The 56,420-nt window shown below is 74.5% G+C and carries 49 protein-coding genes and 1 pseudogene (2 of these 50 running past the window's edge); 24 read left to right on the top strand and 26 right to left on the bottom strand.

What is annotated here, in order from left to right; genetic code table 11:
- A protein-coding gene (locus AB0I29_RS21690) for a BTAD domain-containing putative transcriptional regulator (protein ID WP_357485643.1) crosses the window boundary here: on the bottom strand, positions 1-1,676 show its 5' portion. Its footprint begins 1,534 nt before the window's first position; only the first 1,676 of its 3,210 coding nucleotides appear in the window; its start codon is at positions 1,674-1,676; the stop codon falls past the left edge of the window.
- Between the two features lie 129 nt (positions 1,677-1,805).
- On the opposite strand from AB0I29_RS21690, the gene AB0I29_RS21685 reads away from it, so the two are divergent.
- Positions 1,806-2,765, top strand: a complete 960-nt coding sequence (locus AB0I29_RS21685; RefSeq protein WP_357485640.1) for a diacylglycerol kinase family protein — start codon at positions 1,806-1,808, stop codon at positions 2,763-2,765.
- Here the strand turns inward: AB0I29_RS21685 and AB0I29_RS21680 are convergent.
- Both AB0I29_RS21680 and AB0I29_RS21675 read right to left on the bottom strand, forming a co-directional pair.
- A complete protein-coding gene (locus AB0I29_RS21680) occupies positions 2,731-4,224 on the bottom strand; it encodes a PH domain-containing protein (RefSeq protein WP_357485637.1) in 1,494 nt (497 codons plus the stop codon). The two genes, AB0I29_RS21685 and AB0I29_RS21680, sit on opposite strands and share 35 nt — an antisense overlap.
- A 92-nt stretch (positions 4,225-4,316) precedes the next feature.
- Positions 4,317-4,838 (bottom strand): PH domain-containing protein, encoded by a 522-nt coding sequence (locus AB0I29_RS21675; RefSeq protein ID WP_357485635.1) that lies wholly within the window; start codon positions 4,836-4,838, stop codon positions 4,317-4,319.
- A gap of 161 nt (positions 4,839-4,999) precedes the next feature.
- On the opposite strand from AB0I29_RS21675, the gene AB0I29_RS21670 reads away from it, so the two are divergent.
- Both AB0I29_RS21670 and AB0I29_RS21665 read left to right on the top strand, forming a co-directional pair.
- On the top strand, positions 5,000-6,331 hold the full coding sequence (locus AB0I29_RS21670) for an FAD-binding oxidoreductase (RefSeq protein ID WP_357485632.1): 1,332 nt from the start codon (positions 5,000-5,002) through the stop codon (positions 6,329-6,331).
- Positions 6,332-6,448: 117 nt separating this feature from the next.
- Positions 6,449-6,835, top strand: coding sequence for a hypothetical protein (locus AB0I29_RS21665; protein WP_357485629.1), 387 nt, complete (start codon positions 6,449-6,451; stop codon positions 6,833-6,835).
- 2 nt (positions 6,836-6,837) lie between these two features.
- On the opposite strand, the gene AB0I29_RS21660 is transcribed toward AB0I29_RS21665, so the two are convergent.
- The gene (locus AB0I29_RS21660; protein WP_285106311.1) at positions 6,838-7,383 is read right to left on the bottom strand and encodes a ferritin; all 546 of its coding nucleotides are present in this window, start codon (positions 7,381-7,383) and stop codon (positions 6,838-6,840) included.
- A gap of 222 nt (positions 7,384-7,605) precedes the next feature.
- On the opposite strand from AB0I29_RS21660, the gene AB0I29_RS21655 reads away from it, so the two are divergent.
- From AB0I29_RS21655 to AB0I29_RS21640, 4 genes are read left to right on the top strand one after another with little or no spacing between them, the layout of a single operon-like run.
- Positions 7,606-7,893 (top strand): hypothetical protein, encoded by a 288-nt coding sequence (locus AB0I29_RS21655; RefSeq protein WP_285106309.1) that lies wholly within the window; start codon positions 7,606-7,608, stop codon positions 7,891-7,893.
- Positions 7,890-8,693, top strand: a complete 804-nt coding sequence (locus AB0I29_RS21650) for a hypothetical protein (protein WP_285106307.1) — start codon at positions 7,890-7,892, stop codon at positions 8,691-8,693. The genes AB0I29_RS21655 and AB0I29_RS21650 overlap by 4 nt, the downstream gene beginning before the upstream one ends.
- 53 nt (positions 8,694-8,746) lie before the next feature.
- A complete protein-coding gene (locus tag AB0I29_RS21645) occupies positions 8,747-10,738 on the top strand; it encodes a fumarate reductase/succinate dehydrogenase flavoprotein subunit (protein WP_357485624.1) in 1,992 nt (663 codons plus the stop codon).
- Positions 10,735-11,487: a succinate dehydrogenase/fumarate reductase iron-sulfur subunit gene (locus AB0I29_RS21640; RefSeq protein ID WP_285106304.1), complete on the top strand. Its 753-nt coding sequence runs from the start codon at positions 10,735-10,737 to the stop codon at positions 11,485-11,487. Before AB0I29_RS21645 ends, AB0I29_RS21640 begins: the two co-directional genes overlap by 4 nt.
- On the opposite strand, the gene AB0I29_RS21635 is transcribed toward AB0I29_RS21640, so the two are convergent.
- On the bottom strand, positions 11,468-13,663 hold the full coding sequence (locus tag AB0I29_RS21635; RefSeq protein WP_357485621.1) for a BTAD domain-containing putative transcriptional regulator: 2,196 nt from the start codon (positions 13,661-13,663) through the stop codon (positions 11,468-11,470). The genes AB0I29_RS21640 and AB0I29_RS21635 overlap by 20 nt on opposite strands.
- A 103-nt stretch (positions 13,664-13,766) precedes the next feature.
- On the opposite strand from AB0I29_RS21635, the pseudogene AB0I29_RS21630 reads away from it, so the two are divergent.
- A pseudogene (locus AB0I29_RS21630) lies at positions 13,767-14,648 on the top strand (DUF5937 family protein); the annotation flags it as partial.
- Between the two features lie 59 nt (positions 14,649-14,707).
- On the opposite strand, the gene AB0I29_RS21625 reads toward AB0I29_RS21630, so the two are convergent.
- From AB0I29_RS21625 to AB0I29_RS21610, 4 genes are all read right to left on the bottom strand, one after another.
- Positions 14,708-17,419 (bottom strand): BTAD domain-containing putative transcriptional regulator, encoded by a 2,712-nt coding sequence (locus AB0I29_RS21625; protein WP_357485619.1) that lies wholly within the window; start codon positions 17,417-17,419, stop codon positions 14,708-14,710.
- Positions 17,420-17,489: 70 nt separating this feature from the next.
- Positions 17,490-19,094, bottom strand: coding sequence for a DUF222 domain-containing protein (locus AB0I29_RS21620; protein ID WP_357485727.1), 1,605 nt, complete (start codon positions 19,092-19,094; stop codon positions 17,490-17,492).
- Between the two features lie 1,110 nt (positions 19,095-20,204).
- Positions 20,205-20,807, bottom strand: a complete 603-nt coding sequence (locus tag AB0I29_RS21615) for a response regulator transcription factor (protein ID WP_357485616.1) — start codon at positions 20,805-20,807, stop codon at positions 20,205-20,207.
- Complete coding sequence (locus tag AB0I29_RS21610; protein ID WP_357485615.1) at positions 20,804-21,961, bottom strand: histidine kinase; 1,158 nt, start codon at positions 21,959-21,961, stop codon at positions 20,804-20,806. The genes AB0I29_RS21615 and AB0I29_RS21610 overlap by 4 nt, the downstream gene beginning before the upstream one ends.
- A 289-nt stretch (positions 21,962-22,250) precedes the next feature.
- On the opposite strand from AB0I29_RS21610, the gene AB0I29_RS21605 reads away from it, so the two are divergent.
- Positions 22,251-24,005 carry a CocE/NonD family hydrolase gene (locus tag AB0I29_RS21605; RefSeq protein WP_357485613.1) on the top strand — a complete coding sequence of 585 codons (1,755 nt, stop codon included), beginning with the start codon at positions 22,251-22,253 and terminating at the stop codon, positions 24,003-24,005.
- Positions 24,006-24,024: 19 nt separating this feature from the next.
- Here the strand turns inward: AB0I29_RS21605 and AB0I29_RS21600 are convergent, their stop codons facing one another.
- Positions 24,025-24,816 carry a PAS and ANTAR domain-containing protein gene (locus AB0I29_RS21600; protein WP_357485611.1) on the bottom strand — a complete coding sequence of 264 codons (792 nt, stop codon included), beginning with the start codon at positions 24,814-24,816 and terminating at the stop codon, positions 24,025-24,027.
- 171 nt (positions 24,817-24,987) lie between these two features.
- On the opposite strand from AB0I29_RS21600, the gene AB0I29_RS21595 reads away from it, so the two are divergent.
- Entirely contained in the window at positions 24,988-26,082 is a 1,095-nt protein-coding gene (locus tag AB0I29_RS21595) for a YihY/virulence factor BrkB family protein (RefSeq protein ID WP_357485608.1), read from the top strand.
- On the opposite strand, the gene AB0I29_RS21590 is transcribed toward AB0I29_RS21595, so the two are convergent.
- On the bottom strand, positions 26,079-27,650 hold the full coding sequence (locus tag AB0I29_RS21590; RefSeq protein WP_357485605.1) for an NAD-dependent epimerase/dehydratase family protein: 1,572 nt from the start codon (positions 27,648-27,650) through the stop codon (positions 26,079-26,081). The two genes, AB0I29_RS21595 and AB0I29_RS21590, sit on opposite strands and share 4 nt — an antisense overlap.
- A 54-nt stretch (positions 27,651-27,704) precedes the next feature.
- On the opposite strand from AB0I29_RS21590, the gene AB0I29_RS21585 reads away from it, so the two are divergent.
- Both AB0I29_RS21585 and AB0I29_RS21580 read left to right on the top strand, forming a co-directional pair.
- Complete coding sequence (locus tag AB0I29_RS21585; RefSeq protein ID WP_357485602.1) at positions 27,705-28,409, top strand: alpha/beta fold hydrolase; 705 nt, start codon at positions 27,705-27,707, stop codon at positions 28,407-28,409.
- 11 nt (positions 28,410-28,420) lie between these two features.
- Positions 28,421-29,377, top strand: coding sequence for a DNA-3-methyladenine glycosylase 2 family protein (locus AB0I29_RS21580; protein WP_357485599.1), 957 nt, complete (start codon positions 28,421-28,423; stop codon positions 29,375-29,377).
- Positions 29,378-29,405: 28 nt separating this feature from the next.
- Here the strand turns inward: AB0I29_RS21580 and AB0I29_RS21575 are convergent, their stop codons facing one another.
- Entirely contained in the window at positions 29,406-30,578 is a 1,173-nt protein-coding gene (locus AB0I29_RS21575) for a MarP family serine protease (protein ID WP_357485597.1), read from the bottom strand.
- Positions 30,579-30,962: 384 nt separating this feature from the next.
- Between AB0I29_RS21575 and AB0I29_RS21570 the strand changes: the two genes are divergently transcribed.
- Complete coding sequence (locus tag AB0I29_RS21570; RefSeq protein ID WP_357485594.1) at positions 30,963-32,186, top strand: family 16 glycosylhydrolase; 1,224 nt, start codon at positions 30,963-30,965, stop codon at positions 32,184-32,186.
- 143 nt (positions 32,187-32,329) lie between these two features.
- On the opposite strand, the gene AB0I29_RS21565 is transcribed toward AB0I29_RS21570, so the two are convergent.
- From AB0I29_RS21565 to AB0I29_RS21525, 9 genes are all read right to left on the bottom strand, one after another.
- Positions 32,330-32,716: a DUF202 domain-containing protein gene (locus tag AB0I29_RS21565; RefSeq protein ID WP_357485591.1), complete on the bottom strand. Its 387-nt coding sequence runs from the start codon at positions 32,714-32,716 to the stop codon at positions 32,330-32,332.
- Positions 32,713-33,084, bottom strand: coding sequence for a DUF202 domain-containing protein (locus tag AB0I29_RS21560; RefSeq protein WP_357485589.1), 372 nt, complete (start codon positions 33,082-33,084; stop codon positions 32,713-32,715). Before AB0I29_RS21560 ends, AB0I29_RS21565 begins: the two co-directional genes overlap by 4 nt.
- Complete coding sequence (locus AB0I29_RS21555) at positions 33,084-34,142, bottom strand: DUF916 domain-containing protein (protein WP_357485586.1); 1,059 nt, start codon at positions 34,140-34,142, stop codon at positions 33,084-33,086. The genes AB0I29_RS21560 and AB0I29_RS21555 overlap by 1 nt, the downstream gene beginning before the upstream one ends.
- Positions 34,143-34,215: 73 nt before the next feature.
- Positions 34,216-35,928, bottom strand: a complete 1,713-nt coding sequence (locus AB0I29_RS21550) for an HtaA domain-containing protein (protein WP_357485584.1) — start codon at positions 35,926-35,928, stop codon at positions 34,216-34,218.
- A 43-nt stretch (positions 35,929-35,971) separates the two neighbouring features.
- The gene (locus AB0I29_RS21545) at positions 35,972-37,351 is read right to left on the bottom strand and encodes a hypothetical protein (RefSeq protein ID WP_357485581.1); all 1,380 of its coding nucleotides are present in this window, start codon (positions 37,349-37,351) and stop codon (positions 35,972-35,974) included.
- Complete coding sequence (locus AB0I29_RS21540; RefSeq protein WP_357485579.1) at positions 37,348-38,562, bottom strand: hypothetical protein; 1,215 nt, start codon at positions 38,560-38,562, stop codon at positions 37,348-37,350. Before AB0I29_RS21540 ends, AB0I29_RS21545 begins: the two co-directional genes overlap by 4 nt.
- Complete coding sequence (locus AB0I29_RS21535) at positions 38,559-39,449, bottom strand: heme ABC transporter ATP-binding protein (protein WP_357485576.1); 891 nt, start codon at positions 39,447-39,449, stop codon at positions 38,559-38,561. Before AB0I29_RS21535 ends, AB0I29_RS21540 begins: the two co-directional genes overlap by 4 nt.
- On the bottom strand, positions 39,446-40,444 hold the full coding sequence (locus AB0I29_RS21530) for an iron ABC transporter permease (protein WP_357485724.1): 999 nt from the start codon (positions 40,442-40,444) through the stop codon (positions 39,446-39,448). Before AB0I29_RS21530 ends, AB0I29_RS21535 begins: the two co-directional genes overlap by 4 nt.
- Positions 40,445-40,644: 200 nt before the next feature.
- The gene (locus AB0I29_RS21525; protein ID WP_357485573.1) at positions 40,645-41,835 is read right to left on the bottom strand and encodes an ABC transporter substrate-binding protein; all 1,191 of its coding nucleotides are present in this window, start codon (positions 41,833-41,835) and stop codon (positions 40,645-40,647) included.
- A 336-nt stretch (positions 41,836-42,171) separates the two neighbouring features.
- Here AB0I29_RS21525 and AB0I29_RS21520 point away from each other — a divergent pair, with 336 nt between their 5' ends.
- The gene (locus AB0I29_RS21520; protein ID WP_357485571.1) at positions 42,172-43,029 is read left to right on the top strand and encodes a phosphotransferase; all 858 of its coding nucleotides are present in this window, start codon (positions 42,172-42,174) and stop codon (positions 43,027-43,029) included.
- Positions 43,030-43,087: 58 nt separating this feature from the next.
- Positions 43,088-43,270: a hypothetical protein gene (locus tag AB0I29_RS21515; RefSeq protein ID WP_285106267.1), complete on the top strand. Its 183-nt coding sequence runs from the start codon at positions 43,088-43,090 to the stop codon at positions 43,268-43,270.
- Here the strand turns inward: AB0I29_RS21515 and AB0I29_RS21510 are convergent.
- Together AB0I29_RS21510 and AB0I29_RS21505 are read right to left on the bottom strand one after the other, a co-directional pair.
- On the bottom strand, positions 43,233-44,879 hold the full coding sequence (locus tag AB0I29_RS21510) for a cytochrome b N-terminal domain-containing protein (protein ID WP_357485567.1): 1,647 nt from the start codon (positions 44,877-44,879) through the stop codon (positions 43,233-43,235). The two genes, AB0I29_RS21515 and AB0I29_RS21510, sit on opposite strands and share 38 nt — an antisense overlap.
- The gene (locus AB0I29_RS21505; RefSeq protein WP_357485565.1) at positions 44,869-46,335 is read right to left on the bottom strand and encodes an FAD-dependent oxidoreductase; all 1,467 of its coding nucleotides are present in this window, start codon (positions 46,333-46,335) and stop codon (positions 44,869-44,871) included. The genes AB0I29_RS21510 and AB0I29_RS21505 overlap by 11 nt, the downstream gene beginning before the upstream one ends.
- 177 nt (positions 46,336-46,512) lie before the next feature.
- Here AB0I29_RS21505 and AB0I29_RS21500 point away from each other — a divergent pair, with 177 nt between their 5' ends.
- Positions 46,513-47,565, top strand: coding sequence for an SDR family oxidoreductase (locus AB0I29_RS21500; RefSeq protein ID WP_357485562.1), 1,053 nt, complete (start codon positions 46,513-46,515; stop codon positions 47,563-47,565).
- Between the two features lie 29 nt (positions 47,566-47,594).
- Positions 47,595-48,422, top strand: a complete 828-nt coding sequence (locus AB0I29_RS21495; RefSeq protein WP_357485559.1) for a helix-turn-helix transcriptional regulator — start codon at positions 47,595-47,597, stop codon at positions 48,420-48,422.
- Between the two features lie 174 nt (positions 48,423-48,596).
- Here the strand turns inward: AB0I29_RS21495 and AB0I29_RS21490 are convergent, their stop codons facing one another.
- Both AB0I29_RS21490 and AB0I29_RS21485 read right to left on the bottom strand, forming a co-directional pair.
- The gene (locus tag AB0I29_RS21490; RefSeq protein ID WP_285106261.1) at positions 48,597-49,313 is read right to left on the bottom strand and encodes an alpha/beta hydrolase; all 717 of its coding nucleotides are present in this window, start codon (positions 49,311-49,313) and stop codon (positions 48,597-48,599) included.
- Entirely contained in the window at positions 49,310-50,350 is a 1,041-nt protein-coding gene (locus AB0I29_RS21485) for an alpha/beta hydrolase (protein WP_357485556.1), read from the bottom strand. The genes AB0I29_RS21490 and AB0I29_RS21485 overlap by 4 nt, the downstream gene beginning before the upstream one ends.
- A 187-nt stretch (positions 50,351-50,537) precedes the next feature.
- Between AB0I29_RS21485 and AB0I29_RS21480 the strand changes: the two genes are divergently transcribed.
- Positions 50,538-51,257: a sigma-70 family RNA polymerase sigma factor gene (locus AB0I29_RS21480; protein ID WP_357485554.1), complete on the top strand. Its 720-nt coding sequence runs from the start codon at positions 50,538-50,540 to the stop codon at positions 51,255-51,257.
- Between the two features lie 29 nt (positions 51,258-51,286).
- Here AB0I29_RS21480 and AB0I29_RS21475 read toward each other — a convergent pair whose 3' ends face one another.
- A complete protein-coding gene (locus AB0I29_RS21475; protein WP_357485551.1) occupies positions 51,287-52,138 on the bottom strand; it encodes an NPP1 family protein in 852 nt (283 codons plus the stop codon).
- A gap of 244 nt (positions 52,139-52,382) precedes the next feature.
- Here AB0I29_RS21475 and AB0I29_RS21470 point away from each other — a divergent pair, with 244 nt between their 5' ends.
- The 6 genes from AB0I29_RS21470 to AB0I29_RS21445 all read left to right on the top strand — a co-directional run.
- Positions 52,383-52,505, top strand: a complete 123-nt coding sequence (locus tag AB0I29_RS21470; protein WP_357485549.1) for a hypothetical protein — start codon at positions 52,383-52,385, stop codon at positions 52,503-52,505.
- Positions 52,506-52,611: 106 nt separating this feature from the next.
- The gene (locus AB0I29_RS21465; RefSeq protein WP_357485721.1) at positions 52,612-53,370 is read left to right on the top strand and encodes an IclR family transcriptional regulator C-terminal domain-containing protein; all 759 of its coding nucleotides are present in this window, start codon (positions 52,612-52,614) and stop codon (positions 53,368-53,370) included.
- 60 nt (positions 53,371-53,430) lie between these two features.
- The gene (locus tag AB0I29_RS21460) at positions 53,431-54,717 is read left to right on the top strand and encodes a 4-hydroxybenzoate 3-monooxygenase (protein WP_357485546.1); all 1,287 of its coding nucleotides are present in this window, start codon (positions 53,431-53,433) and stop codon (positions 54,715-54,717) included.
- Between the two features lie 152 nt (positions 54,718-54,869).
- Positions 54,870-55,691 carry a protocatechuate 3,4-dioxygenase subunit beta gene (gene pcaH, locus AB0I29_RS21455; protein WP_357485544.1) on the top strand — a complete coding sequence of 274 codons (822 nt, stop codon included), beginning with the start codon at positions 54,870-54,872 and terminating at the stop codon, positions 55,689-55,691.
- A complete protein-coding gene (gene pcaG / locus AB0I29_RS21450) occupies positions 55,684-56,415 on the top strand; it encodes a protocatechuate 3,4-dioxygenase subunit alpha (RefSeq protein WP_357485541.1) in 732 nt (243 codons plus the stop codon). The genes pcaH and pcaG overlap by 8 nt, the downstream gene beginning before the upstream one ends.
- A protein-coding gene (locus AB0I29_RS21445) for a lyase family protein (protein ID WP_357485539.1) crosses the window boundary here: on the top strand, positions 56,408-56,420 show its start. It continues 1,265 nt past the right edge of the window; 13 of the gene's 1,278 nt are visible here — the first part of the coding sequence; it begins with the start codon at positions 56,408-56,410; its stop codon lies beyond the right edge, outside the window. The genes pcaG and AB0I29_RS21445 overlap by 8 nt, the downstream gene beginning before the upstream one ends.

The raw sequence follows: 56,420 nt of genomic DNA, 5'->3' as shown, positions 1-56,420 counted from the left end.
ACGCGTTCGGCGGCCTCCAGGCTCGCCCCGCCGCGGAACACCGACAGCCGGCGCAGGACCGTCCGCTCGGCGTCCGTCAGCAGCTCCCAGCTCCAGTCGACCATCGCGCGCAGCGTGCGGTGGCGGGGCAGCGCGGTGCGGCTGCCGCCGGTCAGCAGGCGGAACCGGTCGTCGAGCCGGGCGGCGAGCTGGTCGATCGACATGGTGCGCAGCCGGGCGGCGGCCAGCTCGATGGCCAGGGGCATCCCGTCCAGGGCCCGGCAGACGCGCGCCATGGTCGCCAGCGTGGCGGCGTCGGAGCCGGCGGCGGAGGCGAGGTCGGCGCGCACGGCGCCCGCCCGGTCGAGGAGCAGCCGGACGGCGGGCGCGGAGCCGATCTCGTCGTCGCCGGCCGCGGCGCCCGGCAGGGCCAGGGGCAGCACCTGCCAGAGCGCCTCGCCGGGGATGCCGACGGCCTCCCGGCTCGTGGCCAGGATCCGCAGCCGCCGGCACTCGCCGAGCACGCGCTCGGCGAACCGCGCCACGGAGTCGATCACGTGCTCGCAGTTGTCCAGGACCAGCAGGGCCTCACGGTCGCGGACGGCGGCGACGACCCGGTCGGTCGCGTCCAGGGTGGACCCCTCGCCGAGCAGGGCGTCGCGGAGCTCGAGCGCGGTGAGCGCCGCCTGCGCCACGTCGTCGTCGGGCCCGAGCGGGGCCAGCTCGACCAGCCACGCCCCGTCGGGGAGGTCGGCGGCCAGGAGGCCCGCGATCTCGGTGGCCAGTCGGGTCTTGCCCGCGCCGCCCGGCCCGACCAGCGTGGTCAGCCGGTGGTCCGCGACGAGGCCGCGCACCACGGCGAGGTCGGCGTCCCGGCCCACGAAGCTGGTCAGGGCGGCCCGCACGTTGGTCCGGCGGGTCGCCTCGCGCGGGGCCAGCTCGCCACGCAGCAGGGCGACGTGCAGGGCCGACAGCTCCGGCGAGGGATCCACGCCGAGCGCGTCGGCGAGGGCCTCGCGGGTGCGCTGGTAGACCTGCAGCGCCTCGGCGTCGCGCCCGGTCGCGGCCAGCGCGCGCATCAGCGCGGCGACCAGCCGTTCGCGCACGGGGTGCTCGGCGACCAGGTCGGTCAGCTCCGCGACCACCTCGGCGCCGTGGCCGAGCCCGAGCTCCGCGTCGAACCGGTCCTCCAGGGCCGTCAGGCGGAGCCGGTCGAGCCGGGTGACGGCGGCGCCGAGGCTCCCACCACCGAACCCGCTGCCGACCGCACCGTCGATCCCGCCGTCCGTCCCGCCGACGTCCTGCAGCGCCGGGCCCCGCCACAGGGCGAGGGCCTCGCGCAGCAGCCGGACCCTGCCGGCGACGTCGGCGTCGTGCGCGCGGGCGACCAGCCGCTCGAACCGCACGGCGTCGACGCCGTCGGGGTCCACGAGCAGCCGGTAGCCGCTCACCTGACCCTCCAGGGCGCCGTCCGGCAGCACCTTGCGCAGCCGGGAGACCAGGCGCTGGAGCGCGTTCGTCGCGTCGGACGGCGGGGCCTCGCCCCAGATCCAGTCCACGAGCGTGGCCCTGGGCACCACCCGGCCCGGGTTGAGCGCGAGGGCGGCCAGCAGCGCGCGCAGCCGCGTCCCGGGGACGTCGGCGGCGGCGCCGTCGTCCAGAGTGACCTCGAACGGACCGATCATCCTGATCTGCACCGGCAGATCTTGGCACAGGACGGGAGACCGTCGCGGCGACCACGACGCACGCGACGACCGTCCCGGCCAGAAGGGTGACGTGGTGTGCCCGCACCCGTGCCGTGCCCCCCGGCGTGCGAGCATGGCGCCATGACCGCACGCCTCGGCATCATCTGGAACCCCGCCAAGACGACCAGGCGGGCCCTCGACACCGCGCTGGACAAGGCCGTGGCCGCCGAGCGCCTCGACGACCCGCGGTGGCGCGAGACGGTGCTGTGGTTCGGGACGACCGAGGACGATCCCGGCCAGGGCGCGGCCGAGCGGGCGATCGAGGCGGGGGCCGAGGTGGTCGTGGCCGCGGGCGGGGACGGGACGGTCCGGGCCGTCGCGGAGCATCTCGCGCAGTCGGGCGCCGACGTCGAGCTGGGCATCGTGCCGCTCGGCACCGGCAACCTGCTCGCCCGCAACCTCGGGGTGCCCCTCACCGGCGCGTCCGCGGCCTTCCGCCGGGTGCTGAGCGGCCGCCCGCGCACCATCGACGTGGGCTGGCTCGAGATCGACCTCGACGGCGGCACGCGACGTCACGCGTTCGCGGTCATGGCCGGGTTCGGGCTCGACGCGCACATGATCACCGAGACCGACGACGACCTCAAGGACAAGGTGGGCTGGCTCGCCTACGTCGAGTCCCTGGGACGCGCGCTGTCCGCCAGCGGCACCCTGGACGTCCGGATCACGGCCGACGGCCGGGTGCTGGAGCGCGGCAGCGCCCACACGCTGCTGGTGGGCAACTGCGGCATGCTCCAGGCCGGCATCACCCTCCTGCCCGACGCCGACCCCGGGGACGGCGAGCTGGACCTGCTGGTCCTGAGCGCCGACGGCGCCGCCGGGTGGGTCGACACGCTGCGGAACATGGTCTGGGACAACGGCATCAAGCGTGTCCTCTCGGGCGGGGCCTCGGCCGAGAGCAGCGAGAGCGCGACCCACCGCCGGCTGGAGAACCTGGAGATCGAGCTCAGTGAGCCGCGCGTGTTCGAGATCGACGGCGAGGACCTGGGGGAGTCGACCCGCGCCGCCGTCACCGTCCAGCCGGGTGCGGTCCGGGTGCGCTGACGGGTTCGCTCGCCGGCCCGGCCACGAGGAACGGCCGCAGCAGGCCCGGCACCGCGGCGTCGGCGAGCGCCAGGCCGTCCGGCTCGGCGGCGTCGCGCACCGCGTACGCGCCGGAACCGGCCGCGGTGGTCGCGAGCACGGTGACGAGTCCGGCCCGGCGCTGGAACACCGACTGCCGCACGGTCCAGCCCACGATGCCGCGCCGCTGGAGCGCCACGGTGGCGCGGCGCACGGTGCCGCTGCGCGCGACCAGGTAGCGCTCGGTCAGCGTGTGGCCGAGCGCGCGGTAGGCGTCCAGCGCCAGCACGATCGCCAGCGGCACGAGCACCAGCGCGCTGATCCAGGCGATGTGCAGCAGCACGGGCGTGAGCAGCAGACCGAGCACCACGAGCACGGCCTCGGTGACGAGCACGGTGGCCAGCGCCCGGCGCAGCCGCCGGCCGCGCGCGGCGACCGGGTGCCCGGTGAGCGGCGCCGCCGTCGGCGAGGTGTCCGGCTCGCGCAGCACGTCCGCGGCGACCCGGTCGGCGAGCTCCTTGGGTGCTACCGGTAGCAGGGTCTTGCTGTCGGTCTTGTCCTCCTCGCCCGTGGCCAGCCCGGTCGCGACGGCGTCCACGCGCGCCCCGCCCGCGAGCCGCGCGGTGAGCGGCTCCACGAGCTCGACGCCGCGCAGCCGGGACTCCTCGAGCGTGATCGACCGGGTGGTGAGCAGCCCGCGCCGCACGTGCAGGGTGCCGTCGGCCTGCCGGTCCAGCGTGTGGTTCCACCAGTACTCGACCCACAGCGCGACGGTGGCCACGCCGCCCACGACGAACAGGCCCACGCCCATCAGCACGGCGACGAGCACGGCCGGGCCGAGGCCGAACCACGACCCGATCGTCTCGAACAGCTCCTCCTGCAGGCCGAACCACTCGGACACCTGGATCAGACCGCCGGCGGCCGCCGCGCCCAGCGTCGGGGTGAGGAACGACAGCGGGGCGAACCGGATCCAGCGGCGGTCGAAGCGGGCCAGGGCACCGTCGTCGGCGCCCTCTGCCCCGTCGGCGGGGCGTGCGGCGTGCGCGAGCAGGGTGGCGCGCAGCGCCTCCGCGTCGGTGCGGCGCAGCGGCCAGAGGGTGACCGTCCCCTCGGTCCCGGCCTGCTCGCCCGTACCCACCCGGACGGTGGCCGTGCCGAGCACGCGCAGCACGGGGTCGGCGGTCAGGTCCACCGAGCGGATCCGCTCCCGCCGCAGGGCCAGGCGCTTGCGCACGACGACGCCGGTGTGCACGTGGAACCGTTCCGGGTCCACGCGGTACCGGGTGACGCGCCGCATCCACTCGCCGGCCACGCCGCCCGCGACCACCGCGAGCACCAGCGGAGGCAGCACCCAGGCGAGCGCGAACCCGATCCCGCTGCCCACGGCAAGCCAGTACCCCGTGACGAGGGCCGCGCCCCCGGCGGGGCCGAGCGTGTACACGGCGCCGGCCAGGTAGGCCCGGCGGTCCAGGCGCTCCCAGGTGAGGTCGTCGGGCGCGGGGCTCTCGGGCGTCGGGCCGTCGTCGGCGGCGCTCAGGTCGCGTCCTCGGGTGTGGCCTGGGTGGCGACGGTCAGGCCGGCGGCGAGGTCGGCGGCCGTCTCGGCGTCGAGTCCCTCGATCTTCACGGCTCCCCGGGCGGACGCCGTCGTCACCGTGAGCGTGGCGAGGCCGAAGCGCTGCTCCAGCGGCCCGCGGGCGGTGTCGACGGTCTGGATCCGGGAGAGCGGGGCGACCCGCCACTCCTGGAAGAACCAGCCGGTCCGGGTGTAGACGGCCTCGTCGGTGACCTCCCAGCGGTGGTGGCGGAACCACAGCCGGGGCAGGGCGAGCGCGGCGGCCGCCCCGAGGACGGCGAGGATGCCGGCCGGCAGGAACAGCCAGAAGCGGGCGGGCGGGATCAGCACGCCCAGCACCACCAGGACGACGACGGGCACCGCCGTCAGCAGGACCCACTGGAGGGCCCACCAGCCCACGGCGCGCGGGTCGACGGCATGTCGTGGGGGACGCAGCCGCAGGGACGCGTTCGGACTCTCGTCGGTCAGCGGCGATGTCACCCGGTCATGGTCCCAAGGCCCGGGAGCGGCGGCAACAAATTACCTGGCTGCGGCGCGGTCTCCGGCTCGTCGCGGGCTGGTCCTGCGCACCCCGATGAGTCCGGCGGCGACGGACGGTCTCTCCTGCAGCACGGTCCCACGAGGCGCGAGGAGACGGCAGCATGGACATCACGGAAGACCCGGCGGCGACGGAGCTCGACCTGCGGCGTCCGGGCGACGCCGGGTTCGACGAGGCCCGCACGGTGTGGAACGCGATGGTGGACCACCGCCCGGCCCTGGTGGTCCGGTGCCGCGCGGCGGACGACGTGGTCGCGGCGCTGGCGCTGGCCCGGCGCGAGGGCCTGGAGGTGGGGGTCCGCTGCGGCGGGCACAGCGTCGTCGGGCACGCGGTGCCGGACGGCGGGCTGATGATCGACCTCACGCCCATGGGCGAGGTCCGCGTCGACCCGGAGCGCCGGCGGGCGTGGGTGCAGGGCGGGGCCCTGCTCGGCGCGCTCGACGCGACGACCCAGCCGCACGGCCTGGCGACGACGGCCGGGAACGTCTCGCACACCGGCGTCGGCGGGCTCACCCTGGGCGGGGGCATGGGGTGGCTGGCCCGCCAGTACGGCCTGGCCTGCGACAACGTCGTGGCCTTCGAGGTGGTGACGGCGGCCGGCGAGGTGGTGCGGGCCTCGGCGGACGAGCGGTCCGAGCTGTTCTGGGCGCTGCGCGGCGGGGGCGGCAACTTCGGCGTGGTGACCGAGTTCGAGTTCCGGCTGCACCCGACGGGCACGCGCGCACTCGGCGTGGAGCTCGACTTCCCGATCGGCGCGGCCGGGTCAGGGGACGCGTCGTCCGCCGCCTTCCGGTGGCGCGACCTCAGCGCCTACGCCCCGCGGCAGGCCACCTACACCGCGGCCGTGCACGACGGCGTCGCGACGTTCGGCTTCGTCTGGGTGGGCGACCCGGAGGAGGGCCGTGCGCACGCGCGGGAGCTCGACGCGCTGGGCACGCCGGCGGCCCGCCGGGTCGAGGAGCTGTCCTACCTGGACCTGCAGACCCGGGAGGACAGCGTCAGGGGGCACGCCGTGCGCCGCTACTGGAAGGGCCACTACTTCCGCGAGCTGCCCGACGCCGCGCTGGAGGCGCTGCTCGCCCACGACCCGGAGGTGCGGGCCGGCCTCCAGGCCTACGGCGGCGCCATCGCGGAGGTGCCGGACGACGAGACCGCGTTCAGCCAGCGCGACGCGCGGTTCGAGTACGTCGTGGCGACCGGCTGGACCGACCCGGCCGAGGACGAGCGGCGGATCGCCGCCGCCCGCACGAACGCGGCCCTGCTGGAGCCGTACGCCAGCGGCGTCTACGTCAACGTCCTGGCCGACGACGGCGCGGCCGGCGTCCGCCGGGCCTACCCGCCGGCGAAGCTGGCGCGGCTCGCGGAGGTCAAGCGCGCGTACGACCCGGAGAACCTGTTCCACCTGAACCAGAACATCCCGCCGGCGCCGGCCTGACCGAAAAGGTTCACCCGCGACCGCCTTGTGCGGACGGTCAGGTGTTCTCTAGGTTGCTTCCGTCAGTGCGGACCTGAACCCCAGGTCCGTACCCACCGGCCGGGATCGAGGGGCATCATGTGGTTCGACGTCGAAGGCGTGGCGCACACCGTCGCCCTGCCCGACCCCGGGTGGGCGTTCGAGCCCGGGCTGCTCGCGGCCCTGACCTCGGCGGAGCCGGAGGAGCGGGCGCGGCTGCGGAAGGTGCTCGACGCCCTGCTGGTGGACGCGTACGAGAATCTCGACCCGGACCGGGTCCCCACGGCGCACCTGGTCGAGGACGCGATCCCCGAGGGCAAGGTCGGCGAGGACCGGACCGGCGAGCCCCTGCCGGTCGTGGAGCGGACGAGCGGCGCCCTCCTGGCGGTGCCCTACGAGTTCCGGCTGGACGGTCTGGTCGCCCTCGAGGACCTGCTCGACGAGCTCGACGAGGGCGGACCAGACGTGTACTCGGAGCCGGCCTGAGGTCAGAGCCCCCCGCCCGCCGCGCGGGGTGCCGCCGCCGACTCGCCCGAGTCACCGATGGTCTCGCGGGCCACGTAGTTCTCCAGGTCGAACAGGTTGTCGCCGGCGCGCTTCGCGACGGTCACGAGGGTGTTCGCTGCCGCGACCTCCTCGACCTGCTCCTCCAGGAACCACAGCAGGAACTGCTCGCCGAGCGCGTCGCCCTCGGCGCGTGCCGCGCGGAAGATCGCCTCGATCTGGTTGGTGACCTGCTGCTCCTGGTCGAGCGCGAGCTGCAGCGGCTCCAGCACGTTCGCGAAGTCGTTGCGCACCTCGGGGGTGCCCGGGATGCGCACCGGCAGCGAACGGTCGAGGTGGTACTGCACGATCATCATGCCGTGGTTGCGCTCCTCGAGCGCCTGCCGGTAGAAGTGCGCGGCGAGCTGTGGCAGGTCGTGGCTGTCGAACCACACCGCGATCGCCACGTACTGCAGGTGCGCCGCGAACTCGTGGCCCACCTGCTCGCCCAGCAGTCGCAGGTACTCGGAGTTCGGATCGGTCGTCGTCATGGGGACAACGCTAGGTCAGAGGGCAGGCTGGTGCAGGTGTGCCGGGGCGACGTCGAGCCTCTGGGTCAGGGCCTGGCACAGCACGGTCATGCTCACACGTCTCGTTCCTGTCACGCTCCGGTCCCACGCCGGGTTCGCCCTTGCCTCACCGGGACAGACACGGCAGAGTCTGGTGTGACGCACCTCACGACGGGGTGAGGCGCGTCGCCAAGGAGGTGTCCCATGACGACCACCGAGTTCGCGACGCTGCGCCGTTCGATCGAGCAGCTGCGTCGTAGCGTCGCCGACGTGCGCGGCGCCTTCGGTGACGCACCCGAGGTGCGCCGGCTGGTGAACGACCTGGAGCGGCTGGAGATCGACGCGGGCGAGCTCGCCGCGGTGCACCCCGCGCGAGGCGTCCCGGACCTGGTTCCCGAGCACGTCGTCGTGCCCGACACCCCGCTGGACGAGTCGATGTTCAGCGATGCCGACGACGAGGGGCTCGGCGGCTACCACGGCGACCGGTCGTGACGGCGCGCGGGGTCGACGCCCCCGGGCGCGCCGCCGTCGGGGCCCGCACGCTGCGCACGGACCGGTGGTGGCTCGCCCCGGCGGCGACGGCGGCCGGCCTCCTGGTCTTCGTCGTCTACGGCGGCGTGCGGGCCTTCCAGCAGCAGTACTTCTTCGCGGACGAGCGCTACCTGACGCCGTTCTACTCGCCGTGCGTCTCGCTCGGGTGCGCGTCGGAACCGGGGTCCTCGCACTTCGGCATGTTCCTGCCGGACCACCCGCTGATCCCGTACGCGGCCCTCAGCCTGCCGTTCCTGCTGGGCTTCCGGCTGACCTGCTACTACTACCGCAAGGCGTACTACCGGTCGTTCTGGCTGGCGCCGGCGGCGTGCGCGGTGCCCGAGCCGCACGCGCGGCAGACGGGCGAGACCCGCTTCCCGCTGGTCCTGCAGAACGTGCACCGCTACTTCTTCTACGTCGCGGTGCTGGTCTCGCTGGTGAACACGTACGACGCGCTGGTCGCGTTCCGGCATCCCGACGACGGGTTCGTCGTGGGCGTCGGCAACCTGGTGCTGCTGGCCAACGTCGCCCTGCTGTGGTGCTACACGGTGTCCTGCCACTCGTGCCGGCACGTGATGGGCGGCCGCCTCACGCACTTCTCGAAGCACCCGGTCCGCTACTGGTTCTGGACCCGGATCTCCGCGCTCAACACGCGGCACATGTTCTTCGCCTGGATCACGCTCGCCTCGCTGATCCTCACGGACCTGTACGTGATGCTCGTCGCGCGCGGGACGATCACGGACCTTCGGCTCATCGGATAGCCGTCTCATCGGACAGCACCCACCGCGCGGCCCGTCGGAGAGGAAGCCCGGCCTTGACCGAGATCGAACGACACGACTACGACGTCCTCGTGATCGGCGCGGGCGGTGCGGGGCTGCGCGCCGCGATCGAGGCCCGCGAGCGCGGGCTGCGCACGGCGATCGTCTGCAAGTCGCTGTTCGGCAAGGCGCACACCGTGATGGCCGAGGGCGGCTGCGCGGCGGCCATGGGCAACGTCAACGAGCACGACTCCTGGCAGGTGCATTTCCGCGACACGATGCGCGGCGGCAAGTTCCTCAACAGCTGGCGGATGGCGGAGCTGCACGCGAAGGAGGCGCCCGACCGGGTCTGGGAGCTGGAGACGTACGGCGCCCTGTTCGACCGGACGCCCGACGGCCGGATCAGCCAGCGCCACTTCGGCGGGCACACCTACCCGCGCCTCGCGCACGTCGGCGACCGGACCGGGCTGGAGCTGCTGCGCACCCTGCAGCAGCGGATCGTCGCGCTGCAGCAGGCCGACCACGCCGAGACCGGCGACTTCGAGGCTCGGCTGCGGGTGTTCGCGGAGTGCACGATCACCGAGCTGCTGACCGACCCCGACGCGGGGACCGAGCACCACGGCGCCGTCGCCGGGGCGTTCGGGTACTGGCGGGAGTCGGGCCGGCACGTGCAGTTCTCGGCGCCCGCCGTGGTGCTGGCCACGGGCGGCATCGGCAAGTCCTTCCAGGTCACGTCCAACTCGTGGGAGTACACGGGCGACGGCCACGCCCTGGCCCTGCGCGCCGGGGCGAGCCTGATCGACATGGAGTTCGTCCAGTTCCACCCCACCGGGATGGTCTGGCCGCCCAGCGTCAAGGGCATCCTCGTGACCGAGGGCGTGCGCGGCGACGGCGGCGTGCTGCGCAACTCGGACGGCGAGCGGTTCATGTTCGGGTACGTGCCCGACGTCTTCAAGGGCCAGTACGCCCAGTCCGAGGACGAGGCGGACCGCTGGTACGACGACCAGGAGAACAACCGCCGCACGCCCGACCTGCTGCCCCGCGACGAGGTGGCCCGCGCCATCAACACCGAGGTCAAGGAGGGCCGCGGCTCGCCGCACGGCGGCGTCTACCTCGACATCGCCAGCCGCATGCCGGCCGACGAGATCCGGCGGCGTCTGCCCTCGATGTACCACCAGTTCAAGGAGCTGGCCGACGTCGACATCACGGCCGAGCAGATGGAGGTGGGCCCCACCTGCCACTACGTGATGGGCGGCATCGCCGTGGACCCCGACACCGGGCAGTCCCGGGTGCCGGGGCTGTTCGCCGCGGGGGAGTGCGCCGGCGGGATGCACGGCTCCAACCGGCTCGGCGGCAACTCGCTGTCCGACCTGCTGGTGTTCGGCCGGCGCGCGGGGCTCGGCGCGGCCGACTACGTCGCCGGGCTGGACCGCCGTCCCGCCGTCCGGGAGGCGGACGTCGCCGCGGCCGCCGCGATGACGCTCGCGCCGTTCGACGCGCACCCGGCCGGCGCCGGCGGCGAGAACCCCTACACGCTGCACGCCGAGCTGCAGCGCGTGATGAACGACCTGGTCGGGATCATCCGCACGGAGTCCGAGGTGGTCGCCGCGCTCGACCGGCTCGCCGAGCTGCGGGCCCGGGTGCACGACGTCGTCGTCGAGGGCCACCGCCAGTACAACCCGGGCTGGCACCTGGCACTGGACCTGCGCAACATGCTGATGGTCAGCGAGGCCGTCGCGTCCTCGGCCCTGCTGCGCACGGAGAGCCGCGGCGGGCACACCCGCGAGGACCACCCGGGGCTCGACGCGGAGTGGCGGCACCGGGTGCTGGTCACCCACTGCGTGAGGGACGGTTCGGGGCTCGGCTCCGGGGCGGCGGTGGTGCCTCGGACCGCCGTCGAACCCGCCGAGCGGGAACCCATGCGCCCCGACCTGCTCGCGCTGTTCGACCTGTCCGAGCTGGAGAAGTACTACACGCCGGCCGAGCTGGCCGGGCACCCCGACGCCGGGCGGTCCGCGGCGCTGCATCCCGAGGGAGGAACGGCATGAGCTACAAGGGTCGCTTCCGGGTCTGGCGCGGGGACGCCTCCGGCGGGGCGCTCGCGGACTTCGAGGTGGAGGTCAACGAGGGCGAGGTGGTGCTCGACGTGCTGCACCGGATCCAGGCCACGCAGGCGCCCGACCTCGCGGTGCGGTGGAACTGCAAGGCGGGCAAGTGCGGGTCGTGCTCGGCCGAGATCGATGGGCGCCCGCGGCTGCTGTGCATGACGCGGATGTCCGTGTTCGACCCCGGCGACGTCGTGACCGTGACGCCGATGCGGACGTTCCCGGTGCTGCGCGACCTCGTGACGGACGTGTCGTTCAACTACGCGAAGGCGCGCGAGGTCCCGTCGTTCACGCCGCCGGCCGGCCTCGCGCCGGGGGAGTACCGGATGGCGCAGGTCGACGTCGAACGCTCGCAGGAGTTCCGCAAGTGCATCGAGTGCTTCCTGTGCCAGGACACGTGCCACGTGGTGCGCGACCACGACGAGAACAAGGGGGCGTTCGCCGGGCCGCGGTTCCTGATGCGGGTCGCCGAGCTCGAGATGCACCCGCTCGACGTCGCGGACCGGGTGCCCGCCGCGCAGGACGAGCACGGCCTGGGCCGCTGCAACATCACCAAGTGCTGCACCGAGGTGTGCCCCGAGGGGATCAAGATCACCGACAACGCCCTCATCCCGATGAAGGAGCGGGTGGCGGACCGGCGCTACGACCCCCTGGTCTGGCTGGGCCGGACGATCACTCGCCGGCGCGACTGAGCTCCGCCGTGGCCCGCGCCAGCTCCGCGCGGATCCCGGCGACGCCCCCGAGCCCGAGCTCGACGTACTGGTCCAGGCAGTCCTGCCAGGCGTCGCGCGCCTGGGCCCAGCGGCCCGCCTCGCCGAGCAGGACGGCGAGGCGGCGCTCGGCCGCCACCAGGTCCTGCCGCATGTCGAACTCGCGGAACCGGACCGCCGCCTCCTGGTAGCAGACGATGGCTCGCTCCGGGTCGCCCAGGCCGGTGTGCACAAGGCCGAGCGTGTCCCGGACGAACTCCTGGCGCACGCGCCCCGGCCACCTGCGGCGGTCCATCTCCAGGGCCACGCCCAGGTACCAGGCCGTCACGCGCCCGACGGCGGCGTCCCGCCACTGCGCCGTCTCGTCCTCCCGCGCCCGCTCGCGGGCGTACTCCGCCACGAGGTCGTGCATCGCGAACCGGCCGGGGGCGTGCTCCGTCACGAGGTGCACGCGGACCAGCTCGGCCATCGCGCCCGCAGCGCACGGGCCACCGAAGAGGGACGCGAGCGCGGTCCCCGGGACGTCCGGCCCGGGATGGACCCCGAGCAGCCGGAACATGCGCGCGCCGTCCGGGGACAGCGCCCGGTACGACGTGGCGAACACGCTGCGGACGTCGGCCATCGCGTCGTCGTCGCCCAGCGCGTCCAGCCGGGCGCCGCCGTCCGCCAGCTCGTCCGCGACCGCCGACAGCGGGAACGCGGGCCGGGCCAGCACCCGGGCCGCGGCGATCACCACGGCCAGCGGCAGGCCCGCGCACCGCCCCACGATCCGGCGCGCGGCCTCCGGCTCGGCCGCGCACCGCTCCGCCCCGACCCGCAGCGCGAGCAGGTCGAACCCCTCGGCGGCGGTCAGGGTGCCCAGCGCGACCCGCGCGGCGCCCGGGCCGGACAGGGTGGCGCGGCTCGTGACCACGGTGACGCCCGGGCCGGACCCGGGCAGGAGCGGCGCCACCTGGTCGGCGTCGCGGGCGTTGTCCAGCACCACGAGCAGCCGCCGTCCGGCCACGACGCTCCGGTACAGCGCGAGCCGCGCGTCCTCCGACGCCGGGACGCGGCCCTTGGCCACACCCAGCGCATCGAGGAATCCGCGCACCACCGACCCGGGTGACACCGGCGCCGACGCCGGGTCGAACCCCCGCAGGTTCGCGTAGAGCTGCCCGTCGGGGAACTGGCCGGCCACGCGGTGCGCCCAGTGCAGCGCCGTCGCCGTCTTGCCGACGCCACCCGCGCCGTCGAGCACCGCGACCCGGGGCGCGCCGTCGTCCGCGAGGAGCTCGTCGAGCGTCGCCAGCGCGCCCGCGCGCCCGCTGAACGCCAGGGGACCCAGGGGGAGCTGGCGCGGGACCCAGCCCGGTGGGTCGTCGGCGCCCTCGCCGGCGATCTCCCGGTGCAGCCGCCGGACCGCCTCCCCGGGGCCGATGCCCAGCTCGTCGGCGAGCGTCCGCTCCAGCCGGGTGTAGGCGTCGAGGGCCTCTGCGGGCCGCCCGTCCCGGACCAGCGCCGTCATGAGGTGCGCCCAGAACCGCTCCTGGAGCGGGTGGCGGTCCGTGAGGTCGCGCAGCTCGGCGACGAGGGCGCCGTCGTCTCCCGGGCCGTCGCCCGGTCCCGCCAGGTCGATCTCGATCCGGCGGGCCAGCGCCGTCAGGTGCTGCTCCTCCAGGAGCGGCGCCTCGACCGCGTGCAGCGCGGCGGACCCGACGCCGTCGAACGGCGCGCCGCGCCACAGGCCCAGGGCGTCTGCCAGGCGCCGTCGCTCCGCGGCCGGATCCTCGGCGTGCCGGACCTGGACGAGCCCCACGAACGACCTGACGTCCACGCGCCCGGCCGGGACAGCGAGCCGGTACCCGCCCGGGACGGTCTCGACGGCGGCATCGCCCAGGACCGTCCGCAGCCTGCGGACCAGCACCTGCAGCGACCGCTGCGGGGACTCCGGCAGCTCCTCGCCCCACACCACGTCGACCAGGCGCTCCACGGGCACCGGCTCGCCCGCGCCGACCGCCAGCGCGGCCAGGAGGGCCCGCAGCCGGCCCGTCAGGCGCACCTCCTCGCCGTCCACCACGACGGCGAACGGGCCCAGCACGGAGACCGTGACCGCGGGCTCGTGCCCGTCGTCCATCCGCATCCCGTCCCGCACCGTCGCGCCCCCCGTCCCGGCCATCCTGCCGGGTCGGTGCGCCGGGCGAAAGTGAAAGCGGTTTGAAACCGCCACCGCGTGGAATGGGCGGTGACGCCGAGATCCGGCGTCACGCAGGAGGGCGCCGATGCTCCGGATCCACTTCACCGCCGAGGACCTGCTGCGGGTCCGGCTCGCCCCCGGGCCCGACCCCCTGTGGGAGGCCGTGCTCAGCGCGCACCAGGTCAACCAGCCGGGCGGCCCCCTCGTCTTCGCCGAGTGGCGCTCGCGGGTGGTGTCCGCGCTGACGGGGACGGCGCGTTCCTACCTGCGGCTCACGCCGCCGCGGGGGTACACGCCCGACTTTCTCACGCCCGCCGGCGGGACCACCGAGCTCGGCGCGGGCCTGGAGACGGTGCTGAGCACGCCGTCCGCCCGGTTCCGGGACGAGCTGGAGCTCCTGGGCCGGCAGCGCGACGTGCCGCGCTGGGCCGTCGACCTCGCGCGCTCGGCGCCCGCCCGACGGCGGCTGGGGCAGGCCACCCAGGCCTACCACGACCAGGCGCTCGCACCCCACTGGTCCGCGGTCCGCAGCGCCGTGGAGGCCGACGTCGCCGCGCACGTGCGCACCCTGACCGGCGGAGGCACGGCGGCCCTGCTGAGCTCGGTGCACCCGTCGGTCACCTGGCGGGACCCGGTGCTCCGCGTCGAGACCGCGGCCGACCGGGACGTCTACCTGGAGGGCCGGGGGATCACCCTGCAGCCGGCGTTCTTCTGCTGGCGCGCGCCGATCTCGCTGGCCGACCCGGGGCTCGCTCCGGTGCTCGTGTACCCGGTGCCGCACCGGCTGTCCTGGCTCCACCCGACCGGCGGCGGGCGGCACGACCGCGCGCTGGCCGCGCTCCTCGGCCGGACGCGGGCGGCCGCGCTGTCGGCCCTGACGTACGGCGCGAGCACGAGCGAGCTGGCCCGGCACATCGGCGTCTCCGCGCCGTCGGCCTCGGAGCACGCGTCCGTGCTCCGCGACGCGGGGCTGATCGCCTCGCGGCGGGAGCGCAACAGCGTGTGGCACACCCTGACGCCGCTGGGTCAGGCGGTGCTCGACGGCGACCGGGTGCTGCCGGCATCCGCGGCGTCTCGGGCCGCGCCGAGCTTGGCGAGGATCCCGGCGAGCTCGTCCGTACGGCCCAGGGCGCGCAGGTCCTCGGCGCACGCCCGGTAGGTGGCGGCCGCGGCGCCCGGGTCGCCGAGGTCGAGCTGGATGTCGCCGACGAGCTCGCGGGTGTAACCGCGGATCCAGACGTCGCCGGCCTCCGTCAGGGTGGTGCAGGCGTGCTGTGACGCCGCCAGGGCGTCGTCCAGCTTGCCCAGCCGGCGCAGGTAGAGGCCCACCGCCGACTCGGTGCGGCCCTCGCCGACGCGGTCGCCCGAGCCGCGGAAGAGGTCGAGGGCCCGCTCCGCGTGGTCGAGCGCCTCGTCCGGGCGGCCCAGCTCGGCCAGCACGGCGGCCGCCGTGCTCAGCAGCCAGGCCCGCGCGGCGTCGTCGTCGACGTGGTGCTCGACCCGGCGCTCGGTCGGGGGGAGCGTCGGCTCGATGGTGCGCCAGGCGTCGTCGGCCCGCCCGAGCCGCATGAGGGCGTGGGCGATCCAGCGGCGGGAGCCCACCTGCTCCGGCACGCGGCCAAGGCGTTCCAGCGCGGCGAGCGCCAGGCGCTCGGACTCCAGGAGCGTCGGGACCTGACCCCGCCCCCACAGGTACGGGCGCAGGCAGCGCGCGATGCGCCAGGTGTGCTCGTGGTTGCCGGTGGCGGCGGCGCGCCGGACCATCGCGACGAGGACGGGTGCCTCGCGGTCGAGGAGCGCGACCCCGGCGTCGTGCCCGGACGGCGGGGGCGACCCGAGGACGCCGTGCGACGGCGGGCCGACCGTGTGCCGGTCCTCGGTGGGGGCGAGCGCCTCCTCGGCCTGGTGGGCCACGCCGAGGTAGTGCTCGAGCATGCGGACGGTCGCGGCGCCGGACTGCTCGGGCGGGTCCTGCGCGACCAGCTCGGTCGCGTAGTCCATGAGCAGCTCGTGCATGGTGAACAGGCCCGGCGCGAGCTCGATCAGGAGGCTCGCCCGCTCCAGCTCGACGACGGCGGCGCGGGCGCGGTCCCGGGGGAGCGCGCCGAGGCTCGCGACGCCCGGGATCGTGAGGTGCGGCCCCGGGTGCAGGCCGAGCAGGCGGAACACCGTGGCGGCGTCGGCGCCCAGCGCGCGGTAGGACCACGAGAAGACGGAGCGGGCCGCCTGGTCGCGGCCGGCGGACAGGGCGGCGATGCGGGACTGGTGCAGCTCGCGGACCAGGCCGGCGAGCGGCGCCCCGGGCCGCGCGGCCGCGCGCTCGGCGACGATCACGTGCGCGAGGGGAAGGCCGCCGCACAGCGCCAGCAGCGCGCGGGCGGCCTCGGGCTCGGCGGCGAGCCGGGCCGTGCCCAGCCGGGCGGCGAGCACGTCCTCGGCCTCGGCGGGGGTGAGCGTCCCGAGGGCGAGGCGCGCGGCCCCCTCGACCGCGACCAGGCCGCCGAGCCGGTTCCTGCTCGTGACGACCACCACGCAGCGCCGTCCGCCCGGCAGGAGGGGCCGCACCTGCTCGACGTCGCGGGCGTTGTCCAGCACCACCAGGACCCGGCGGTCCGCGAGTACCGAGCGGTACAGGGCGGCCTGGGCGTCGGCATCGTCCGGGATCCGGGCCGGCGGCACGCCGAGCGCGTCGAGGAACTGGCGGACGGCGACCGCGGGGGCCACGGGCGTGTTCGTGGGGAAGTAGCCGCGCAGGTTCACGTAGAGGGTTCCGCCGGGGAAGCGGCCGGACGCGCGGTGGGCCCAGTGCAGCACCGTCGCCGTCTTGCCGATCCCGCCCGGTCCGTCGACGACGGCGATGCGGGGCGCGCTGTCCAGGAGCGCGTCGAGGGCCGTGAGGGCACCGGACCGGCCGCGGAAGGTGCTCTCCGGGGGCGGGAGCATGGCGGGTTGCGCCGGCTGTTCTGGTTGTTCCGGCGTGAGGAGCCGGCGGTGCGCCGCCCGGGCGTCCTCGGCTGGGGAGGTGCCGAGCTCGTCGCGCAGGACCCGGTACAGGTCCTGGTAGGCGGCCAGGGCGTCGGCGCGCCGGCCGGTGTGGTCGAGCACCTTCATGAGCCGGACCCACAGGCTCTCGCGCAGCGGGTGGACGGCCACGAGCTCGCGCAGGGCGGCGGCGAGCTCGCCGAGGTCTGCGTCGCTGGGGTCCGGGGTTCCCGGGTCTGGGGTGCCGGCCAGCGCGAGATCGGCGCACCGCTCCACCGCGGCCAGAGCGGGCTGGACCAGCCGCGGGCGGTCGACCGTGACCAGCAGGTCGGAGTCGACGGTCTCGAAGGGGGAGCCGCGCCAGTGCGTCAGGGCCTCGCGCAGGAGCCGGTACTCCTCGGCGGGGTCGGCCGACGCGCGGCTCTCGGTCAGCGCCGACTCGAACCGGGACAGGTCGACGGCCTGGGGTGGGACGTCGAGCTGGTAGCCGCCCGGAGTGGTGCGGACGGCGTCGGCCCCGAGTGCCGCGCGCAGCCGGGTGACCAGCACCTGGATGGCCTTGCGGGTGTCGGCCGGCCGGTCCTTGCCCCACACCGCGGCGGCGATGCGCTCGGTCGGTACGGGCCGGCCCACGTCGAGCGCGAGCACCGCGAGGAGCGTGCGCAGGCGGGAGCTGAGGGCCACGGGCGTGTCGTCGAGCGTCACGGCGAACGGGCCGAGCAGGCGCACCGACAGTCGGCCCGTGACATGTGCCATGCCCGCTCCCTGGGTCGGCCGTCGTTGTGCCTGCTGTGGTACCTGGTCAGTGTCGCGTCTCGACCCGCGGTCAGGACCGATGCGTCCAGGCAAGGTCGGCCCGGAACGGCCGACGTGGTGGGCGGGGTGTTCCGCGCCGCGTGGGTCTGTAGGGGATGGTGCCACGGTCCGGGGCGCTGTGACAGCCGATCTGGTAGCGGCTGCGGGGTGTGCGGCCCTTGCTCGGTCCCGTCATGCCGACGGCCGGGGTCCAGGCCGGGGCGGTGGTGCGCTCGGGGGCTGGTGCCCCGCCCTGAGCAGGTGTCGTGTCAGGGACCGGGATCGCGTCGCGGACTGTGGTGCGAACCAGCGCACCACGAGCCGGCGTTGCGTTGCCGGTCCTGACAGGCATCGGAGGTGCGGGCGCGAGAGAGACATACGTGTGCCCCGTGGGCGTCACTGTCTCCACGGCATCGCGGCTGTCCACCTGGGTGGTCTTCTGCCGCCAGCCCGGTGCCTGCTTCGCATAGTTGCACCGGGCACACAGCCCTTGGCCGTTGTCGAGGCTGGTTGGTCCGCCCTCCACAAACGGGGTGACGTGGTCCAGGTGCCGGATCGGGGCGTCACACCACGTCGTGGCACAGATCCCCTGCTCCCGGGCGCGCAGGAGCGCGGCCAGGCCCGTCGGATGGAACCTTGACGTCGACGTCGTCGCCACCAGGCGACCGTGCGGGTTGACGTAGATCGACCGGAGCCACGCGGTGTCGGTGTCGATTGCATGCGCCGCCAGATGCCGGGCGACCGGCGCCGGGACCGTACCCACACCCGCCGGAGCGCCCTCCAACACCACACCGGGCTGCTCACCGTTGGCCAACAGGGTCTCGTCGGAGACGAGGAGGTTGATCGTGACCGGCACGTCGTTCGCGTGCCCAGGCTGACGGGCGGTGACGCGTTCGATCAGGGTGTCGGCCATGATCTGCCCGACCCCACGCACGTCCCCGGCCGTCTTGGTCGTCTCGGCGTGAGCCTTCAGCTGCGCGTACGCCTGCACACCCTCAGCCATCGGGACCAGGGCGGTCAGGTAGACCATCAGGTCCGGGGCCGGACGCACCGACACCCGCCGCTCAGTGACCGCCCTCGCGTTGCGCTTGACGCACGCGTGCACATCCAGCCGGGCGGCCCGTTCCTTGATCCGGGCGACCAGGCGGCGCGTGCCCATCCGGGCCAGGTCCGCCAGACCGGCTGGGCCGCAGATCTCCTCGTCGATCAGCGCGCGGTGCTCCACGGACAGGTGGGACGTCTCCCGGACCAGGAGCGTGGCCCGCCACGGGGACAGCACCCCCGCCTGCAGGGCGGCGAAGGTGTGGGGCATCTGCGTGACCCAGACCCGGGACGTGCTCACGAACCCGGCACCGGCGTGGGGGCTCACCCGCAGGGCGGCACCGACCTGGTTCGGGACCCCACGCCCGCACCGTTCCGCACGGATGCCCTGCCGGGCCTCCTCCACCTTGGTCGCCTCGTCCAACACCACGGCCAACCTCGCCTGCGTCGCCGTGACCGCATTCTTCAACGCCTCCAACTCACCGAGCAGATCCACCCACTCCGCCTGGGCCCGCGGCCCGCCATCTGTGCCATCGTCTACACCAGCACCGAAGTCCGCGGTCCTGACCATGTCGGTGGCACCCGGCAGGATCATGCCCGCAAGCGTCTGCCTCATGACCCGGACACCCGCCGCATCAACCACTGCGCCATCCACTACCCCGGCGCGTCCGATACCACCGGCCAACGTTGCCTCGCCCCCGGGCAGCACCGACCCGACAGGCGGCTCATCGCCTGCCGGTGTCGGCACCTCACCCGTTCGCGTCATGCCATCAACCTATGACACACGCGTTCGCATCGCTCGCCGAACCGACCCCATCTGCCATCAGCGGAAATCGACGTCCGCCTCGTTCGCGGCCCTGTGGATGCACGCCTCATTGAGTCCGACTCGGGTAACCTCCGGGCGCTCGGGCCGGGCCGAGTCGGTCGGGTCCGCAACCGGCTGGGCCGTCGGCGAGCGACTGCTCTGGCGCGTCATCTGCTCGTGCGGCCTGTCTGCCAGCGAGCCCGGGACGAGCTCCTGTCATGGCCATTCGGGAGCGGGCCATGACAGCCTGCTCAACGCCCGTGTGCCAGCCCGTACGGTGCGCGCCTGTCCAGTGCCTCGTGCCTCGTGCGAGGTCGGTGTCGCCCCGGGCAAAGTGCGGTTGTACCCAGTCATCAGGCCCAGAAGTCACCGTAGATCCGGGCCTTACGACTGGGTAGAAGCGCACTTCCCGGCCGCTGACTCCACGAAACTCCGTCCGGTTCCGGGATGCGATGTGCATCGGCCGTTGGCACCCTGCTCGGTGGCCGGTGGCCGGTGGCCGGTGGCCGGTGGCCGGTGGCCGGTGGCCGGTGGCCGGTGGCCGGTGCTCGATGCTCGATGCTCGATGCTCGGTGGCCGGTCTCTGTTGCGGGGGTTGGCGCCGGCCCGGGAGGTGCGGTTCTACCCAGTCATCGGGCCCGGAAACACTGTAGGTCCGGGCCTGATGACTGGGTAGAGGCGCACTTCTGCGCTGCCGGCCCCACGGACGCGTGCCAGTGCGCGTCACGGCGTCACGGCATCGCCGCCCGCCAGTTCGCCCCCGCCTCACCTCGACCACGCCCGACCACGCCCGACCACGCCGGACCCCCACCTCTGTGAACCGCCCGTCCTCGACCCGGATCGACGCGCCCCACGACCAGCCACCCGGACCAGCCAGCCATCCCGACCAGCCAGCCACCCCTACAACCAGTCGTGCTCCCGTGCGTACCGCGCCGCCTCGTGCCGGGTCCGGGTCTGGGTCTTCTGCATCGCGTTCGAGAGGTAGTTGCGCACCGTGCCCTCCGCGAGGTGGAGCTGGGCGGCGATCTCGGCGACCGAGTAGCCCTTGCTCGTCACCCGCAGCACGTCGACCTCCCGCTCCGTGAGCGGGCAGTCGTCGATGACGGCGAGCGCCGAGACGTCCGGGTCGATCCAGCGCTTGCCCTCGTGCAGCGCCGCGATGACCTGCGTGATGTGCGCCGGCTCCGCGGACTTGCTGACGAAGCCCTGGACGCCGAGCCGCAGCGCCTTGCGCAGCACCCCCGGCCGGGCGTGGCGGGTGAGCATGAGGATCACCTGGTCCGGCCGCACGGCGCGGATCTGCGCGACGGCGCCGAGCCCGTCCACCCCTGGCATCTCCAGGTCGATCACGAGGACGTCGGGCCGGTGCAGGAGCGTGGCCTCGACGGCGGTGGCGCCGTTCTCGGCCTCGGCCAGAACCGTGATGTCGCCCTCGAGGGGGAGCAGCGCGGCCAGGGCCTTGCGCAGCAGGGCCTCGTCGTCGGCCAGTACCACCGTGGTCATCGGCTGCCCTCCAGTGCTTTCACTTCCGGCGCGGGGGTCGCGCCGGCCCGCGGGAACCCGGCCGCGGTCCGGAACCGTCCGGCGCCCTGCTCCACCGTCAGCTCGCCGCCGTCCTCGGCGACGCGCTGCCGCAGGGCGGACAGCCCGCTGAGCGCGGGCAGCGACCCGTCCCGGACGCCGTCGTTGACGATGTCGATGCCCGAGCCGGACAGCGTGATCCGCACCAGCGAGGCCTGCGCGTGCCGCAGGATGTTGGTGGTCGTCTCGCGCAGCACCTGGCCGAGCAGCTCGGCGGTCCGCGGGTCGGCCTCGGCCACGCGGTCGACGCGGACGTCGATGCCCGCGGCCTCGAACAGGTTCTTCGCGTTCTCCAGCTCGGCCGACAGGTTGAGCCGGCGCTGCGCGTGCGCCAGGTCCTTGGTCTGCGCGATCGTGTCGGCGACCAGGGTGTGGATCTCGCGCAGCTCCTCCTGTGCCCGGTCGGCGTCGCCGTGCACCAGCTTCTGGGCCAGCACGGTCTTCAGCTTCACCACGTGCAGGGTGTGGCCTTGGATGTCGTGCAGGTCGCTCGCGAACCGGATCCGTTCCTGCGCCACGGCGAGCTCCGCCTCGCGGTCGCGCGTCTCCTTCATGAGGTCGAGGTACCGCTGGTTGCCGTACAGCAGGGCGGTGGCCAGCACGAAGACGCCGGTCGGGACCAGCACGTAGGCGATCAGGTCCCCGACGACGTCGTCCTGGGTCACCAGCAGCCGGCTCGCGCCCGCGGCCGCGATGAGGACGACCAGCCCGAGCAGCGCGGCGACCCGGTGCCGGGGGAGCTGCGGCACCACGAGGGAGCCCACGACGCCGATGCCGTAGAACGCCGTGCTGCTGCCCGTCACGAGCGCGCCGAACAGCCACACCACGGCGCCGGCGGCCAGGCAGGGCACGGCGACCCGCGCGAGGTCGTCCGCCGTCCACCGCTCCATGGCCACGACCGCGACCGCCACCCCCACGACCAGGGCGACCGTGCCCCACAGGTTGTCGTGGTCGAACGCGACGAGCACCGCCCCCGCCAGCGCGACGGGCGGCACCTGCAGCACCAGGTTGAGCCGGCGCAGCCTCCCCTGGGAGGCCTCGTTGTGCTCGGACAGGGCGGTTCGTCCGGGCCTCAACGGTCGGTACCCGGCAGGTGGCGCTCGCTCGCGGGCTTGGTCTCCATGGGAACTCCGGGTCGCGCGGGGAACGGGTCGGGCGGGAACGGGTCAGGCAGGAAGAGTCGCGCGGGACCCAGTATTCGTGCCCGACGCCGACCTCACCAGTGACGCTGCGTCACGGCCGCCCCCGACGAATGTCACGACCGGCCCGTGACGTCGTCCCACTGCCGGGCGGGTGAACGTTCGGGTGTGATCGAGCCACAGGCATCTCACCCACGACGCAGCCACCCCAACACTGGAGGAGCACGTGCACAGCTCACGCGCCGCAGTCACGACCGTCTCAGCCCTCGCCGCCGTCGCCCTGACGGGCGCGGTCACCGTCCCGGTCGCCACGGCGACGTCGCAGAAGGCGTCGGACGAGCCCGCCGCCGTCGCCACCACCGACCGCCCGGTGACGCACGAGGAGAACGACCGCGTCCCCGAGGGCGCCGCCTGGACGCAGCACTACTTCCCGTCCTCGGACGGTTCCGACGTCGAGCTGCACGCCGACGTCCTGCTGCCGGAGGGGCTGGAGAAGGGTGAGCGGGTGCCGGTGATCCTGTCGGCCGGCTCGTACTTCGGGCACTCGGGCGAGATCTCCGAGGAGGGTCACGCGCACACCGGCCCGTCCGACCGGTTCGGCGACCTGGTCGAGGGCATCGACCTGTTCGACCGCGGCTACGCCCTGGTCCTGGTGGACACCCGGGGCTACGGCGGCTCGACCGGCTGCATCGACTTCGCGGGCCCCGGCGAGCAGGCCGACGTCGCCGCCGCGATCGACTGGGCCGCCGACCAGTCGTGGTCCACCGGGGCGGTGGGCATGTACGGCAAGTCGTACGACGCCGTCACCGGCCTGATCGGCAACAACCTGGACCAGGACGCGCTCAAGGCCGTCGTCGCGCAGGAGCCCATCTGGGACATGTACGACCGCATCCGGTCCAACGGCGTGCCGCGTCAGGAGGGGATCATCGCCCCGAACACGTACAACACGATCGCCCAGCTGCCGCAGATGGCGGACGACGACGAGCGCTACGTGAAGAACTCCCGGTACGAGCTGGCGCACCCCGAGTGCCTCGCGGCCAACACGCTGAACAACCTGAAGGCCGACCCGGCCACGAGTTACTGGCAGGACCGGGACCTGGCGAAGCACGCGAAGGGGAGCGACACCCCGCTGTTCGTCACCCAGGGCTTCCTGGAGTGGAACACCCGGCCCGAGGGCATGGCCGAGTACCTCGCCAACCACGACGGCCCGCAGCGCGGCTGGCTCGGCCCGTGGGATCACGTCCGGGGCAACGACCGCACCGAGGACGGCAGGTGGAAGATGGGGCGCGAGGGCTGGTTCGACGAGATCGGCGCCTTCTACGACGAGCACCTCAAGGGCACCGGGCCGACGACGGAATACCCGGCGTTCTCGGTCCAGGACAGCACCGGCGCCTGGCGCGCCGAGGACACGTGGCCGGCCGCCGACCGGACCGCACGGGTCGCGCTCGGCGGCGGCGCGTACGTGGACGACGGCGGCCCGGACGAGGAGCAGGACGGCGCCCGGTCGAGCGTCCTGAAGTGGTCCGAGCCCGTCGAGCGGGACACCCGCGTCGTCGGCACCCCGAAGGTGTCGCTGGACCTGCGAGGCACCGGCAACGTGCTGGTCGAGCTGCACGACGTCGCCCCGGACGGGACGGCCGTGCCGTTCGTCGAGCAGGCCGCCGTCATCGACTCGGGCCGGGTGACCCTCGACCTCGAGTCGACCGACTGGACCCTGGCCGCCGGCCACCGGCTGGCCGTGGAGATCGGCTCGATCCAGTCCGGCTCGTGGGTGGACACGCCGTCGGGCCAGACCATCCGGGTCCGGGACGCCCGCCTGGAGCTCGCGGTGGACGACCCGGCCGGCGACGTGCCCACCGAGGGCGGGCGCGCCGTCTGGCTGGACTCCTACCTCGCGGCGTACACCGCGGAGCTGACGCCGGGCGAGCCGTCCTTCACCCTGCCCACCTTCTCGCGGCCGGCGTCCGGCGGACGCGGCTGACGCCGCTCAGCCGTCCCGGTCAGTTGTCCCGGCGGCGCGTGTCCGTGCGACGCGGCCGCCGGGTCAGCAGCGCGTCGTGGCCGCGCGGCCGGCCCACCGGGTGGACGACGTCGAGCGCGCGCCTGAGCGCCGCCTGGGTCACGCCGGTCTTCTCGTTGTCGGCCCGCAGGGCAGCCATGACCTGGTCGGCGGCCAGCCGCAGCGAGACGTCCGCCGTGCGCGCGACCTCGACCAGGATCTCCAGGGCCGCGTTCTCGTCGACACCCCGCACTGCCGCGATGACGCCCTTGGCCTGCTCGATCGCCGCCTGGCTGACGAAGGCGCGGTTCACGGCGCCGTCCGCCTCCCGGTCCAGCGCCTCCTTCTGCACGGGCGTGACGTCCACGACGTAGCCGACCAGCTCGGGCGAGCTGCTGCTGCCGCTCTGGCTGCCCTGGCCGGTCACCACCACCGACCTGGTGCGACCGTTGCGGTCCACGATGCGGTGCGCGCACGCGAAGGGCCGGCCCACCCGCAGCGCCTGGCTGGCGGCGCGGACCACCCGGCTCCGGTCGTCCGGGTGCTTGCGGGAGCGCAGCGCGTCGAGCCCCGGCTCGATCTCGTCCCGCTTCCAGCCGTGCATGGTGTAGACCTCGTCCGACCACCACCAGATCCCGGAGGAGAGCTCGACGCGGTAGGTGCCGACCAGAAGATTGGTGCCGAGACCCATCGTGCGCATGAGGTCGGCCGGCGAGAATTCCGCGGAGATCGCCGAGCGGTCGTTCTGGTTGTTGCTCAGGGCGGTCGTGCGGGGCTGTTCGATCAAGGACACAGGGACCTCCCAGATCCGTCCGGATCGGGAGCCGCTTCATGACTCCGAGCGATTCACCCTACGCCGGTTCGGGCGATTCGGACAGTCCGGGCGGTGAAGGGGCTGGTGAACCCCGGGTTGCGAGTGGCGGCCGTCGGCCTAGGTTGGTTCGAGGTCGAAGGGGGAGCTGGCATGGCCGACATCGACGACTCGTCAGCGCGCGTGGAGGCACCGGCGCCGGACGACCGGCGCAAACCGGACGCCCCGCCGGACCTGCACCGCGGCACCTGGAAGTACGTCGCGCGCAACACCGTGCGGCAGTTCACCCGCGACGAGTGCCTGGACCTGGCCGCGGCGCTGACGTACTACGCGGTGCTCGCCGCGGCGCCGGCCCTGCTCGCGCTGGTCTCGGTGCTCGGGCTCGTGGGGGACGGCGGCCAGGCGGTCGAGCGCGTGCTCGACACGGTCGGCGGCGTGGTGCCGCCGGACGTGCTGGCGATCGTCGAGCCGCTCGTCCAGAACGCCGCGGCGGGCGGCGGGCGGGCCGGGCTCACCCTCGTGCTCGGTGTCGCCCTGGCCCTGTGGTCGGCGTCGGGGTACGTCGGCGCCTTCGGACGGGCGATGAACCGGATCTACGGGATCGACGAGGGCCGCCCCGTCTGGAAGCTGCGCCCGGTGATGCTGCTGGTCACGCTGGTCGCCGTGGTCACGGCGGCCCTGATCGTCGCGGCGCTCGTGCTGAGCGGGCCCCTGGCCCGGGCGGTGGGCGACGCCGTGGGCCTGGGCTCGACGTCCGTCACGGTGTGGAACATCGCCAAGTGGCCGGTCGTGCTGGCGCTGGTCATCGTGCTGGTCGCGATCCTGTACCACGTCACGCCGAACGTGCGGCAACCGAAGATGCGCTGGATCAGCGTCGGGGCGTTCGTCGCGATCCTGTCGTGGGTGCTCGCCTCCGCCGCGTTCGGTTTCTACGTCGCGACCTTCGCCGGCTATGACGCGACCTACGGCTCGCTGGCCGGGATCATCGTGTTCCTGCTGTGGCTCTGGATCACCAACCTCGCGCTGCTGTTCGGCGCCGAGCTGGACGCGGAGCTCGAACGCGGGCGCGAGCTCCAGGGCGGCATCGCCGCCGAGGAGAGCGTGCAGCTCCCGCCCAAGGACGCGCGGGCGAGCGAGAAGCGCCAGGCGAAGCACCTGCGCGAGGTCGAGCGGGGCCGCGAGATCCGGGTCGCGGCGGCGCGGGAGGATGCCGCGCGGGAGGATGCCGCGGACGAGACCGACGGCTAGCGCTCCCAGGCCGCCGTCCGGAACGCCCGTTCACGCGCCCAGGCGTGGTATCGGTCGAACAGGTCGATCTGACGGCGTGCCTGCGCGATGAGCTCGTCGAGCCGCGCCGGGTCCAGGCCGACGTCGGCGGCATGCTCGCGCAGCGTCTGCCAGCCGCCGATCTTGCCCAGCACCGCCGACCGCATGAGCTCCGCCTCCAGCACCGCCGTCATCGGCGACCGGTCCGTGATCCGGCCGTTGAGCTTGAGCCGCCCGGCCTTCTCGCCCAGCCACGCCGCGGCCTGGCGGTGCCGGCGGCGCGGCACGCCCAGGGCGGCCAGCAGGTCGCGGTAGAGCTCCCGCTCGGCCCGGAGCTGCTCGGTCGCCTCGGCCAGCTCCGCGTAGAACGGCGTGTCCTCGGACGTGCGGGTCATCAGCTCCAGGCGTTCCAGGCCCGCCGTCGCGCCGGTGAAGTGGTCCGAGAGGTAGAGGCCGAAGAGGTAGTGGTCCATCGAGTCGGGGATCCGCGGCCCAGCCCACTCGCCCGGGGGCCGTGGGCTCGCCGGACGCAGCGGCGCCGAGCCCATGCCCTGCCCCACGGCCATGCCGTCCAGCAGGTCCTCGACGGCTTCCGCCGCCGTCCGGCGCGGTTCCCAGCCCAGTTCGGTCCGGATCCGCGCGGCGTCCAGCACCGGAGCGGACAGCGCCATGTCCAGCCAGCCCGGGTCCGCGGGCACCGTGTGCGCGGCGTACGCGGCGGCCAGGGCGCCGCGGACGGCGCCGGGCGGCATCTCGACCAGGCGTCCGTGGTCCACGATCCGTGCGAGGTCCGTGCCGTGCAGCACGTCCCGGGCGGCGACGTTGAACGCTCCGCCGGCCCGCTCGACCACCACGCGCCGGTAGGCGTCGGCGACGTCGTCGGCGTGCACCGCCTGCAACCGCAGCCCGGCGGGCAGCGGTAGCGCGGGCAGCCGCCCCCGGCGCAGCAGCCGCACCGGCACCAGCGGCCCGAGGAAGGCGCGCGCGACCGACGGGGCGGCGCACGCCTGGAAGACCAGTGCGGGCCGCAGCCGGGCCACCACGACGTCGGGGTGCTCGGCCTCGAACTCGTCGAGCACCCGCTCCTGCGCGGCCTTGTCGACGCTGTAGTGCGACGTGGGGGTGCCACGGACGGGCCAGTCCTCGCGGCGCGGCGCGTCGTCGCCCACGGGGGAGTACGCGCCCACCGACGAGGCGACCACGAGGTGCGGCACCCCCGCCCGCGCCACGGCCTCGGCCACCCGGCGGGTGCCCTCCACGTTGGTGCGGCGCAGCAGCTCGCGCTCGCGGTTGGGCTGGGTCAGCCAGGCCAGGTGGACCACGGCGTCCGCCCCGCCGAACTGGTCGGCGAGCCGCGCGACCACGGTCTCGTCGGTGTCCTCGGAGCCGACGTCGACCGCGGCCCACCCCGCGTGCCGGTACGGCTCCGCGGCCCGGTCCGGCAGCCGCCGGGCGATCCCCAGCAGCGACGTGACCCGCGGCTCGGCATGCAGGGCGCGTAGCAGCGCCGTCCCGACGTTCCCGGTGGCACCCACGACGACGACGCGCATGAGGCCACCGTCGCACCCGGCCCGGGCACCCGCATCCGCGATAGCCTGCAGCTGATGAACCGGTCCCGCGGCCCCGGCAGGTCCGCTTCCTGGGCGCGGGCCCGGCTCGGCACCCGGGCCGTCGACTACGCCTGGGCCGTCGACCGGCAGCTGCGCTCCCTGCTGGGCCGCGCCGCCCTGCCCACCGGAACCGGCGACGGCGCCCCCGTCGTGCTGCTGCCCGGCATCTACGAGACCTGGGAGTTCCTCCGCCCGGTGGCGACCGCGCTCGCCCGCGCGGGCCACCCCGTGCACGCCGTCCCCGCGCTGCGGCACAACGCCCGTCCCGTCCCCGAGTCCGCCGACGTCGTCGCGGAGCACCTGGAGCGCGCCGACCTGTCCGGCGTCGTGCTCGTGGCGCACAGCAAGGGCGGCCTCATCGGCAAGCGCGTCATGCTCTCGCCCGCGAGCGACCGCGTGCTCGGCATGGTCGCGGTCGCCACGCCCTTCTCCGGCTCCCGCTGGGCGCGGTACATGCTCGCGCGCCCCCTGCGGTCGTTCGACCCGCGCGACCCGGTGCTGCTGGCGCTCGCGGGCGAGCTCCTGGTCAACGAGCGCATCACCGCCGTCTACCCGCGGTTCGACCCGCACATCCCCGAGACCGGCCGGCTGCCCGGCGCGCGGAACATCGAGCTGCCGCTGGCGGGCCACTTCCGGCCGCTCGGCCAGCGCCTGCTCGTGGAGACCGTGGCGCACGAGGTGGCCCGGGTTTCGGGATGACCCGTCCCGGCATGGTCCACTGGGATGTGCTCACCGTCCGCCACACCTCGCCGCGGCGCCTCGACGTCGGCCTGACGCTCGGACCGCTCGCGCACGGCCCGGGCGACCCCACGTTCCACCGGGCCGCCGACGGCTCCGTCTGGCGCACGTCGCTGCTCCGGACCGGGCCGGTGACGCAGCGGTTCGTCCCGGCCGGGCCGCACGAGGTGGTGGTGCACCTGTGGGGCGACGGCGCCCGCGAGGCCGCCGAGGCGCTGCCGGTCCTGCTCGGCGAGGACGACGACGTGGCGGGCTTCGCGCCGCCGCCGCAGGTCCGCGCCGCCCACCGTCGGGCCGCCGGCATGCGGATGCTCCGCTCCGGGCGGGTGCTGGAGTCCCTGGTGCCCGCCGTGCTGGAGCAGCGCGTGCAGACCGTCACGGCGCACCGGGCCTGGCGCTGGCTGCTCCTGCGGTACGGCACCCCGGCCCCCGGACCGGCGCCCGACGGGCTGGGCGGTGGGCAGCGAGGTGTGCAGCGCGGCGGGCTGCGCGTGGTGCCCGACGCGCAGGTCTGGGCCCGCGTCCCCGTGTGGGACTGGCACCGCGCCGGCGTCGACCCCGGACGCGCGCGGACCGTGGCGCGGTGCGCCCTGGTGGCCCCGCGGCTGGAGGAGGCGGCCACGATGACGCCGGCGGAGGCCCGGGCGCGGCTGGAGAAGGTGCAGGGCGTGGGCGTGTGGACGTCGGCGGAGGTGGCGCAGCGCGCGTTCGGCGACGCCGACGCGGTGTCCGTGGGCGACTTCCACCTCCCGGCCGCCGTCGGCTGGGCCCTGGCCGGCGAGCGCACCGACGACGCCGGGATGCTGCGGCTGCTGGCGCCCTACGCGCCGCACCGGCACCGGGTGGTCCGACTGCTGTCGTTGTCCGGGCACCCGCGCGCGCCACGACGCGGGCCCAAGCTGCCGATCGCGGACCACCGGGCGTTCTAGGGTTCGCGGCCGGGCGGTTCGGGCGGGCTCAGGCCGCGCAGCGGCCCGACGACACCGGGGTGTCCAGGGCGGTGGCGTGGGCCGCGACGGGGCGCAGCTCGGCGTCCGTCATGGCGAAGCCGACCTCGACGTCGGCCTCGGCGCGCGCGAAGACGACGCCCGCCACGCGCCCGTCGGTGGTCAGCAGCGGCCCGCCCGAGTTGCCGGGGCGCACCTCGGCGGCCACCGAGTAGACCTCGCGGGGGCTGGCCCCCTCGTTGTAGACGTCCGGTACGGGGGCGGTGCTGACGCTCAGTACGCCCGCGCCGACGGAGGTGAACGGTCCGCCCCAGGGGTAGCCCTGGACGGCGGCGCGGTCGCCGACCGAGAGGGTCCGCGCGATCTCCAGCGGCTCGGCGGCCAGGTCCTCGACGGCGACGACGGCGAGGTCGTCGACCGGGTCGTAGTACACGACGCGCCCCTCGCGGGCCGGTCGGTCGGGCAGCTCGACGACCGGCCGGTCCACGCCCGCCACGACGTGCGCGTTGGTGACCAGCCGGTCCGGGGCCACGACGAACCCCGAGCCGGTCGAGCTCTTGCCGCACGCGTAGGCGATGCCGGAGATCCGGGCCACCGACTGGGCGGCGGCCTCGAGCTGCGGGTTGTCGAGGTCGACGACGGGAGTGACCGGGTCCTGCCGGGGGACCATCAGGATGTTGAGCCGCGGCAGGCCGTCGTCGAGCACCATCGCGCGCATCTGGGCCAGGGGCCGGCCCACCGCGGCGGGCGTCAGGTCGTCGATGGTGCGCAGGACCGCCGACGAGGACACGGCCGACGAGACGCCGGGCGTTCCGGTGGCCGAGACCGCGTTGCCCACGAACGACAGCGCCAGGGCGACCACGATCACGTTCGCCGCGCCGCCCAGCAGCCGCTCCAGCGGGCGCAGTGCGGTGCGGTCCACGCCGCGGCGCAGGTCGCGGCCCAGCCCGGCGCCGAGTGAGGCCCCGAACACGGGCAGCAGCACCGCGAGGGCGATCGACACCGGCCCGCGCCACTGCGACGACGGCAGCACGTCGTTGACCGCGGGGACCGCCCAGAAGGCTGCCAGCCCGCCCAGGATCAGGCCGACGAGGCCACCGAGCGTGGCCAGCAGGCCGCGGCTCAGCCCGGCGCCGAGGGCGATGAGCAGCACCACGAGGAGCACGAGGTCGACGAGCGTCACGGGTAGACGGTAAGCGCTGCGTCCGCGCGCCGGGCGTCGCCACGCACCTCCGTCACCCGATCCTCAGATGTGCGGGCAGAACATTCACAGCGCGTGCCCGGTGCTGCGCGCCGCGTGCTCGGCCCTGCCGTCGGGCCCTGCCCTGCAGGTATGGGGAAAACCCGTAACTCTGCGACCACTCGTTGTGCGGCTCCGACGGCCGAATGTACGGTCCGTCAGCAACAGCTCTGAGCGCGAAGGTCACTGCGATGACCGCCGGGCAGTCCCGCCCGGCGGGATGGCTCACGTCGAGGGAGCACCCCGATGCGTCGTGCACACAGATCCAGCAGGTCCAGCACCCCCCGAACCACCGCACCCAGGACCCTGGTCACGGCAGTCGCCGCCGTGACGCTCGTCCTGTCCGCCTCGCTCGTCGCCTCGGCAGCGCCGCCGAAGGTGCCCGACGCCGGGGCCGCACCGGACGCGCAGGCGCAGGCGGCGACCGCACCGGCTGCCGCCGCCCTGACCTGGTCCGACGAGTTCGACGGCGCGGCGGGCAGCGCCCCCAACGCCGCGAACTGGAACCACGAGACCGGCGCGGGCGGCTGGGGCAACAACGAGCTGCAGAACTACGTCAACTCCCGCCAGAACTCCGCCCTGGACGGCAACGGCAACCTCGTCATCACGGCCCGGCAGGAAGGAAGCGGCTACACCTCGGCCCGGCTGACGACCAAGGGCAAGGTGCAGCCGCAGTACGGCCGGCTGGAGGCGCGCATCAAGATCCCGCGCGGCCAGGGCATCTGGCCGGCGTTCTGGATGCTCGGCGGGCAGTTCCCGGGCACGCCGTGGCCCAGCTCGGGCGAGATCGACATCATGGAGAACATCGGCCGCGAGCCCCACCTGGTGCACGGCACGCTGCACGGCCCCGGCTACTCGGGCGGCAACCCCATCACGGGGCAGTACCAGCACCCGCAGGGCTGGTCGTTCGCCGACGACTTCCACACCTTCGCGATCGACTGGAGCCCCAACTCGATCACCTGGCTGGTGGACGGCAACGCGTACCAGACGTTCACGCCCGCCAACACCGGCGGCAACCCGTGGGTGTTCAACCAGCCGTTCTTCTTCATCCTGAACGTCGCCGTGGGCGGCAACTGGCCCGGCTACCCCGACGGGACCACGCAGTTCCCGCAGCAGATGGTCGTCGACTACGTCCGGGTCTACGACTCCACCGGCGGCGGAGGCGGGCGCACGGGCACGGTCCGGGCGAGCAACGGCATCTGCCTCGACGTCGCCGGGGCCAGCACGGCCAACGGCACGCCTATCCAGCTCGCCAACTGCAACGGCAACGCCGCCCAGCAGTGGACCGTCGGCACGGACGGCACGGTCCGCGCGCTCGGCAAGTGCCTCGACGTCGCCGGGGGAGAGACGGCGCCGGGTACCGCCGTCCAGCTCTGGGACTGCAACGGCACCGGCGCCCAGCAGTGGGCCTCGACCAGCGGCACCCTCGCGCTGCGCAACCCGCAGTCCGGCCGCTGCCTGCAGCCGGTCGGCCGGGTGCAGAACGACGGGACCCGGACCCAGATCGCCGACTGCGACGGGAGCACGGTCCAGCGCTGGACGCTGCCCTGACGCCCACCCGCCCAACCGCCCACCCCGCACACCCGCTGACCCGCCACCCGCAAGGTGCGCTTCTACCCAGTCATCCGGCCCGCACCACGCCTGATTCCGGGCCCGATGACTGGGTAGAAGCGCACCTTGGGTGCGTCAGGCGGTCAGGCCCAGAGATGGATGGCCAGGACGACCACCAGCCCGCCCAGGCCGATCGTCACCACGACGGCGCCCGCCACCGCGAGCAGCCCGGCGCCCGGCGAGTCGTGCCCCGGGCCCCGCGCCGGCACCGGCACTCGTCGGCCGTGCCGCCGTCGGGACGCGATCAGGAGGTACCCGGCAAGCATCAGCCCGGCCAGGCCGGGCAGGAGCCAGACCGTGCTGCCGAAGAGCGCGGGCAGCAGCCGCGCCCCCACCAGCGAGACGGCGGCGACCGACAGTGCCGTGCGGCGCCAGGCCAGCTCCGTGCGCTCCGGCTGCAGCCCGGGGACGGGCGCCTGCCCGGAGCGCGGAGGAGACCCCGCCCCCGGGGGAGTCCCCGCGGCGGTCATCGCAGCAGCACGCCCAGCAGCACGAGCACGCCGACCACCGCGACGACGACGGCGAGCACCACGCCCACGATCGACGACGGCAGCGGCGCGCCGTTGCGCAGCGCCCGCTCGACGCGCATCCACCCGGCCCAGGCGATCAGCGGCAGCGTCGTACCGGCGACGATGAGCACGAGCGACGCCGCGAGCCGCAGGCCGGCGTGCAGGTCGAGGCCGAGCGTCTCGAGGGCGACACCGCCGGCCACCAGGGCGAGGGCGGTCCGGATCCAGGCGAGGAAGGTCCGCTCGTTGGCGAGGGTGAAGCGCGCGTCGGGCTCGGAGCCGACGCCGAACACCGACGCCGGGAACCGCTGCGCGTCCGGCCGGCTCATCAGGCCCTCCCTGTCTCGTGGGGTCTGCCCCAGAGCCTGCCACGTCTCGCCCGCCCCAGCGGGATCACCACGGCGGCCGCCACGGCCAGCAGCACGAGACCCAGCAGGGCCCACGGCACGGCCCAGCCGCTCGCGGCGTCGTGCGCCGCGGTGACGCCGCCCCCGCCGATGCCGACCACGAGGCCGTCCACCCGGACCGTCGCCTCGGCCCGCACGAGCGGACGGACGCCCCGGACCTCGACCACGCGCTCCACCGTCGAGCCGGGCAGGATCTCGGTCAGCTCGCCCGACGCCGACTCCGACGCCGTCGCTGTGCCGCCGAGCCAGGACGCGCCCGCGGGACCCGCCACGGTGACCGACTCCGTGGGCACCAGCCGGGCGGTGCCCGTGTTGGTGAGCCGGTAGCGGACCGTCGAGGTGACGGTCCCGAACGGGTTGGCGGACACGTCCGTGGTGACGCTCAGGTCGCTGATCCCGAGCCCCGGCGCGAGGTCGCCCGCCACCCGCGCGTGCACGCGCAGCGCGAGACGCCGGTCCACGGTCAGGGCGGAGTCGCCCACCTGCTGCGTCAGCGCGGTGACGACGCCGCCCGAGTGGTCGCCGGGCGTCGCGTCGTCGGGCACGCGGAGCGTGAACGGGACCTCGGCGGACTCGCCCGGGTCGAGGTCCAGCGTGCCCTGGCGGAAGGTGATCCAGGTGCCGAGCCCGGTCGCGGGCTCCTCGGCGGTCAGCAGGTCGATGTGGCCGCCCGGGGTCGTGAAGGCGTCGGTGCCGTACACGGTGAGCTGCAGGGGTGCGGCCGACCGGTTGGTCACCACCAGGGCGTCGCGGACGCGGTCCCCGGGCTCGACGGCGTAGGCGTAGTTGGCACGGCCGGTGCCCTGCCGGTTGTCGGCAGGGGTGACGGACCAGGAGATGCCGTCGGTGCTGGTGTCGGTGCTGGTGCCGGCGACGGCGGGCATGGCGTGCGCCGCCGCCGGGCCCACGAGCGGCAGCCCGCCGAGCAGGACGGTCAGCAACGCCGTGAGCACGAGCGTGGGGCGGTAGGTGGCCTGCACCGCAGCCGCGGCGTGCCCGGAGGCACGTCGCGGCAGCGGGCCTGCACGATGAGGCAGGGAGAACACGGGACCGTCAGCCCACCGCGGTGAGCGTGAGCACGCTCGCGTAGTCGCCGGCCGGGGTCTCCAGCGGGATGCGCAGGTCGAGCGCGGCGTCCGCCGTCACCGAACCGGACGCGTGCCCCGCCGGTGCGGACACCAGGGTGGCGCTCGCGGTCAGGCCGGAACCCGCGCCGGGCCGCACCAGTGCGCCGGCGACGGCGCCTCCGGTGTTCTCCGAGACCGACGGCGACCAGCCCAGGCTGCTGCCCGGGAAGGACGCCGAACCACCGGTGGCGAAGAAGTCGGTGGCCGTGCCGTTGATGCTCCACGCGGGACCGCCCGCGCGGGTGTCGCTGACCGTGACCCGCTTGAGGTCGCCCGTGGCGGTCAGGGCGCCCGCCCCGGCCTCGGCGGTGCCGAGGCTCACGGCCCCGGCGCCGCCCACGACGGTCCAGGTGAACGCGCCGGGCTCGCCCGGGTCCTCGCCCTCGGGCACGGTGACCTCCAGGTCGATGTCGCCCTCGCCCTCGCCGCCCGGCGTCGCGAACGTCACCGGGACGCCCAGCTCCTGGGCGGCGTTGGCCGCCGCCCCGCCCGCGGCGTAGGTGTAGATGCCGTAGGTGCCGGTAGCGGTGTCCGACGGCGCCGCCGCGAGCTCGGCCGTGAACGTGCCGTCCGGGTTGAGCAGCACGAGCTGCTCGGCCACGTTCGGGAAGTCCGCCTTCACCTGCGAGTACGACGGTTCCGGCAGCGCCCACCTCTGGGCGAGCACCGTCCGGGCGCCCATGCCGGCGCCCTCCGACGGCCGCCAGGGGTCGCCGAAGGAGCCGAACACCACGTACACGCCCGTGGGCGCGCCCGCGGCGACCGGCGGGCGGCCCGACGTGTTCACGTTGGCCGCCGGGTCGAAGCCCGAACCGGTGACCGTGACGGTCTCGCCGTCGGGGTCCAGCCCCGACGCCTTCGACAGCGTCACGGTCGGGTTCCACTCCTCGGGCTCCTCCGTGGGCGCGCTGGACTGCGCGCTCACGGTGAAGCCGTCGAGCGCGGCGCCCTCGGCGAGGAAGCCCTGGAGCGCCGCGGCGCCATCAGCCGTCAGGGTCACGCCGGTCCCGGAGACGGTCACGGCGTCGGCCGCGACGTCCACCGTGGTGGTCGCCACCTCGCCGAGCACCACGTCGTCGCCGCCGTAGGTGCCGGGCTCGTAGCCCAGGTTGTTCTCCGGGATCTCGACGGCGAGGTCGCCCACGAGGGTGCCCACGCCGCCGTCGACCACCACGGCTACGTCCTTGACCGTCACCGTGAAGGCGTGCGACGGGAAGTGGAAGACGGCGCCGCCGGCGCTGGCGATCGTCAGGTTGTCCGCGTCGGTGACCGTCCCGCCCGTGACGGGCAGCAGGTAGGGCAGGGTCTCGTTCGGCGGGGTGGTGTCGAGGTTGGCGGCGGGCGTGCCGTTCTCGTCGAACTCGCCGGGTGCGACGAGCGTGATGCGCTCGCCGACCGGGACCGCCCCGATGGGCGGCAGGGCTGCCGTCTGGCGTCCCACGTAGTTGCGGAAGCTCTCACGGAAGCCCCAGGCCAGGTCACCGCTGTCTGCGGTGACCTCGCTCGGCTGCGCCGCGGTCGCGGTCAGTGCGACGAGCGGTGCGGCGGCGAGCGCCGTGCCGAGCGTCGCGGCCAGTCCGGTGGCGATCAGAGCGTGCCCGCGGTGCCGCGTACGGCCCGCCGGTCTGCTGCGTGTCATGAGTTCGTGCCTCTCTCTGGGGATGGACTGCGGACTGGGGGTCTCAGGGGTCGCGCCGCCGGAAGGGCAGCACGAGCCAGCCCTGCCGGAAGCCGAGGATCGCCACGGATGCGGCGACCAGCAGCACGGCGGTCAGGACGGCGAGCCGGCGGCCGGTGGTGCCGCCCGGGATCAGGCCGTCGGGGATCAGGGCGGCGCCGGCGGCGTCGAGGGTCGCGGCGGCGACGGGGAGGAACGAGGCGGCGCCCGCGTCGGTGTCGGGCGTGGTGCCCGTGCCGCCGCGGGTGGCTCCGTCGCCCGTGCCGGCGCGAGAGCCGCCGCCGCTGCCCTCGGGGCCGGTGGTTGCGGGCGGGACGGCGGCCGGCGGTGCGGCTGTGCCGTTGCCCCCGTCGCCTCCGCCGCCCGTGCCGCCGTCGCCGGGGCCGGCGCTGCCGACGGACTCGGCGGCGTCGAAGCTGACGCTCACGTTCGCGGGCGTCTTGATCTCGTCCCGGGTGCCGGTGGAGTACCAGAACTCGGGCTCGCCCACGAGCTGGTGGAAGTTCACGAACGCCTGCGGGAACGAGCCCCAGCAGCTCCCGGCCGGGTCCTCGCGGAACTGCGGTACGCGGCCGCCGGTGCTCGTGCGCACGCCGCAGTAGTCGGGCACCAGGTGCCCGCCGCGGGAGGCCGGGTCGAGGCGGCGTCCGGTGAAGGTGACGAGCTGTGCCCGGGTCGACGGCAGCGGTTCCCAGCGGGTCATGTCCTGCTGGTCGGTGCCGTAGCCGCCGAGCGTGCCGGTCAGCGCGCCGTTCCCGGCGGCGTCCAGGCGCAGCTCCGGGTCGGTGACCCACCAGTAGACCAGGCCGCCGTAGAACACCACGGTGAAGCTGCCCTTCCAGCGGATGCGCACCGAGCCGTCGGCCTCGCGCGTGCCGGTGCCGCCCGTCAGCACGGCCTCGGCGCCCGTGGTGCGGCCCGCGGCGTACGACACCGGGCGGCCGTCGGGCGCCGTGCAGCGTGTGCCGAACGTGGCGGTGCGCTGCGTGGCGTCCGCGCCCCGGCCGACGGTGCGCACCACGCGAACGTCGCCGGCGGTGCCGTGGTAGAGGGTGCGGTCGGCGTCGGTCCAGATGCGCCCGCCGCGCGTGTCGCCGTCGGTGCCGGGGCGGCCCGCGACCAGAAAGTTGCACTGCCCCGCGAGGTGGCTCTCCGAGCCGGCCTGCACGCTCACGGCCCAGCGCAGCTCGGCGTCGGTGAGCCTGCCGTCCTCGGCCTCGCCGGGCGGGGCCTGCTCGTCCCCGGGCACGGTGACCGTGAGCAGGAGGGGGCCCTGGTCGTCGGACGCCGTGGCCGACGCCGTGGTCGCCGCGGACAGGAGCAGCGTGAGCACGAGGGCGGCGGCCGTCGTGGCGCTGCGCCGACGGCGAGGAGTGCGGCTCATGCGCGGGCCTCCTGGTCCGCCCGGCGTCGGTCCGCGCGGCGCTTCAGCGCCGTGACCAGCGACGACAGGATCACGACGAGCAGCAGCAGGGCCGCGATCCCCACCGCGATCTCCTCGGGGCGCCAGGTGCCGTCGGCGTTCGCACCGGTGTCACCGCCGACCCCTGCGGCTCCCGTTCCCGCGGCCTCGGCGGCTGCCTCCGCGGCCGACACCTCGGCCGGGTCGCGGGTGACCGTCACCTCGGTCTCGATCGCCGTGCCGGAGGAGGCGCCGGACAGCCGCAGCACGTGCGTGCCCGTGCGCAGGTCCGAGGGCAGCTCCAGGAGGCCCGCGACCTCACCGTGGTTGCCCGCGACCAGCGGCCCGACGGCGACCAGGCCGTCGTCGAGCGTGACGCTCACCTGCTCGCCGGGCTCCAGCCCCTGTGCGCCGAAGCTCAGCACGCGCCCCACGACGGCCGTGGCCTGGTCCACGCCGAGGCTGGCCTTGGCCGGGCGGCTCGTGGCGTCCGGCTCCGTGTCGTCGTCGCCGGACCCGGTGTCGTTCGCGCCGTCGGACCCGGTCCCGCCGGTGCCGCCCGTGCCCGACCCGGCCGCGCCGTCGTCCGCGTCGGAGCCGCCGTCCGCCGTACCCGACCCTGCGCCGCCGCCCGAGCCGGCGAACGTCACGGGCGTGAACGTCTCGTTGTTCGCGTTGCGCACCCCGTGCGCGCCGATCGTGATGATGCCGCACCGCACGGCCGTGCAGTCCACGGTGCTGCCGTCGGCCGCCTTGAAGCGGGCGCCGGGGATCACGAGGTCGGTGGACCAGGTGCCGTCCGCGGCGATGGTGCCGCCGTTCGCCTCCGCCTCCGTGCTCGACCCCGGGAAGGCGACGAACCGCTGGTAGCCCGCGTTCTGCGCGGTCTCGGCGTCGGGCACGTAGCGGTAGGTGTCGCCGGACACGCCGCCGCGGCTCGGCGCCCACGACCCGCCCGACGGGTCCGAGACCCACCCGAAGAACACGTAGAGCCCGCCGAACGCCTTGGGCACCGACTGGAACCCGCTGCCCGAGACACGCACCGTCGAGGCCGCGCCCGGGTCGGGCTGCCCCGACACCGCGACGCGGGCGGCGGCGTGCGCCGTCAGCACCGGGCCGAGCAGTGCGAGGGCGACCACGACGACGAGGGCGACCAGCGAGATCGCCGGGCGGGGCAGGTGGCGGGATGTCATGCGGGGTCCTCGCTGAGGGCGTCGGTTCGGGTGGGGGCGTGGGTCGCGGCTGCCGATGCATCGGTCCGCGCCTCGGCGGCGTAGCGGGGGAGCACCAGCAGCCCGCCCGTGACGGGGTGCCGCACCACGTCGACGGGGTGCTCGTAGACCCGGGACAGCAGGTCGGCGGTCAGCACCTCGGCGGGCGGGCCGACGGCGGCGACCCGGCCGCCGTCGAGCACCAGCACGCGGTCCGCCCAGGCGGCGGCGAGCGCCAGGTCGTGCAGCACCACGACGACGGCGCCGCCGTCCGACGCGCGCCGCCGGGCGTGGCGCAGCACGTGCTCGGTGTGCCGCACGTCGAGCGCGGCGGTCGGCTCGTCGAGCAGCAGCAGCGTGGTGTCCTGCGCGAGCAGCCGCGCGAACGAGGTGCGGGCCTTCTCGCCGCCCGACAGCGTGGGGAAGCGCCGCTCGGCCAGCCCGACGACGTCCGCGGCCGCCAGGGCGCGGGCGACCACGGCGTCGTCGTCGGCGGGTGTGCCGGAGGCTTGCCAGGGCGCCCGGCCCATGCGGACCACGTCGATCACCCGGAACGGGAAGCTGACCTGGTTCTCCTGGAGCAGGACGGCGCGCAGCCGGGCCAGCTCGGCGGGCCGGACGGCGCCCAGGGGCGTGCCGGTCCAGGCGGCCTCGCCGCCGTCGGGGGCGCGGTCGCCCGCCAGGACCGAGACGAGCGTGGACTTGCCGGCCCCGTTCGGCCCGACGACGACGAGCACCTCGCCCGGGCGGACCTCCAGGTCGACGCCGTCGAGCAGCACGGCGTCCCCGGCGGTGACCCGGACGCCGGTCAGGGTGAGCAGCGCCGGCCAGGTTGTCGTCGTCGGCTGGGCAGTCGGCCGTGCGCTCATGCCCAGCCTCCCGCGGTGCGGCGCGTGCGGCGGATGAGCCAGAAGAAGAACGGCCCGCCGACCAGGGCGGTGAGCATGCCGATCGGCAGGTCGGCGTAGCCGACGGCGGTGCGCGCGACGAGGTCGGCGGCCAGCAGCAGCACGGCGCCGCCGAGCGCGCTGAGCGGCACGAGCACGCGGTGCGCGGGGCCTACGGCCATGCGGATCAGGTGCGGAACCACGAGGCCGACGAACGCGATGATGCCGCAGAACGCGACGCCCGCGGCGGTGAGCACGGCGACCACGACGATGCTGAGCACGCGCAGGCGCTCGACGTCGACGCCGAGGTGCCGCGCCGACCGCTCGCCCAGGGACAGCAGGTCCAGCCGGCGCGCCAGCAGCAGTGCGCCGACCACACCGACCGCCACGAGCGGCGCGACCACGGCGACGTACGCCCAGCGGGTCCCGTTGAACGAGCCGAGCTGCCAGAACACGATCTGCTCCCGGGCCTGCGTGTCGCCGAGGAACGTGGTCAGCGCCAGGCCGGCGCCGCACACGGCGTTCACGGCCACGCCGGTGAGCACCAGCGTGACCACCTCGGTGCGGCCCGCCGACCGGGCCAGCCCGTAGACGAGGAACGTCGCGGCGAGCCCGCCCGCGAACGCGGCGGCGGCAGTGGTCCAGGGGCCGAGCGCCGTCAGCCCGAGCACGATGGTCACGGACGCCGCCACGGCCGCGCCGGAGGAGACGCCGACGACGCCGGGCTCCGCCAGCGGGTTGCCGAAGACGCCCTGCATCACGGCCCCGGCCGTCGCGAGCGCGGCCCCCACCAGCGCCGCCATGGCGACGCGCGGGAACCGGATGGTCCAGAGCGCGGCGTCGCCGTTCGGGTGGGCGGGCATCGGGCCGACGTCGAGACCCGCGTGGTGCAGCAGGGACCCCACGACCTCGGCGGGCGGGACATGGAGCTGCCCGGACCCCGCGGACACGACCGCCAGCACGCTGAGCGCGACCACGAGTCCGGCGGTGAGGGCGGCGGTGCGGGCGGGGCGGGTGGGCGGGAGCGGGGTGTCGGAGGCGGTGCGTCCTGGCCGGCTCGCGCCGTCGGGGCCGGGGCCGGGGGCGGGGGTGCTCGCGACCGAGTCGCCGTCGGGCCGCACGGGTGGGCGCGCGGTCGGGCTGACGGCGGGGCTCCCGGACGCGCGGGTCGTCGGGGTCACGAGACGCTCTCCGGCGCGTAGAACGCGCGGGCCAGCGCGTCGAGCACGTCCGCCGACCTGGGCCCGAACGACAGGATCTCCGTGTCGTCCATGGCGACGAACCGCCGGTTCTCGCCCGCCGGCGTCTGCGCCAGGGCCGGCACCTGCTCCAGCAGCCCGTCCACGCCGCCCACGGACTCCAGCCCGCCGGTCATCAGCAGCACGAGGTCGGGCTGCATGGAGATCAGACCCTCGTCGTTCAGCGGGCGCATGCCCTTCCAGCCCACCTCGGCGGCGGCGTCGACGGCGCCCAGGCCCTCGATGAGAGAGTCCGCCCCGGACTCGTCGCCGAACAGGTAGTAGACGCCCGACTGCCCGCGCACGTAGAGGAAGATCACGCGCGGCCGGACGGCCGGGTCGGCGGGCGCCAGCTCCGCGACCTGCGCCAGCGTGTCGTCGACGGCGACCTCGGTGCGCTCGGCGAGGACCGCGCCCTCGGCGGGCAGGCCCAGCGCCTCGCCCGTGGCGCGGGCCAGGTCGGCGGAGGTCTCCAGGCTGCGGTGGCTGTCGAGCACGACGACGGGGATGCCGGCGTCGCGCATCTGCAGCACCACGTCCCAGGGGCCGAGCGTGGTGTCCGTGAGGATGACGGTGGGCGCCAGGTCGAGGATCGCCTCGCCCGTGAGCTCGTGGCCGTTGGACGTGACGAGCGGCCGGTCGGCGATCTCCGGGAAGCCCGACGAGACGTCGCGGCCCACGACGCTGTCGCCCAGCCCGAGCTCGAACACGATTCGCGAGAGCGACCCGTACAGGTCGAGCGCCAGGATCCGGCTCGTGTCGGCGACCGTCACCTCGGTGCCCTGCGCGTCGGTGACGGTCGCGGGCAGGGCCGGCTGCGGGTTCTCGGCGACCGGGTCGACGGGGCGCTCGGGCGTGCCCACCGTGATCTCGCCGATCCACGCGCGCGGGTCGGCGATCGGCTCCAGCTCGCTGAGCGGCTCCGTGCCGACGACGGCGCCGCCGTCGTCCGCGTGCCCCGCCAGAGGGAGCTGCAGTCCGCACCCGGCGACGAGCGCGGCGACCGCGAGCAGCACGGCGGCGGCGAGCGCTGGGCGTCGGCGGGCCGGACGTGCCGGTCTGCTGAGGACTGGCCTGCTCGTGGTTCGCGTCGCGGCGCGATCGGGGCCGGCTCCGGGCAGGCGCAACATCGGACAGCTCCCTCGTACGCCGGGACGGTGCCCCGGTATGGAATTAGGTGTGCCTAACTTAGGCGAGGCGAGCCTCAAGAAGTCAAGTCAGGTCGGCACTTGAGGGGATAAATCACCCGAGCGGCCCGGAGGTCGGAACCCCCTCGCCGGAGCGCGACGCCGCCGTCAGTGCTCGGCGGCGTTGACCACAGCAGTTGCTGCCAGGCCGGGGTCGAATCTGGCAGCAACTGCTGTGGTCAACGCGCTGGGGCTGTTCGGGTGACTCGATCGGGGTGTCTGGCGGAACCACCCGAAACGGAGGTGGTGACGTAGCCCCGCGCCCAGCACACTGTCCGGATGACCGACTCGACCGCCGCCGGACCGGTCCCTGCCGGCGGAGCCGGGCTCGGGCCCAGGATCGGCGTGGGTCGCGAGGCCGAGGTGTACGCCTGGGGCGGCGACGCCGTCGTGAAGCTCTACCGTTCCGGGTTCGCCGGGCACCGGGCCGAGGCGGCGGCGCTGGCCGGCCTGGCCGGGCACCACGTCGCTCCCGGCCTGGTCGATGTCATGACGTGGGACGGGCGCCCGGGCCTGGTGCTGGAACGTGTCGCCGGCGCGGACATGCTGGAGACGCTCCGGCGCAGGCCGTGGCGGGTGCGGGCGCTCGCCCGGGCCCTGGCGGAGACCCACCTCGCCGTCCACGCGGTGCCCGCGCCGGCGGACCTGCCCGACGTCCGCCAGGTGCTGGCTGCCCGCATCGACGGCGCGACCCTGTCCCGGGAGCTGCGCGGGTTCGCGCTGCGCCTGCTCGACGGGCTGCCGTCGGGGGACCGGCTGTGCCACGGCGACTACCACCCCGGCAACGTCATGGTGTCCGGCGAGCGGGTGAGCGTCATCGACTGGCCCAACGCCGCGCGCGGCGTGCCCGAGGCGGACCACACCCGGGCGATCCTGCTGCTGCAGTGGGCTGACGCGTCGCCCGCCGCCCCGCGCGGTCTGCCCGGGCTGGCGGCTCGTGGGCTGGTGGCGGCCGGCCGGTCGATGCTCACCCGCGGGTACGCCCTGGCCTACGCCGACGGATCTCCGCGCCCCCTGCGCGACCTCGAGTCGTGGCTCGTGGTGCATGCCGCGGCGCGGCTGTCCGAGGGCGTCGTCGCCGAGCGCGCCCGGCTCGTCGACTGGCTCGTGCGGGCGATGCACGCCTTCGAGGCCTGAGCGCTCACCAGGCCGGATACCCGGCGCCCGGCGTAGCGTGGGTCACGGAGGTGGGGTCATGAGCGACTCACGGACGGGCGCCGCGGGCGGTGGCGCGATCTACGGGCTCGGCGTCATCGGTGCATGGGTCTACTTCTGGCAGCAGGCCGACGGGTTCTGGGAGTTCGTCTGGGCCGTCGTCCAGGGCCTGTTCTGGCCGGCGTTCATGGTGTACGAGGCGTTCGCGGCGCTGGGCGGATAGCCCCGCGGGTCCGGCTCTTGCTGACGGCGACGCCGGCTCGGCCTCCCGCACCCTCGAGCTGCCGGCCCGCGGCCGGCGCCCCGGCCCGGGCCGCGTCGCGCTCCGCCGCCGGCACCACGTGCCCCGTGCCGAACCCGCGCGCCAGCGCACCGCGCAGCCGCTCGCTCCCGCGCAGCCGCCCCTTGCCGTCCGTGCGGCCCGGCGCCGCTGGGACGGGGACGACGGTCAGCCGCGCCCGCTCGGCGTCGTCGACCGGCTGGTGGATATCGGCGTACCCGCCGTTCGGCATCCGCACCACCCGGCCCGTCTCGTGACCGTGCAGCGCGATCTCCAGGTCCTTGCGCTGCAGCCCGATGCAGACCCGCCGCGTGATCTCGAACGCCAGCGCGGGCCCGACGACCAGCAGCACCTGCAGCGTGGTGATCACCGACTCGAAGCTCACGCTGAACTGGGTCGAGACGATGTCGGCGCTCGCGGCGCCCCACAGGATGCCGTAGAAGAGCGCGCCCGCCACGCCGATGCCGGTACGGACCGGGAAGTGGCGGGGGCGGTCCAGCACGTGGTGCTGCTCGCGGTCCTGGGTGACCCAGGCCTCGACGTACGGGTAGACGACCAGCAGGCCGAAGTACACGGCGACGACGGCGAGCGGGACCAGCGTGGCGAACGTCCACGTCCAGCCGAACCACTCGGTCTCCCAGCCCATCGGGACCAGGCGCAGCGCCCCGTCGAGGAACCCCATGTACCAGTCGGGCTGGCTCCCGGCGCCGACCTCGCCCACCGACGCCGGCCCGTAGGTCCAGACGGGGCTGATCGTCGCGGTCGCGCCGAGCAGCACGAGCACCGAGCCGGTGATGCCCATCATGCCGAGGGCACGGAAGGCGGCGTCGGGCCACAGGCGCAGCCCGAGCGATGCGACCGGCTCCGGCCGGAACTGCTTGGCCTGCCCGTCCCGCAGGGTGAGCGCCGCCCGCGCGATCAGGACGACGACGAGCAGCCCCGGCGCGATCGCCACGTGCAGCGGGTACAGGTTCTCGATGATCTGGCCCGGGAACGGCCCGCCGAACATCAGCCCGGCGATCCAGGTCCCCAGGAACGGGATGCTGAGGACCACACCCTCCACGATCCGCAGGCCGGTGCCCGACAGCATGTCGTCGGGCAGGGCGTAGCCGCTCCAGCCGGCGGCCAGCACCAGCACGAACGCCGCCACCAGCAGCACCCAGCTCAGCCGCCGCGGCCGGCGGAACCCGCCGGTGAAGAACGTGATGAGCAGCTGCATGATGACCGAGGCGGGCATGACGAGCGCCGCCCAGTGGTGCGTCTGGCGCAGCAGGAGGCCGCCCGTCTGCTCGAACGAGATGCGCATGGTCGAGGCGAACGCCTCGGTGACCGTCGCGCCCTGCAGCGGCCCGTAGGGCCCGGTGTAGGTGACCAGCTCGTTCGACGGCGTGTAGGTGAACGCCAGCAGGATGCCGGTGATCGTCAGGACGACCAGGCACGTGAAGGTCACGACCCCGAACAGGTTGGACCAGTGCAGCTGCACGCGCCGCTCGCCGAGCGCGGCGGCGCGGGCGCGGAGGCCGGCGGCCCGACGGCGGAGGTCAGCCCGCATCGCGCACCACGCTCAGCTCGGGGCGGACGGCGGGGTCAGCGGGGGTCGGTGCCGCCGGTGCCGCCGGTGCCGGGGCGGCCGGTGCGGGGGTGCCGGCGGCTGCCGCCGCCTTCTCGCCCGAGGCCTTCTCGCCCGAGCCCGCGAACGGGTCGCCGCCCGCGAGGAACGCCGCCCGGGGCGACTGCACCGTCGAGAGCGGGATGATGTCGCGGCCGAACAGCACCGCGGAGGCCCACACGAGCAGCACGCGCACCTTGCGCTCCCAGGTCGGGACCGCCAGGACGTGGTAGCCGCGGTGCATGATCCAGGCCGGGAAGCCCTTGATGACCAGGCGCTTGTACTGGAAGATGCCGCGCCCGATGCCGAGGGTGGCGACCACGCCGAGGCTGTGGTGCAGGTACGGCCTGGGCTTCCTGCCGCGCAGGACGGCGACCAGGTTCTTCGCCAGCAGCTTGCCCTGCCGGACGGCGTGCTGGGCGTTCGGCACGGTCCGCGCGCCGGGGACGGTCGAGGCCAGGTCGGGCACGGCGGCGTTGTCGCCGGCGGCCCAGGCGTCGGGGACGAGCTCGTCGTCGGTGCCGACGCGGAGGTCCGCGCGGACGCGGACCAGGCCGCGCTCGTCGACCGGCAGGTCGGTGTTCCTCGCGACGACGGGGTTGCTGCCGTTGCCGGCGGCCCAGATCAGCAGGCCGTTGCCGTACGACTCGCCGGTCGACAGCATGATCCGGCCGTCGGCCGCCGAGACGACCTGCGTGCCGAGGTGGATGCGCCCGCCGCGCTCCTGCAGGTGCCGCACGACCCAGCGGCCGGGCTCGTCCGTGACCTCGGGCAGGATGCGCTTGTTCGCGTCCACGAGGTGGAAGGCCAGGTCGTCGCGACCGAGCTCCGGGTAGGAGCGCAGCAGGGCGGTGGCCAGGGAGAGCAGCTCGCCGAAGACCTCGACGCCGGTGAACCCGCCGCCCACGACGGTGACCGTCAGGAGCCGGCGGCGCTCGATGCCCGGCGGGAGCAGGGCGGCGCGGTCGAACGCCGTCAGGAGCGCGTCGCGGATCGCGACGGCCTCCTCCACGTGCTTGAGGCCGATCGCCTCCTGCTCGATGCCCGGCACGGGGAACGTCCGGGTCACGGCGCCGGCGGTGACGACGATCGTGTCGTACGTGATCTCCCGCAGGGCGCCGTCGTTGGTGCGGACGGTCGCGGTGCGGTGCGCGTGGTCGATCCTGGTGGTGTGGCCGGCGATGATCGTGGTGTGGTGCAGGTGGCGCCGCAGCGACACCATGACGTGCCGCGCCTCGATGGAGCCGGCCGTGACCTCGGGCAGGAACGGCTGGTAGGTCATGTAGCCGTGCGGATCGACGAGCGTGACCTCGGCCTCACCCCGGCGGAGCTTCTTCTCCAGGCCCCACGCTGCGTAGAAGCCCGCGTAGCCGCCGCCGACGATCAGAATCTTCTCCATGACACCCTCCTGGTGGTCTTACCAGTTCGACAACACAGCGGGCCCGGACGTGACGTGGCGCTGGTCACAGGCCTCTAGCCACGGACAACTCGAACCTGGATCCGGCCCCGGGCCGCGCGCACTCTGGTCGGGACCGGTCGGCCGACCGGTGGAGAACCCGTCGTGAGGAAGATCGTCGTGAGCAAGAACTCCGTGACCAGCAGCCCCGTGGCCGGCGGCCTGGTGACCAGCAAGCCCGTGAAGCACCGTCCCCGGAGGTACACCGACGTCGTCGTGCCGGACCTCACCGGCCGGCGCGCCGTCGTGACCGGCGCGAGCGACGGGATCGGGCTGGGGCTCGCCGAGCGGTTCGCGCGGGCCGGGGCCGAGCTCGTGCTGCCGGTGCGGAACCCGGCCAAGGGCCAGGCGGCCGTCGAGCGGCTTCGCGCGGCGGTGCCGGACGCCGTCGTCGGAACCCGCCCGCTCGACCTCGCCTCGCTGGACTCCGTGGCGGCACTGGCCGACGACCTCCTGGCGGAGGGCCGCCCGATCGACCTGCTGGTGGCGAACGCCGGGGTGATGACGCCGCCCGGCCGGCACACGACCGCCGACGGGTTCGAGCTCCAGCTCGGCACCAACCACCTGGGACACATGGCGCTGGTCGGACGGCTGCTGCCGCTGCTGCGTGCGAGCGACGCCCGCACAGCCGACGGCCGCCCGGCCCGTGCGCGGGTGACCACGATGTCGAGCGCCGCGGCGCGGTTCGGCAAGATCGACTGGACCGACCTCAACAGCGAGCGCGACTACTCGCCGGTGCGGGCCTACAACTTCTCCAAGCTCGCCCAGCTCATGTTCGCCCTGGAGCTCGACCGGCGCAGCCGGGCGCACGGCTGGGGCATCGTGAGCAACGCGGCCCACCCCGGCACCACCTACACGGGCCTGTACGCGGCCGGCCCCGCGATGGGCACCGGCTCGGGTACCGGCGAGCCGCCGCGGATGGACGCCGTCATGCGACGCCTGCTCGCCCTCGGGGTGTTCGTGCAGCCGGTCGAGATGGGCATCCTGCCCGCGCTGCAGGCAGTCACGGACGTCACGGCCGGCGGCGGGACGTTCTACGGGCCCGACGGCGTTGGCCACTTCACGGGCAGCTCGGCACCGCAGCGCGTCTACGACGCCGCGACCGACGAGGCGGCCGCGAGCCGGCTCTGGGACGTCTCGGAGGACCTGACGGGCGTCCGGTTCCCTGCTTGATTCCGCACGACGAGAGTGAGGCGACGGTGATGGACCGCCAGCAGCTGGCCGACTTCCTGAGGACGCGCCGGGAGGCACTCCAGCCGGAGGACGTGGGCCTGCCGCGCGGTCCGCGCCGGCGCACGAGCGGGCTCCGGCGGGAGGAGGTGGCGGCGCTGAGCGGCGTCTCCGCCGACTACTACAGCCGCATCGAGCAGCAGCGCGGACCGGTGCCGTCGGAGCAGGTGCTCGCGGCGATCGCGCACGGCATGCACCTGAGCCTGGAGGAGCGGGACCGCCTCGTCGAGCTCGCGGGCCACGCCCTGCCGCGCCGGGTCCAGCGCGGGGACCACATCAACGTCGGCATGATGCGGATCCTCGACGGTCTGACCGACGCGCCCGCCCAGGTCGAGAACGTGCTGGGCGAGACCCTCCGGCAGACCCGGCTCGCGGTGGCGCTCCTGGGCGACGAGACGTCGTACACCGGGCCGGAGCGCGTGCGCGCCTACCGGTGGTTCACCGACCCTCAGGCGCGGGACCGGGTCCCCGAGGAGGACCACGAGCACCACGGGCGCACGCTCACGGCCCGGCTCGCGGCCCTGCAGGCGCAGACCGGTCCGCGGTCCCCGGCGGGCGAGCTCGCCGCCCGGCTGCGCGGCGACAGCCCGGAGTTCGCGCGGCTGTGGGACGAGCACCCCGTCGTCGGGCCCTACTGCGAGCCCAAGCGCCTGAACCACCCCGAGGTGGGCCTCGTGGAGCTGCACGGGCAGACCCTGCTCGACCCGGACCAGAACCAGGCCCTGACGGTCTTCACCGCGGTGCCCGGCACCGAGAGCTACGACCGGCTCCAGCTCCTCTCGGTCGTGGGCTCCCTCTGAGGCGCTCGCGGCGAGAGCCGTCGGCGCACGAACGACGCCGGCCGGGATGCTGGCGGGCTCCCGGCCGGCGTCATGTTCGAGCTCAGTGCGTGAGCTCAGTGCGTGAGCTCAGCGTCCGAGCTCAGCGTCCGAGCTCAGCGTCCGAGCTCAGCGTTCGCGCTCGGTGTCGCGCGTTCAGTCCGAGGTGGCCTGGACCGCGGCCGCGATCGTCTCGGCCACCGTGACCGGGTGCGACACGCTGATCGCGTGCGACGCCCCAGGCACCCCGGTCACCGCGCGGGCGCCGGCGCGCTCGGCCATGAACCGGACCAGCTCGGCCGGGATGTTGCGGTCGGCCTCGCCGTACACGACCCACGACGGGATGGTGCGCCAGGCCGGCTCGGCCGCCGGCAGGTGGTCGGTCAGCGCGGCCTCGGTGACCGGCCGCTGGGTGGCGGCCATGAGGGCCGTGAGGTCTTCGTCGACGTCGGCGGCGAACTGCTCGCCGAACACCTCCGGGCGGATCGCGAGCTCGTTGCCGCCCGTGGAGACCGGGTAGGCCTTGAGCGCCGCGCCGAGGGTGCTGCCGGGGAACTTGGCGGACAGGTCGAACGCGTTCTCCCCGGTGTCCGGCGTGAAGGCCGCGACGTAGACGAGGCCCACGACCTTCGGGTTGCCGGCGGCGGCCTCCGTGATGACCATGCCGCCGTAGGAGTGGCCGGCCAGCACCACCGGGCCGGGGATGGACGCGACGACGTCGCGCACGTACTGGGCGTCACCCGCGACGGACCGCAGCGGGTTGCCGACGGCGACCACCGGGATCAGCTGCTGCTGCAGGTGTCCGACGACGGCGTTCCAGCTCGACGACTCGGCGAACGCCCCGTGGACGAGGACGACGGTGGGGGTGGTCATGACTGCTCTCCCTTGGTGGATCCTGCTGTGTTCGGTACTGCTGTGTTCGTCAGTTCGGTCTTGAGCGCCTTGCGCAGCACGTGGACGGCCTGCTCCAGGGCGGCGGTCGTCGCGGCCGTGCCGCGCAGCGGGTTCAGCATCAGGAAGTCGTGGATCGTGCCGTTGTAGCGGACGGTCGTCGTCGGGACGCCGGCGGCGATCAGGTGGCGCGCGTACGCCTCGCCCTCGTCCCGCAGCACGTCGTTCTCGTCCACGACCAGGAACGCCTCGGGCAGCCCGGCGAGGTCTTCGGCGGTGGCCCGCAGCGGGGACGCGGTGATCTCGTCGCGCCGCTCCAGGTCGGGCAGGTAGGCGTCCCAGAACCACGCCATCGCCTTGGCCGTCAGGTGCGGGCCGTCGGCGAACTCGCGGTAGCTGCCGGTGTCCTGCCCGGCGTCGGTCACCGGGTAGTACATCGACTGGTGCACGAAGGTCACGTCCCCGCGCTGCTTGGCCAGGATCGCCAGGGCGGCGGTCATGTTCCCGCCCACCGAGTCGCCGACGACGGCCAGCCGCGCGGCGTCCAGCCCTTCGGCGGCGCCGTGCCGGGTGATCCACTGCGCGGTGGCGTACGCCTGCTCGATCGCCACGGGGTACTGCGCCTCCGGCGATCGGGTGTACTCCACGAAGACCACGGCGGCGCCCACACCGACGGCCAGCTCGCGCACGAGCCGGTCGTGGGTGCCCGCGTTGCCGAGGATCCACCCGCCGCCGTGCACGTAGAGGATGGTCGGCAGCGGGGTGGGCAGCAGGTCCGGCCGGCCGGACGGGCTGGTCGAGCCGGCGCCGACGGGCTTGACGATGCGCACCTGCACGTCGCCGACGTCGGCCGGGACGGTGATCCACTTCTCGTCGACGTCCGGCTTCTCGATCGGCGCCGCCTGGACGTCGTCGAGCAGCTTGCGGGCTCCCTCGACGCCCAGCTCGTAGAGCAACGGGGGCTTTGCGGTCGCGTCGGCGAACGCCTGGGCCGCCGGTTCGAGCACGTGCTCGCTCATGTTTTCTCCTTGCTCGCTTCATCGTGCCTGCTACCGAGCCTGTGGATGCATCTCGATGGGTCTGCTGAGCCGGGTGGCGGCTCGGGCAGCGCAGGACAGGGGATCCGGGCCGTGCTTTTATCGGCCTCACACGTACGACCGGTCGGGGGCGCCGGCTGTGACGGCCGTCCGTCCCCGAGGTGAGTTCATGACCGCATCAGGCGCCGCAGAGCCGGGAAGTTCAGAGCCGGGTAGTTCAGAGCCGGGAAGTTCAGCGCCGGGGCTCGACGTCGCGGCCGCCGTCTTCACGGAGGTCCGGCCGCAGCTCTTCCGCATCGTGTACCGCATGCTCGGGTCGGCCGCCGAGGCGGAGGACGTGCTGCAGGACACCTGGATCCGTTGGCACACCACCGACCGGACCGTCGTCCGGAACCCGCACGCCTTCCTGACGACGACCACCACGCGGCTCGCCGTCAACGTGCTGCAGAGCGCACGGTCACGGCGCGAGACGTATGTCGGGCCGTGGCTGCCCGAACCGGTGGACACGAGCGACGACCCGGCGCTCGGCGCGGAGCAGGCGGAGGCCCTGGACGTCGCGGTGCTGGTCCTGCTCGAACGCCTCACGCCGACCGAGCGCGCCGCGTACGTGCTCCGCGAGGCGTTCGACTATGCGTACGCGGACATCGCCGAGATCGTCCAGCTCTCGCAGGCGGCGGCGCGCCAGCTCGTGAGCCGGGCGCGCAAGCACATCGTGTCCGGGCGGCGCAGCACGGTGCTCGCGAGCAAGCAGCGCGCGCTGCTGGACGCGTTCGTCGCGGCGGCGCGGCTCGGCGACCTCACGGGGCTGGAGCGGCTGTTCGTCGCCGACGTCGGCTGCCGGGCCGACACCTTCTGGGTCGGCCCGGCGCCGAGACCGGTCCGTGTCTAGGCCGGAACCGGTCCGCGCCTAGGCCGCGTCTAGGCCGAGGGGTCGAACGGGATGCCGGCCGGCTTCATGCGCTCCAGCCAGTAGGTGAAGTCGCCGTCGTCGATCTTGATGCTCGCACCGCCGAAGTCGGCGGTCATCAGGCGGTCGCGCAGCGACGTGCTCGGCCAGCCGTTCCAGCCGACGATCGGCGGGTACCGCCAGGTGCCGTAGTGGTTCTCCGGCGGGTCGTCGTTGCCGTTGGCCAGGCGGAACAGGTGCGTGCTCGGCCCGTCCTTGTGGTAGACGATCTTGGGGTGCGAACCCTCGAACCGGACCTGTGAGCGGGGGTAGGTCGCCGAACCGCTGTGCTCGGTGATCGAGACGTGCTCCACCTGGTTGGTCGACTGATCGACCCATACCACGACGTGCTCCCAGTCGTGCCGGTGGCTGCCGATGGCCACCGGGCCGTCCATGGTCTGGTCCTTCTCGAAGTAGCTCGCGTACATGACGGCGCACCAGCCGTTGTTGCACCTGTCGCGCGAGTAGGTCTGCGACGCGTCCAGGTCCCACTGGTCGCGACAGCTCCCGTTGACGGCGCCGCCGATCGCGAGGCCGGTCGCCAGCGTCCCGTCGGGGCCGATCGCGGACGTCGCATAGCAGCCGTCGGTGTCGTAGTCGTAGGCGGGGGAGAAGGACTGCTCGTACCCGCCGGCGTTCTGCGGGAGGTTCGGCGGCGGGTCGGCCTGCGCGGCCGTGGCCGGGGCGACGAGCGCGAGCAGCGTGACGGCGGCGGCCGCGACGGTGCGACGTGCCTTCGGGAGCGTGCGCCGGGGCGTCGGCTGTGACTTGGGCTGTGACGGGGGCCGGGGTGCGGGGGAGGTCGGACGGTCCGTGCGTTCCATGACGGGCCTCTCGTGAGTCCTGCGCTTCGGGGTCGTGCGGAGCGGGTGAAAAGCCGGGCAGACGGATGGTATTGCCGCCGGCCGGACCGGGCAATGAGGGTGATTGCTTATGCGGGCGGACGGCGTTGACCGCGCACCGCCGGGGTCGCTATGTTCTTTGTGGGCACAATCGTTCGGATACCGAACGCCTGCGCGAGCATCACGTTCAGCACCACGTTCAGTACCACGTTCAAGGGAGAACCTCATGGACGAGCCGGTCGCCCGCCTGCGCACGCACGTGTCCGAGCTGGTGCAGCAGGCCGAGAGGGGCGCGCGCGGCCTCGCGGCGGCGCGGCTCACCCATGCGGTCGGGGGAGCGGATGCCTGACCTGCCCGAGCCTGGTCCGGACGGCGGCGCGGGCGATGCCGTGGACGACGCCGGGATCGAAGCCGGGATCGAAGCCGAGACTGAACCCGGCCGCTCGCCCGAGTTCGTGCAGTCCCTCGGGCGCGGCCTCGCGGTGATCCGGGCGTTCGACGGCGACCGGCGGTCCCTCACCCTGAGCGACGTCGCGCGCGAGACGGGGCTCAGCCGCGCGTCGGCGCGGAGGTTCCTGCACACGCTCGTCGAGCTCGGGTACGTGGCGACCGACGGTCGCGAGTTCACGCTGCGGCCCGCCCTGCTCGAGCTCGGCTACGCGTACCTGTCGAGTCTCACCCTGCCGGACATCGCGACGCCGCACCTCGAGAAGCTGTCCGAGCGGGTGAGCGAGTCCTCCTCCGTGGCGGTGCTCGACGGTGCGGACATCGTCTACGTCGCCCGCGTCGCCACGCGGCGCATCATGAGCGCGACGATCCGGGTGGGTACGCGGTTCCCGGCCTACGCGACGTCGATGGGCCGGGCGATCCTGGCCCACGCGGAGCCCGCCGCGCTCGACGCCTACCTGGCCCAGGCCGCGCCGTCGGGCACGCTCGCGGCGCTGACCCCGCGCACGATCACCGACCCCCAGGACCTGCGGGCCGCGCTCGCCGAGGTGCGCGAGCAGGGCTGGGTGCTCGTGGACCAGGAGCTGGAGGACGGCCTGCGGTCGGTCGCGGCGCCGCTGCGCGACGGGACGGGCCGGGTGGTCGCGGCCGTCAACGTCTCGGCGCCGGTCCGACGCGGCGAGATCGAGGAGATCCTGCGGCACGCGCTGCCCCCGCTGCTCAAAGCGGCTGTCGCGATCGAGGCCGACCTGGCCCGGATCCGCTAGGGCGGGCCTGCTGAGCCTCTGAACTTCCGCATCTGAACCGTCGAACCTCGGGAGGACCTCTTGCCCGCACCAGCACCGGAGCGCACCGTCGTCGGCATCGTGGGCGGCGGACCCGCCGGGCTGCTGCTCTCGCACCTGCTGCACCGGTCCGGCGTCGACCACGTGGTGCTGGAGGCGCGCTCCCGCGAGGAGATCGAGCACACGCACCGTGCCGGGATCCTGGAGGCGGGCGCGGTGCAGGTCCTGGTGGACGCCGGCCTGGACCGGGTGCTGCGCGACGGGTCCCGGCACGACGGCATCGTGCTGCGGTTCGACGGCGCCGACCACCGCATCGACCTGACGGGCCTCACCGGCCGCAGCGTGTGGCTCTACCCGCAGACCGACGTCTTCGTCGACCTCGCGACCCGGCGGGCGGCCGACGGCGCGGACGGCGTCGGCCGCGACGGCGCCCAGGTCCGGTGGGGCGCGACCGTCACGCACGTGCTCGACGGCGACACCGACCGGCCCGGCGTGCTCTGGACCGACCCGGACGGCGCGACCCACGAGCTGCGCTGCGACGTGCTGGTCGGCGCCGACGGCTCCCACTCGACCCTGCGGCACACCCTGCCCGAGGCGCAGCGGCGCACGTACGTCCACGAGTACCCCTACGCGTGGTTCGGCGTGATCGTCGAGACGCCGCGCAGCGCGCCCGAGCTCGTCTACACGGCGTCCGAGCACGGGTTCGCCCTGATCAGCCAGCGCACCGACACCTACCAGCGCCTCTACTTCCAGTGCGACCCCGACGAGGACCCCGCCGGCTGGAGCGACGACCAGATCTGGGCCGAGCTGCAGCGCCGCGTCGCCGGGCCCGACGGCTTCCGCCTCGTCGAGGGCCCCGTCGAGGAGCGGTCGGTGCTGCGCTTCCGCTCGTCCGTCGTCGAACCCGTGCGGCACGGCCGCATGCTCCTGGCCGGCGACGCCGCCCACACCGTCCCGCCCACGGGAGCCAAGGGCCTCAACCTGGCGCTCGCGGACGTCGTCGTGCTGCACGACGTCCTGGAGACCTGGCTCGCGGGCACGGGCGGGGCGGGCTCGGGCGGACCTGGAGCTCCGGGAGGTCGCGGCGGACGCCGGGACGACGCGGTGCTCGACGAGTACGGCCGCCGCGTCGCCGAACGGGTGTGGCGCGCGCAGCACTTCTCCGCGTGGATGAGCGGCATGATGCACTCCCACCCGGGCGAGACGGGCTTCGCCGCCCGACGACGCCTGGCCGAGCTGCGCACGCTCACCGCCTCGGAGTCCGGCCGGCGCTTCCTGGCGGAGGGGTACACCGGATGGGGCCCTGTGCTCGGCGAGGGGGCGTTGTGAGCGCGGCAGACCAGCGGGTGCGCGACGGCACGGAGCGAGGCGCACGTCACGGCATGGAGCACGGCGACCGACGACGACGTCGAGAGGGAGACGAGATGACGGAACCAGCGCCCGACCCAGCAACCGACCCGGCACCTGACTCGGCATCTGGAGTGGCACGAGACGGGGCGCCTGACCCGGCGCCTGACCCGGCGCCTGACTCGGCAGCAGACACGCAGGCGCAGCTCAGCGCCGAGATCGAGGCCGCCCACCGGGCGTACGAGGAGGGTCTGGCGCAGGGCGCGCCGCAGGAGCTCGGTCCGCGGCGCGACTGGCCGCCGTACCGCAGCTCGCTCCTGCGGCATCCGACCAAGGACCTGCACCACGCCGACCCGGAGACGATCGAGCTGTTCGCGCCCGTCTTCGGCGAGCGGGACATCGGCGCCCTGGAGTCCGACCTGACGGTGCAGCGGGGCGGCGAGCCGATCGGGGAGCGGATCGTGGTGCGCGGCCGGGTGGTCGACGGCCAGGGCCGGCCCGTCCGACGTCAGCTCGTGGAGGTGTGGCAGGCCAACGCCGCCGGGCGGTACGTGCACAAGCGTGACCAGCATCCGGCGCCGATCGACCCGAACTTCACCGGTGTCGGGCGCGCGCTGACCGACGACGACGGCTGGTACCGGTTCCAGACCATCAAGCCCGGCCCGTACCCGTGGAAGAACCACTTCAACGCATGGCGTCCGGCGCACATCCACTTCTCCCTGTTCGGGACCGAGCTCACCCAGCGGGTCGTCACGCAGATGTACTTCCCCGGGGACCCGCTGTTCGCCCTCGACCCGATCTACCAGTCCATCCAGGATCCCCGGGCGCGCGACCGGCTCGTCGCGGCGTACGACCACGGCCTGTCGCAGCACGAGTGGGCGACCGGGTACCGGTGGGACATCGTGCTGTCCGGTTCGCACCGCACGTGGACCGAGCCGGAGGACGGCGATGAGTGAGCGGACAGCTGCGTCGGCGTCCGCGGGGGCGCCCGGGACCGTGCCGGGCGCGCTGCTCCCGCCGACGCCGGGGCAGACCGTCGGGCCGTTCTTCGGCTACGCCTTGCCCTACGCGCGCGGCAACGAGCTGGTCGAGGCGGGCACACCGGGAGCCGTGCGCCTGCACGGGACCGTGTACGACGGCGCGGGAGCCCCCGTCCCCGACGCCCTGATCGAGATCTGGCAGGCCGACCCGGCGGGCGCCGTCGTCGGCCGGTCCGGCTCCCTCCTGCGCGACGGGACGTTCACCGGCTGGGGCCGCGCCGAGACGGACCGCGAGGGCGGTTACTGGTTCCGGACCGTGACGCCGGGCGCCACGGAGCCGGGCCGCGCCCCGTTCTTCGCGGTGACGGTCTTCGCGCGCGGCCTGCAGGACCGCCTGCACACCCGCGCCTACCTGCCGGACGCCGGTGCCCCGGACGACGGCGAACCGGACGACGGCGAACCGGACGACGGCGAACCGCACGCCCCCGGCCCGTTGGGCGCGGAGCCCCTGCTCGCCTCGCTCGAACCCGGTCGGCGCGCCACGCTGGTCACATCGCGCGAGCCCGACGGGTCGCTGCGGTTCGACATCCGTCTCCAGGGCGGCCCGGACGGCGAGGAGGAGACCGTGTTCCTTACGTACGACACGGCTGCGCACGGAAGCAGGGTGCACGGTGATCTGCAGGGCGGCGCTGATGCCTGACGTCG

Source organism: Promicromonospora sp. NPDC050262 (genome assembly GCF_040655935.1).
In the GTDB taxonomy this organism is placed as follows: Bacteria; Actinomycetota; Actinomycetes; order Actinomycetales; family Cellulomonadaceae; genus Promicromonospora.
This window is presented reverse-complemented; position numbering and strand designations above follow the sequence as displayed.

What these genes read in the sequence shown, in the direction of transcription:
- AB0I29_RS21685 (WP_357485640.1), top strand. Translation starts at nt 1,806, where the DNA reads ATGACCGCACGCCTCGGCATCATCTGGAACCCCGCCAAGACGACCAGG.
- AB0I29_RS21670 (WP_357485632.1), top strand. Translation starts at nt 5,000, where the DNA reads ATGGACATCACGGAAGACCCGGCGGCGACGGAGCTCGACCTGCGGCGT.
- AB0I29_RS21665 (WP_357485629.1), top strand. Translation starts at nt 6,449, where the DNA reads ATGTGGTTCGACGTCGAAGGCGTGGCGCACACCGTCGCCCTGCCCGAC.
- AB0I29_RS21660 (WP_285106311.1), bottom strand. Translation starts at nt 7,383, where the DNA reads ATGACGACGACCGATCCGAACTCCGAGTACCTGCGACTGCTGGGCGAG.
- AB0I29_RS21655 (WP_285106309.1), top strand. Translation starts at nt 7,606, where the DNA reads ATGACGACCACCGAGTTCGCGACGCTGCGCCGTTCGATCGAGCAGCTG.
- AB0I29_RS21640 (WP_285106304.1), top strand. Translation starts at nt 10,735, where the DNA reads ATGAGCTACAAGGGTCGCTTCCGGGTCTGGCGCGGGGACGCCTCCGGC.
- AB0I29_RS21635 (WP_357485621.1), bottom strand. Translation starts at nt 13,663, where the DNA reads ATGGCCGGGACGGGGGGCGCGACGGTGCGGGACGGGATGCGGATGGAC.
- AB0I29_RS21625 (WP_357485619.1), bottom strand. Translation starts at nt 17,419, where the DNA reads ATGGCACATGTCACGGGCCGACTGTCGGTGCGCCTGCTCGGCCCGTTC.
- AB0I29_RS21620 (WP_357485727.1), bottom strand. Translation starts at nt 19,094, where the DNA reads ATGATCCTGCCGGGTGCCACCGACATGGTCAGGACCGCGGACTTCGGT.
- AB0I29_RS21615 (WP_357485616.1), bottom strand. Translation starts at nt 20,807, where the DNA reads ATGACCACGGTGGTACTGGCCGACGACGAGGCCCTGCTGCGCAAGGCC.
- AB0I29_RS21595 (WP_357485608.1), top strand. Translation starts at nt 24,988, where the DNA reads ATGGCCGACATCGACGACTCGTCAGCGCGCGTGGAGGCACCGGCGCCG.
- AB0I29_RS21590 (WP_357485605.1), bottom strand. Translation starts at nt 27,650, where the DNA reads ATGCGCGTCGTCGTCGTGGGTGCCACCGGGAACGTCGGGACGGCGCTG.
- AB0I29_RS21585 (WP_357485602.1), top strand. Translation starts at nt 27,705, where the DNA reads ATGAACCGGTCCCGCGGCCCCGGCAGGTCCGCTTCCTGGGCGCGGGCC.
- AB0I29_RS21580 (WP_357485599.1), top strand. Translation starts at nt 28,421, where the DNA reads ATGGTCCACTGGGATGTGCTCACCGTCCGCCACACCTCGCCGCGGCGC.
- AB0I29_RS21565 (WP_357485591.1), bottom strand. Translation starts at nt 32,716, where the DNA reads ATGACCGCCGCGGGGACTCCCCCGGGGGCGGGGTCTCCTCCGCGCTCC.
- AB0I29_RS21560 (WP_357485589.1), bottom strand. Translation starts at nt 33,084, where the DNA reads ATGAGCCGGCCGGACGCGCAGCGGTTCCCGGCGTCGGTGTTCGGCGTC.
- AB0I29_RS21550 (WP_357485584.1), bottom strand. Translation starts at nt 35,928, where the DNA reads ATGACACGCAGCAGACCGGCGGGCCGTACGCGGCACCGCGGGCACGCT.
- AB0I29_RS21545 (WP_357485581.1), bottom strand. Translation starts at nt 37,351, where the DNA reads ATGAGCCGCACTCCTCGCCGTCGGCGCAGCGCCACGACGGCCGCCGCC.
- AB0I29_RS21540 (WP_357485579.1), bottom strand. Translation starts at nt 38,562, where the DNA reads ATGACATCCCGCCACCTGCCCCGCCCGGCGATCTCGCTGGTCGCCCTC.
- AB0I29_RS21535 (WP_357485576.1), bottom strand. Translation starts at nt 39,449, where the DNA reads ATGAGCGCACGGCCGACTGCCCAGCCGACGACGACAACCTGGCCGGCG.
- AB0I29_RS21525 (WP_357485573.1), bottom strand. Translation starts at nt 41,835, where the DNA reads ATGTTGCGCCTGCCCGGAGCCGGCCCCGATCGCGCCGCGACGCGAACC.
- AB0I29_RS21520 (WP_357485571.1), top strand. Translation starts at nt 42,172, where the DNA reads ATGACCGACTCGACCGCCGCCGGACCGGTCCCTGCCGGCGGAGCCGGG.
- AB0I29_RS21515 (WP_285106267.1), top strand. Translation starts at nt 43,088, where the DNA reads ATGAGCGACTCACGGACGGGCGCCGCGGGCGGTGGCGCGATCTACGGG.
- AB0I29_RS21510 (WP_357485567.1), bottom strand. Translation starts at nt 44,879, where the DNA reads ATGCGGGCTGACCTCCGCCGTCGGGCCGCCGGCCTCCGCGCCCGCGCC.
- AB0I29_RS21505 (WP_357485565.1), bottom strand. Translation starts at nt 46,335, where the DNA reads ATGGAGAAGATTCTGATCGTCGGCGGCGGCTACGCGGGCTTCTACGCA.
- AB0I29_RS21495 (WP_357485559.1), top strand. Translation starts at nt 47,595, where the DNA reads ATGGACCGCCAGCAGCTGGCCGACTTCCTGAGGACGCGCCGGGAGGCA.
- AB0I29_RS21490 (WP_285106261.1), bottom strand. Translation starts at nt 49,313, where the DNA reads ATGACCACCCCCACCGTCGTCCTCGTCCACGGGGCGTTCGCCGAGTCG.
- AB0I29_RS21485 (WP_357485556.1), bottom strand. Translation starts at nt 50,350, where the DNA reads ATGAGCGAGCACGTGCTCGAACCGGCGGCCCAGGCGTTCGCCGACGCG.
- AB0I29_RS21480 (WP_357485554.1), top strand. Translation starts at nt 50,538, where the DNA reads ATGACCGCATCAGGCGCCGCAGAGCCGGGAAGTTCAGAGCCGGGTAGT.
- AB0I29_RS21475 (WP_357485551.1), bottom strand. Translation starts at nt 52,138, where the DNA reads ATGGAACGCACGGACCGTCCGACCTCCCCCGCACCCCGGCCCCCGTCA.
- AB0I29_RS21470 (WP_357485549.1), top strand. Translation starts at nt 52,383, where the DNA reads ATGGACGAGCCGGTCGCCCGCCTGCGCACGCACGTGTCCGAGCTGGTG.
- pcaG (WP_357485541.1), top strand. Translation starts at nt 55,684, where the DNA reads ATGAGTGAGCGGACAGCTGCGTCGGCGTCCGCGGGGGCGCCCGGGACC.